A 56,967-nucleotide genomic window follows, 5' to 3' on the forward strand; every position below is an offset into this window, starting at 1 on the left:
GTCATGGCCGATGCACAGCGCCTCGGCGTCACAAAAATCGGGATCGTCGGACAGGAACAGTTCGCCGACGGAAAATGAGCCTCTCTCTTTAAGGAAAATTCCTTAAAGAGAGAGTTATTTCAAGCATATACATGCTACAAATCCTATTTAAGGATTTGGTTTTTTTGTTGGCTTTTTAGGTGGATCTTTATCCCCTGTAAAACCGGTTTGAGATGGTGGATCACTAGCAGGAAAGCTTTCATCCAAGGCTTCATCAAGTTTTTTGTCCTGCGCCTGTTTTTTACTGGCTTTGTCTTTCTTTTCACTCATGACAAACCTCATTCGCATTGTTGTGAAAAACGCGCCCAACAGCAGAAATAGCAGGGAGTTTTAGCGTTGGCCTGTATTTATGCAGGGCATTGAAAGACAACGTGCCATATAAGCAAGGTTTCCATTTTTAATGTGTTAAAAAGATTTTTTTAAAATTTCAGAGGCCATGTTTCGTTGGTTGCGACATTCCTGCCCAAGAAAGTCCAGTAAGGCACGGACAGCAGGAACGAGCCCACGGCGTGAAGGAAATACAGCATGAATAATACCGGCTTGCGGATGCCAGCCAGGAAGAACACGTACTAAACGCCCTGCTTCAATATCTTGCCAAACCATCATTGTAGGAAGTTGGACAATACCTGCACCCACAAGAGCAGCTTCGCGGAGCACGGCCATATCATCTGTTGCCAGCCGTGGTTCATGAAAAACGGCGGCTGTTTGTCCTTCCTGGTTTTCAAGTAACCAGGAATGAGAACCCGGAGTGGTATGAAAATCCAGGCTGGGAAAGGCGTTTGTAAGGGGACACATGAAATGAGACTAGAAGATAGACGGGATTAAACGGGACGATACGGGATTTGGTGGGATAATAACGTGAGGAAAACCGCCACTGGTAGCATTTTCAAGAGGACTTATATTTTAGCGACGGCCCTGTAGGTGATGTCTGACACCTGGTAGCGATTTTGGCGGAAAAGACATGAGATATGAGACCTCATATTTTACTCAAAACCAATCTATACAATCGGACTTCAAGATAACATCTAAATTGGCGTTAAATGGCCTTTAAAAGGCATTTGAAAGCTATTTTCTATATAACGCAAAGCATCGCGCATAATAGGTTTTTTGCTTGTCTTGAGCGTCCCAGAACCGACAAGAAACTGGGAAAAACCTGAAAATAGCAAAAATTATAAATAAATCATTTATTATCAATTAGTTATAATGAAAAATACAAAATCAAACCTGAAACAACCGCGAAATAACTGGGAAGCAAAAAGACATGAATTTAACGTGACTTTTCACCGCGATAAGTCGCCGTGAGAAGTCACCGGAACAAAGCTACGGAAGAAAGCTAACGAACGAACTATCAATATAGTGGGGTTCCGGGGTTTGAGGATGAGACATATTGAATGACTATGTATCAAACGGACACGCTTGTCCGTTTGATCAGATGTGTCGCGCTAGCGTCAATCATCGCGTGTCAGTTTGGTTTGGGTAGTCATTAATCTTTCAAGTTCGCAAGTTTCGTTCACGTATTCGATCAAACCGATACGCTAGTAGGTTTGATTGCCTTCTTTTAATCCTGCAAAAATTCCTATTGACGGCAAGAGTCCGGCTTGCCTATGGTTGTTTCGGGCGTAGAAACCCATTAAAGGCGGCAAAGCACCGCTGCGCGAGAGTCTATCACTCGTACCGGTGCTCTTTTTGTGCCCACGTTACGGGTGCATACTAGCGCGAGATTATCGCCGGGAGGCGATGACGTATGTCCAGGGCGAAAGCCTAAAGGTCATCGTGCCGTTACCTTTAGCGGTTTCTAACTCCCGGCGGCGCTCGTGGTGGGCGTCGCCAATGCCTTAGAAAGCATTAAGGGACTGACGCTATGTTGAAATTCGATATTGACCCAGACTATCCGCTTCTTGGTCTGGAAAATTGCAGACAAGGCGTGGAAATGTTGATTGGCCTGATTTCAGGTAAGTCTGACATGGAATTCATGGATGGTGCTGCGGTCGCTGGGTTGGTTGCTCAGTTACAAGCCATAAGCGGTGGCATTTCCGATGTTCATGAAATTGTGCACGCTCAGCTGTGTGAACGGACAGACAAAGAGCCTCGCCTGACCACAGGCAAACGGTCGGTGGCGTAGTATAACAGGATTTCAGGCAGCTTTCGGGCTGCCTTTTTCATAGGTTCTTCACAATGAACATTTTTGATCAGGACACACTTGATTTAGCTGCTGGCATTTCTGCTGATAAGCTGGCCAATATGCAGCGGCGGATGCGCTATCTGGAAGCCGCACTGGCACAAGTTACAGGGCAAGATAACAGCTTGCGTGAATGGTTTCCTGCAGCGGAGTTGGTTAGCTATCAGTTGCCAGGATTACCTGTGACAGCATCTGGGCTTATCCGACACGCTAAGGCCCATAAATGGGATTACCGAATAGCAGAGGGGTTGCGTGGAGAACGGATAGAATATCACTTCACATCCCTTCCACAACAGGCATTCAACGAAATGCTAGAAAGAGTTTTACGGAATGCAAAAACAACATATGAAATATCTAGTCTTGTGCCCACCATACCAAGACCTGCAAAAATACGCAGACCAAGCCAAAAAACGGACCCAACGCCACAGTGGCTTCTGCCTTTGATGAGAATACTTCGGGAAAAACCTATTTCGGTAGGGCATGCAATGAAAATGCTGCCAGCAGATGCAGTTACTGGCGAGAGACCAGATATTCAGGAAGTAGTAAACACACTTAAGAAACTCGGCATGTTAGCTTAACTTAGCGGAGCAAAGTCCGTAATCTTTACAGGGAGCGGACTTTGCTCCAATAAAAATTACATCTATATATTTATTTACGGAAAAATCATGAAACCACCTCCATCTATTGCATGGCTTGTCGAAGCTCTTGGAGAGGAAACCACTCTACAATTTATCGAAACTTGCGGGGGGCAACGTATCATGATTCCTCGTGGATATAAGGGTAGTCTTCTTGAAAACCTTTATGGAGAAGATCTGGCAAAAATTATCGTAGAAAAACACGCAGGACAGCCATGGCAAGTGCCTTTAGCAAAAACATGGCGGGTGTATATGCTGGCTCGACGAGGACTATCCCATAATGAGATTGCTGCTCGTCTTGGAATTAGTTGGCGGCAGGTAACTAATCTTTATGGAAAGCGTCCAGATGTAGATCGCCGCGTTGGTAGTTCTTGAAAATGTTTGAGTGAACAAGAAATCAATAATTTTCATATTCGTAGGCGGGCATATTTTGCCGTGTGGTGCATCGTGGGGGTTTATGGTGTGATTATCTGTGGGTGATATGAAAACGCCCCCAGCACCCTTTTAGACCCTTTTAGAAACCTTTTAATAATTGACTACCAACAGATGAATTTCCCTTGCACATAAAAATATAAAATTACCTGATCTTTCTAAGATATATGGTGATGTAATTACGCACACTGATATGTCCCCCTGTTCTCCTTCATAGGTAAGGCATGAAGGAGAGTTCGTCACATGTCTTGTAAAAAAACATTCTCCCTAAGATATTTGCAGAAGATAATGCCAGAAGACATTCTGGTGTCATTTCTGGAAAATTTTGGTGGAACGCAAATCTACATTCCTAAAACACTAGGGATAGTTGATAGTCCTGCTAAAAAATGTCCCTTAAATGCAGTACCATCACTTCAGCATAAGCAAGATTTGCGGGAAACGTGGGGTGGAATGGATGTGCAGGTTCCTTCATGTAAGCCCTTTCTTGCTGCATATTATTTGAAGCAAGGATTGCACGCTCGGGTAATTTCCAGAAAGCTTGGCATGACAATACGCGGTGTTCTTAACATTGCGAGAACTGCCAGAATGGAAGGGGCGATTTAATGCCAATCCATTCTTCCGCTACATTTATCGAGCTTCATACAGAACAGAACTCTGTTCCCATTTGGATACATATTGTGCCGTCTGGAACATTTTCTGGACGCGATGGAAGAGGTCCGTTCCACTTAAAAGATCCGCAGGGCGTCATTGCCAGTTCACTGGCAGAAGGAAGCATTCCCGTTGATTATAACCATGCCGTATATCAAGCAGGTTCAAAAGCTGCCGGGGCTGCAGGGTGGATAGATCGCATGGAAAACCGTGCTAATGGGATATGGGCCCATGTGGAATGGACATCCAGCGCAAAAAAAGCCATCGCGGACCGTGAGTGGCGATTTATTTCACCTGCTTTTATGTCCACAAAAACTGGTGATATTACGCGCATTGATAGCGTTGGCTTGGTGAACCGGCCTAATCTGGCACTGCTCTCGTTAAATAGCAGGCAGGCATACAACAATCATGATGGCATGAACGCCAGTGATATTGTTGCGGGTATGCGGAAGGATATTGTCCTTATCCGAGAAAGTCTTAACCAAAACATGCAGAAACAAGAAAAACATCCAGATGAAAGAAACATTGATCTGGAAATAAAGAAAAATCTTGGCCTAACGGCTTAAATAAAAGGACTTATCAAACGTGGAAATCTCACAAAGTAATCTTTCAGCCTTATTTACCAACTTCAATCTTGTATTCAATCAAGCATTGGAAAGTGCTCAATCCCATTACAAGGATGTGAGCATGATTGTGCCAAGCAAGACAGAAACAGAAGTATACAAGTTTCTGAACAATTTGCCTGGAATGCACGAATGGGTTGGCAGTCGAACGATTAACAGACTATCTGGAAGCGGATTTGCGATCTGCAACAAGAATTGGGAACAAACAATTGGTTTGGATCGCAATGATGTTGAAGACGATAAATATGGTTTTTTCGGCCCACTGGTGCGTAATATGGCGGTTTCTGGTGCCTCTCATCCTGACGAGTTGATTTTTAGTTTGTTGGGAGATGGTTTTACCAAAAAGTGTTACGATGGACAGAACTTCTTTGATAGCGCACACCCTGTTACACTAGATGGAACTGAGGACATCCGCACATATTCCAATGTTTTTGGATCAGGGAAGTGTGCGCCATGGTTCTTACTTGATTGCAGCCGCCCTATACGACCTCTGATCTTTCAGAGCCGACGCCCTTTAACATTTACACAAAAGACCAATGTTTCTGATAGCAATGTATTCTTTGAGAATACATTCTATTATGGGGCCGACGCCCGTTACAATGTTGGGTTTGGGCTTCCCCAGTTGGCATTTGCTTGCACAGCGCCTCTGACACCATACAACTATTCTGTAGTGCGAGCTGCCATGATGAGCCAGATGTCCGCAACGGGGCGCCCTCTTGGTATTAAGCCAACGCATCTCGTGACCGTTCCTGGTAATGAATCTGCTGCTTTGCGTATTCTCCATTCTGAAACCATTGAAGCAACGACTAATGAATGGGCGGGAACAGCAACGCCTATCATTACTCAATACCTTATGGGTGCATCTGGTGCGACAAATGTATGGGGAAATGTTGCCGATTTTGTAAATCCTAATGACAGCTATGGAGCGGGCTCTTCGGTTACGGATGATGGAAAACCGCCAGCAACAATCGTTGCAGGCGCAACAATTACTCCTAACACAGAAGATACAGACGATGGCAGCACGACATCTTCTGGAAATAAAACATCTTAATTTTTAGTGGAAACTAAATTCATGAAATCTTCGGAAATAAAGAAACATCTTGGCCTTAATACCGAGGCTACTGATGAAGATGTTTTGTCTGCATTAGATATGGCAGCTTCTATTGTATCCACTTTTCGAGAATGTGGCGAAAAATTAGGATTACATGCTCAATCTTCTCCTAAAGAAATCGCTGCATTGTTGGGAAAAAGAGAAAGCACAGCCGTATCTGAACTTCGCTCGGAATTAGTCGTCATGAGTGAAGAAGTGAGTTCACTACGTGAAGAAGTGCTTCATGCTCATGCGGTCAATTATATTGAAAGGATGATGACTGAAAAATTCATCAATGATGATTTGAAAGAGAAGTTGATCTCTTTGCATGCAAGAGGTGAAGTTGAGTTGGTGAAATCCATGATTGCTGGATTGATGGATGTGCCACTGGATGCTTTTCACAAATATAAACCTCCTGCTGATAACGGTACAAAAAATAGCCCTATTGATGATGAAATCAAAAGAAATCTCGCTTAAAAAGTAGCAGTGCAGGAGCCATTCTATGTCTTTGATTGCCTTGAAAAAAATAGAGAAATCTCGATCCATCCTAGCAAAGGAATTAGAATTTCTATCGCAAAATGACATGAATGGTTCTGGAGGAGCTTGGCTGCATTTTTATAAAAGGTCCAAGGAAAACCTCTCTTTTAGAGAGGCACTTGTTACAATCGTGGCTTTGTTAGGAAACGTGAGTTTCTCCAATAGTATTCCAGAAGAACAATCTGATATTGATGCGATCTTACCTTATTCTGGGGATGCGTTTAAAGATGCTCGCTTCCCATTATCAAATATCCATAATCCTTTAAGTTGGTTCAAAATGGCTTCGGCCTGGGAGACATTTGCTTCAGAGTGGGTAGATGCCACTGAAAAATGTAATGGCTGGAATGAAGAAGCTAAAGGGCGTTTGTTGGAGAAAGCGCGCACCAACACCGAACTTTATCTAGCAATGGTGAAAATCGGATGCACCTGTACTTATAATATCCTGATTGTGTCTTGTGATCCCCGTCACACAGAGAGCGTGGGCAAATGAGCAATAATCTTCGTGCGTCTTTCGAACTAGATTTTAATGTCGGTGGGACTAATATTTTGGATGGAGTTTCCCGCATTCTCGGGAATATCCAAGGAAAGCTTGAAGCTTTAGGTCGGCAAATAAACCCATTTGACGAATTCACCCAGCCCGTTGCACGCGCTACCCAGGCAACGCAGCGTTTGAACGAGACGCTGACGCGCACTACGGGAGCCACCGAAGCGGCTGCCGAAGGCGTGACCACTCTGAACGAGGCATTGAATGGCACTGGCGCAGCTGCGGCTGAGGCCACCACAGGTATTAGCCGGTTAGGAACAGAAGCAGAAGAAGCCGCAACGCAGGGCGTAACTGCAATGGAGCGCCTGCAGGCGGCCGTATCGCGTGTGCGTTCCGGTTCTGGAAGCTATACGGGCGGAGTGAAAAGCGCCGGACAGGGCTTTCATGATGCTGTTCAGCAAGGCATGGGCAGCGCATTTGGTGCAGCAGCTGCCGGGTTTGGTGTATTGGCACCCGTGCACGCCGCGGCTGAATATGACAACGATCTGACACATATCGGGATTACATTAGGCAAAACAGGTCAAGATAATGTTGTATTTGCGCATGATCTGGGACAACGCATAAATAGAATAGCTCAACAAACAGGCCAACGCAGTACAGATCTCGTTAAGGCAGCGTCTTTCTTCAGTATGGAAGGCTATTCGCTTGATCGGATTATGAGCTTCACGCCAACCGTTGCCAGGATATCTACTGCATATAATGCCGCGCCGGAAGCTGTTGCCAAAACGGCATTTGCTCTTCAGGAAAACTTGGGAATTGATGAAAAAACATTACCCAAAGGACTAGCTGAAGTAGCTCGTGTTGGGAAAGAAGCTGCGCTGCCCATGGAGCAATTAGCTCCGCTTTTTCCTGTTGTGGCTGCCCAAGCCGGACGCCTTGGTGTGCATGGGACAGAAGGCCTTGCGGGGCTTGCTGGAATGCTGGCTGTTATTCGAAAAAGCACAGGGTCAGAAGGACAAGCTACCGCTTATCTCAATCAGTTTATGACAACCCTCACTTCAAAACATGCCCAACACCGGTTTTCAAAATACGGTGTGGATATGATTGGTGTGATTGAAAAAGCAGAAAAGAATGGAACTAATCCATTAGAGGATGTCTTGAGTTCCATTCAGAAAATTGCCAGTAAAACGACCCGATTGCGTGCTGTTGCTGATCTATTTGGTAACGAGCAAGATATTGGTGCAGCTTCTGCTCTTTTAAAACATTTTGACCAGTATGAATCTATCAAAACAAAAATTGGTCAAACCTCACCAGAGATGATTACCAAAGACTATGATACAGGCCTTCAGTCAACATTGATTCGCGTTCAGGCATTTGAAGATGCACTTGGGCAGGTTGAACGCCAGATTGGCACTGCTTTTGTTCCTGTTCTTAATGTCGGAACAAAGGCTCTATATCTTATTTCAAATACATTCGAATGGTTAGATAAACATGTGCATGGTGCGGCTACAGCGATTGTAACTGGCGTGGGTGCCGTGTTGGGATTAACTACGGCTCTGGGTGCGCTGGGTGCTGTAATGATTCCGCTAAAGGCGGGTTTAACCTTTGTAGATGCTCTGACAAATGGGTGGTTGTCTCACATAGCCTTGCTAAGCCTGCGCATCATAAAAATGCCATTTGCCCGTTTAGGTAGTCTTCTGATGTGGATCGGGAGGTTGGGGGTTGGGGTTGTTGCAGGGTTGGGGCCTGTTGGCATTGCCATCGCAGCCATAACGTCAGCTGTCACTGTGGGTTATCTGGCCTGGAAAAACTGGGATAAAATCAAACCCATGCTGACCAGTCTGGGAAATTGGATCAGCGGATGGGCGCAGTGGCTTGGCCACATCCTGATGCAGCCTTTGCATGCCATGGACGAATGGTTTGCCTCTGCCAAAATTGGGCATGCCATGGATTCCTGGCTAGCGCATCCAAGTGCGCCATCTACAGTTCCGGCCGGAATGCCTGCGGGCAGCGGTGCCCAGTTTGGGCTGCACGTGACGCATGATCCGGGATTGGCTGTACGCCAGACATCGGGGCCGCGTGGATCTGTCAGCATCGCGCCTGACCGTGGGCGCATGGTGAACAATCCATAGTAGCAGAATATGTATCCGTTTTATGCTTATAAACACGTCAAAATGACCCATTTTAATGTCCTAAAGAGAGGCTATGGGAGCACTTAAAACACTTGTTTTTGGAGTATCAAACCGTCTGTCCGCAGGTGTCAAACCTTCTGTCCCGCTACAGCGTTTAAATCAGCAGGAGATGTTAAAGGGTGAGGTACAAGAGTAGGTGCAGCAATCAGGCATTGTGTGCTGGTATCAAGCGTGCGCATAACAAGATCAGATGCCGCAATAGGTGGAAATCGCACACGTATTGCAAGGTCCATGCCTTCCTTTAAAACATCTACACGCCTGTTAGTGCTGGCAAGCTGTAATGTGACCGCTGGGTAGCGCACGATAAAACGGGCCAGCAAGGCACCAAATTGAAAGTTCAGCAAAGCAACCGGGCAACTTAAACGCACAAGCCCACATGGTTCGGTTTGAAGCTGCGCCACAGATCGTTCCGCCGTGTCTGCTTCTTCCAGCATGGCAACGCAGTGTTCGTAAAACCGGTGTCCTGTTTCCGTCACGCTGAAATGGCGAGAGGAACGTTGGATCAAACGTGTATGCAGGCGTTCTTCAAGAAGGCGGATACGGCGGCTGAGGAGAGATTTTTGAAGGCCAGTTGCACGTGCTGCCGCTGAAAATCCGCCATATTTTACAACCTGCACAAAATATTCAAAGTCATTAAGGTCTCTCATCGTTCTCCTCATAGGACGCAACGTTTTATTTGAAAATCTTTATGAGACGATAAGAAAGGCGCATGTTTCATGTCAACAAGACATGCAACACGCTTACCTAAGAGGGGATAAAAGTCATGCAAAAGAAAATTCTTGGTCGCTATGGAAATGAGCGCGCCCATTGGGTTGGAAACGGTTTTCCGGTGCGTTCTTTGTTTTCCTATACTGATTTTGGAGAGCATTTGAGCCCGTTTTTATTGTTGGATTACGCTGGCCCACATAAGTTTGCCCCAACAGATACACGGCGTGGTGTAGGCCAGCATCCGCACAAAGGGTTTGAAACTGTTACCATTGTTTATGATGGTGAGGTTGAACACCGTGATTCATCTGGTGGGGGCGGCATTATTGGCCCCGGAGATGTGCAGTGGATGACAGCAGGCAATGGTATCCAGCACGAGGAATTTCATTCTCCGGCGTATGCAAAGACTGGGGGTGATTTTCGGATGGTGCAACTATGGGTCAATCTGCCTGCCAAAGATAAAAGTGCGCCAGCTGCTTATCAGACGTTGCTGGCAGCAGATATCCCGACAGTTTCTTTTGCAGATCATATGGGCAGTTTGCGCATTATCGCGGGAGAGTATGAAGGCCATAAGGGACCAGCGCATATTTTCTCTCCGTTAAATGTGTGGGATGGAAAGTTGCAGGAAGGCGCTGAAATGACACTTGTTTTGCACGCAGGCCATAACGCAGCCATTGTTTCTCTTGAAGGGAAGCTGATTGTGAATGGCGCGGAAGAACTTGAAAGCGCACAATTTGCACTTCTGGAGAGAGAAGGGGTGCAGGTGACACTTCAGGCTGCCAGAACCTCCAGCTTTCTTGTTTTAACGGGCGCACCGCTCAATGAGCCAATTGCTGGTTATGGTCCATTTGTTATGAACACGCGCGAAGAAATTCATCAGGCAGTTGAGGATTTCAAAAATGGCCGCTTTGGAAATATTCCCGCCTGATCTGTCACAGTGTGCATGGCAACGATCTTATGGGCCACACGTCATGAGATAACTGCTTAATTTCTGATTTGGTTAACTTCAACATAGGTGAGAAAATATGGAACAGAATAAAAAGAAACTACATTTTGTGACATTGCTGGGAAGCCTGCGTAAGGCTTCCTATAACGGTATTGTTGCGCATGCGTTGCCAGCATTGGCCCCAGAGGGTGTCAGTATTTCTGCATTAGGGTCTATTGCTGAGTTTCCACATTATAATCAGGATGTGCAAGATCAGGCTTTTCCATCTTTTGTGCTGGCCATGGGGCAGCAGATTAGCGCTGCGGATGGTGTTATTATTGTAACGCCAGAATATAATTATTCTGTGCCAGGTGTAATTAAAAATGCGCTTGATTGGCTTTCTCGCTTAACGCCACAACCCTTTGCACGTAAACCTGTGGCAATTCAGACAGTTTCTCCTGGCATGATCGGCGGCGCACGGGCACAGTATCATTTGCGGCAGAGTATGGTGTTTATGGATGCCCTTGTGTTGAATAAGCCGGAAGTCATGATAGGGCAGGCCGCAGATAAGTTTGATACAGACAAGCTGGAACTGACAGATCAAAAAACGCGTGCTTTTCTCACACGGCAGATACAGGCGTTAGCAGATCTGGCTTGGCGAGAACAAAGGTAGATTATGTAGGGATTTATGAGGCTTTAAATAAAAATGCCCAAGCCTCTTATCCTGCATGTGTAACATGAAGATGTTTTTGCCGTTAAATAAATGTGTTTTGTGTATAATTTCTCTTTCATTTAAGAGCAAAATGCGTAGTCTGCGCGCTTTTCTTCGTGCAGGAGTTCTGATTCATGGGGCTTTCTTTGGCTCTGTTCATGCTGGATATCGTTTTGGCGGAAGCGTGTCAGCGTGATGTGAATTTCTGTGTTTTCACAGCGGATACTGCTGCACGGCTGGTTTCGAGTTTTTAAATGACAACTGATCCTCAACTTCCTCCCGCAAGCACTGCATTTATTGAGCCGCCACATGGGCGTTCGGCAGCGTTATTTATTCTCACTTTCGGCACTTTTGTGGTCGGAACAGGTGAATTTGCCATTATGGGCATGCTGCCGGAGTTTGCGCGGTCCTTGCATTTATCTGCGGCAGATGCGGGATATGCCATTACAGCCTATGCTCTGGGGGTGGTGATTGGCGCACCACTTATTACTATTTTAGGTGCACGCCTTTCTCGCCGGGAGCTTTTGCTTTCTCTGTTAGTGCTTTTTTGCTTCGGGAATTTCTTGAGCATCTGTATGCCCACACCACAGCTTGTTGAAGTTGCACGGTTTATTACCGGTCTGCCACATGGAGCATTGTTTGGTATTTCTGCGCTTGTTGCGGCTTCAATGGTAGAACGTTCCCGACGTGGGTGGGCTGTTGGGCGTGTTTTGTCTGGCATTGCCATTTCCACTTTGGTTGGCGCACCGTTTTCTACCTTTGCGGCAGATCATTTTGGGTGGCGTCTGGCATATCTCATTATTGGTCTGTTCGGCTGCATTACCTTTTTAGGTGTGTGGCGCTATATTCCGGCAGATCAACCCAACCGCAAGAATTCCCCTCTTAAAGAAGTTTCTGCCATGGGGAATACACAGGTTTTGCTGACACTGCTGACAGCGGCTATCGGGTTTGGCGGTATGTTTGCTATTTATACATACCTTACCAGCATCTTGCAGAATGTAACCCATGTGCCGGAATGGTCGGTTATGGTTTATATGGTTATTTGGGGGATGGGCATGTTGGTTGGCGCTAATGCAGGCGCCTGGTTGGTGGACCGTAAGCTGGATTTGGCAGCCATGTTGGCACTGGGCGGAAGTGCTCTTGTGATGCTGGGCTTTTCTACAGTGCTGCATCAGCCATTGCTTTTGGCGTTGGCTGTGTTTCTTATTCCTTCCTTTGTAAATGGGTTAGGACCGGCATTGCAAACGCGTTTGATGGATTTTGCTGGAGATGCGCAAACCTTGGCGGCTTCTCTCAATCATTCTGCATTTAATATTGCCAATGCTTTAGGGGCTGCATTGGGGAGTATGCTGCTGGCGCATCAGTTTGGCTATTCTGCTCTGGGTGTTGGTGGCGCCATTCTTTCGGCTGGTGGTCTGGTGGTGTATCTGCTGGCCGTTTTGGTGCTGCGCCGCAGTGGGCAAAAAGAGATCAGGCAGCCTATTTCCTGAATAAAGACGTTATAACGGTATAATAATATATTGCATTTTACAGGCATTTTTCAGCTGGAAGGGGCATAACCTTCCAGCTTTTTTGTATTTATGGCGCATCAATAAGGTGCAGACATGGGCAGGGAAAATATGCCTGCTGGAGCCGGATTTATTCTGGCCCATCATAAATAGGATAAGAGTTATAAGACGACTGGTCTAATTATAAATTGACTTCATCTATATCCATTTATATACAGACGATCAGAACAGGCCATACAGATTCGGTAGGAATGTTTCCAGTTTGTATATGGATTTTGACTATCAGGGATTTTCCTGCTCGATAAAAGTTGACCGGTCTATTTTTTGGATGAGGGAGACGATGTCACATATTGGAGCAATTTGCTCTGGCACGTGCAGGCCGCAATTGGGCACTCGTTCTGCTTTTTCCATGTCACTGTTCACGAGGTAAAAATGGCGTACGCGACAACCAATCCCTATACAGGGGAAGTTATTGCTAATTTTCCTGAAGCTACAGATCAGGAAGTTCAGACCGCACTGTCCGAAGCTCATGCCGCTTTTGAAAAATGGCGTGATACCTCCTTTGCTGAACGCGCTCGCATCATGAACGCCGCAGCTGCCATTCTGCGTCGTGATGTTGATAAATATGCCCGTCTGGGCACGCTGGAAATGGGCAAGCTGTTTGCAGAGTCCAAGGCAGAAGTTATTCTTTCTGCTGAAATTTTCGAATATTATGCAAAATATGCTGAAGAACTTCTGAAGCCAGAATCTCTGCCAGTTGCAGATCCGGCAGAAGGCAAGGCTGTTCTGGTTCACGAACCTCTGGGTATCGTGCTGGCAATTGAGCCATGGAACTTCCCGTTCTATCAGGTTGTTCGTATTATTGCGCCGCAGCTTTCCGCTGGTAACGCTGTTCTGCTTAAGCACGCTTCCAACCTGCCGCAGTGCGCTGCCGCATGTGAAGAGCTGATGAACGAAGCTGGTCTGCCCAAAGGCCTGTTCCGTAACCTTTATGCAGCACGTCGCCACACAGAAGTTATCCTGAATGATCCCCGCGTTTGCGGTGTGGCTCTGACAGGTTCTGAAGGTGCTGGCACCATTATTGCTGGTGTTGCTGGTAAAGCCCTGAAAAAGGCCACCATGGAACTGGGCGGCGCAGACGCCTTTGTTGTTCTGGATGATGCCGACGTAGAAAAAGCAGCCAAATGGGCTGTTATTGGGCGCCATTGGAATGCTGGCCAGGTGTGTGTGTCTGCCAAGCGTCTGATTGTTGCAGATTCCATTTATGACCGCTTCCTGGAACTGTACAAGAAGGGTGTTGCCGAGCTGAAGGCTGGTGACCCGATGGATCCTTCCACAACGCTGGCACCGCTGTGCTCCAAAGGCGCTATGGATGATCTGCACCGCCAGGTGACGGAAGCCATCAAGCATGGTGCAAAGGTTGAAGTGATTGGGCCAGAAGTTCCTGGTAAAGGTGCTTTCTTCCGTCCGCTGCTGATGACCGGTCTGGACGGCAACAATGCAGCCCGCCATTGGGAATTCTTTGGTCCGGTAACGCAGCTGTATCGTGCAAAAGACGAAAACGATGCAATCCGCATTGCCAATGATTCTCCTTACGGTCTGGGTGGTTCTATCTTCACGAAAGACGAAGCACGTGGCGCACGTGTGGCTGCGAAAATCCGCACGGGTATGGTGTTCATCAACCATCCGCTGGTGCCTAAGGCAGATCTGCCCTTCGGTGGTATCAAGAACTCCGGTTATGGTCGTGAACTGATTGGTCTTGGGATCAAAGAGTTCGTGAACCATAAGCTGATCAACACGGTCGATATCGACGCACCGTTCTGATCATACTGTTGGCAGGCACCTGCAAAGGTGCCTGCCTGCACAGAATACACAGAGTATAAGAATTAAAAGTAACTAGAATTATATAGTGTAATAACAAAATAATTCTTTTTAATAAAAATTTTCAGAAAAAATATAACGTTTTTCCCGCTTACTTCCTGAAAGAGGCATGTAAACCTGATGTCATCCAAGTCTGAAATTCTTATTGTCGGTGGCGGAGTGGCAGGACTTGCCCTTGCAACGCGTCTGGGTAAAACACTTGGCCGAAGCGGAAAAGCGCGTATCACGCTTATTGATAAAAGCTTTGCGCATGTATGGAAGCCCATGCTGCATTGCTTTGCCGCAGGCACCGTGCAGAACGAAAATGACCGTATCAGTTTTATGGCACAAGCCAGCACTCATAATTTTGAATTCTGGCCAGGTGAAGTTGTTTCTATTGATAGAGACAAGCGGGAAGTTCTTTTAAGCCCCTTACATGCATCAGACGGCAGCAAGGTTCTGGATAGCCGAACCATGACGTACGATGCCATTGTGCTGTCCATCGGAAGCCGCGCCAATGATTTTGGCACGCCCGGTGTGTTGGAAAACTGCCTGTTTATTGATAATCTTGTTGAAGCAAATGCTTTTAATGAAAAGTTCAGAATGGAAATTCTGAAGTCATTTGCTGATAATTCCGAACTCGATATTGCCATTGTTGGGGGCGGGGCAACAGGCACACAGTTGGCTGCTGAACTCCATAAATCGCTCGAAATTGTTGATCCAGTTAGCTTGCATGCATTTGACAAAGCGCCACCTAAGCTGAGTATTACTTTGTTGCAGTCTGGGGCACGTATTCTGCCAGCTTTTCCGGAATCTGTTTCAATTGCAGCAAAACAGGAACTGGAGCGGATTGGTGTAAATGTAAGAACATCAGCGCGTGTTGCGGCGGCAGATGCAACCGGCTTTACCCTGAAAGACGGCACACATGTGCCTGCGACTTTGCGGGTATGGGCTGCGGGCGTTAAGGCACCGGAAGTTACAAAAACCTATGGTGGTCTTTCTCTCAGTCGGTCGGGCCAGATCAATGTCAAACCCAATCTGTGCTCTGTGGATGATGACCGTATTTTTGCAATGGGGGATTGCTCCTACATTGTAGATGATCCGTTGCCCGCTACCGCACAGGTTGCGCGCCAGCAGGCGCATCATCTGGCGCAACATCTTCCGGCTTGGCTAGAAAGTGGCAAGGAAGTTCCTTCCTGCATCTTCCACAACAAAGGCGCTATTGTTGCCTTGGGTAATTATAATGGCTGGGCTGCCCTGCCAGGTGGCCGTGTGATGGGTGGGGGTATGCTGCATGGGCTTTCAGCCCGTCTTGGACATATTATGCTCTATCGCCAACACCAGATAGAATTGTTTGGCTTGGTGCGCGGATTGGCCTCAATCTTTGCGGATTTTGTGGAAACTATTATTCGCCCATCCGTGCGTTTGGATTGATTTCATCTGTGGTGCAACCCAGCAAGATGCGTGAAGTTTGCCATGCTTCATCCAATGGATGGGAAGAATGCGTAATCTTTGTCATCAAGGTTGCACCAAGCCAGAGCTGATAGAGTGACGATGCAAGCTTATGAGCGGGCAGCGAAGAGTGTATGGATTTATCCTGCTGTCCAGCTTTAATGACTTGAGAAAGATGCGTGATAACAGCAGCTGTGCCAGTTTCCATAATACGGCGCATGCGTTCTGATATATCGGAAACCTCTGCTGCCAATTTAACAATCAGACATTTATCTCCGACCTGTCCTTTAACGTGGGAGAGGCGCCAGAAATCCAGATAAGAAAATAACTTCTGCGCACTGTTTTTATCCGGGCAGGAGAAGAGTTCCTGAATATTTATTAAATAGTCGTGCATGTAGGAACGCAGAAGTTCTTCTCCAAAAACTTCTTTAGATGCAAAATAATGATAAAATGATCCCTTGGGAATGCCTGCAACTTCCAGGATTTGCGAAAGCCCAACACCAGAAAAACCACGTTCAGCAATAAGTATTCTCGCAGAATCTACAATTTTCTTTTTTGCGATATCATGTTTTGTAGGCGTATTCATGGGGGCGGGAATATCCTGATTTCTTTCAAAAAAGGTTATTATTTTTTCTAAACTGACATACATATAAACCTGATGATGTCAGAAATGAATAATATATCGACATAATATCACGAAGCACATTCATTTGGGAAATATTGCATCAGAAACTAACCAAGACAGATCTGTTTTCCGGCATGTTGTCTTCACGTTAATATGAAAAATGAGTATGCACTTTTACACGGGTGTATTTCGATTTTTAATTTCAATTGAGGTTTCATGAAACAGACAGCGTTTTGCAGAGCGGAACTTGTGGCAGTTCTTTTGAACGTCAGAAAGGATACGCCCTGTGTATTGACGCTGGAAAAAGGCCAGATACTGCCTTCTGGCCCTTTAACCATGGGTGGCCGTTCCTTGCAAAGGGAATTGCGCGGGTGGGTAGAGCAACAAACCGGCATGGTTTTAGGGCATACAGAACAACTTTATACATTTGCTGATACACAGGTGGCGGATAAAAGCCGGCTTGTACGTATTTCTTATATGGCCATGATTAGTTCCAATATAGATCAGACACCAGCAGAACGTTCCTTATATGATTATTTTCCATGGGAAGATCGTAGAAACCCAGAAGCGCATCTTTTACTGCAACATATTGTTGGGTTACTCAAAGAGTGGGTGGGGATGAGCGCAGACAAGCAACAGAGATGCGCCAGGTTATTCGGCCTTGATCCATATGCATGGAATGATGAACTGGCATTGGACCGTTATGAGCTTTTATGGGAAGCCGGATTGGTACAGGAAGCCAGAGTGTTTCAAGGCCACATTTCCTTGGGTTTACCGATGCAGGCAGATTATAGGCGTGTTCTGGCGACCGCACTTTCACGCGTGCGGGCAAAAATTCGCTACACTTCTGTTGTGTTCGATTTGCTGCCAGAAACATTTACACTCTTACAGCTACAACAGGCGATGGAAGCTCTGGCCGGGTGTTGGATGCATAAGCAAAATTTCAGGCGTCTGGTTTTGCAGCAAAAACTGGTAGAAGAAACAGGTGCTTTTGATACCCCGCAGCAGGGGCGTCCGGCAAAATTATTTCGGTTTCGTCCGCAAATGGGGCAAAACTGCTATCTGGCTGGTGCCAAATTGCCGCTAACGCCATTGTCATAAAATAGGCTTGTAAAAGCGCTTGTTTTTCCCTTGCGGTACATATACTCAAAATGAGCATATGTACCGCAAGGAGGGTATTCATGTCAGTGTTTAATATTCCAGACAGGGATACTTTGTATCAGCCCGTTGCTGGCATTATGGCGCGAGATGTGTGGGAAGAGCGTTATGCAGCCGATATTGAGGCTATTATACGCCTTAAGCAGCAGCATAATGCGGTTATTCTTGCACATAACTATCAAACGCCGGAAATCTTTCATTGTGTGGCTGATATCCGAGGGGATAGCCTTGCTCTTGCACGAGCTGCCCAGAATGTAGATGCTGACATTATTCTTATGGCAGGTGTGCATTTTATGGCAGAAACTGCCAAACTACTAAATGTAAGCAAGAAAGTTTTAATTCCGGATGTTGCCGCGGGATGTTCTTTGGCGGAGGGTATTACAGCCGAGAATGTAAGAGCCTTAAAACAGGCTCATCCGGGTGTGCCCGTTGTCACGTATGTAAACAGCACGGCTGCGGTAAAGGCAGAAAGTGATATCTGTTGTACATCTGGCAATGCACGTCGTGTTGTTGAAAACTTGAATGTTCCGCGTGTTATTATGATACCAGACGAATTTCTGGCACGTAATATTCAGGCAGAAACAGGTATTGAAATGATAACATGGCCTGCGCATTGCGAGGTTCATGAACGCTTTACCCCGCAGGAAATTCGGCAATATCGCCGTCTGCATCCGGGTGTAAAAGTTGTGGCGCACCCAGAATGTCCGCCAGAAGTGGTGGAAGTTTCAGATCACTCCGGCTCTACAGCCCAGATGGTTGCGTATATTGCAACAGAAAAACCCGAAAAAGTTCTTCTGGTTACAGAATGTTCTATGAGCGATAATCTTGCAGCACAGTATCCAGAAACAACATTTGTGCGCCCCTGTAATCTATGCCCACATATGAAGCGTATTACATTGTCCGCCATTCGGAAATCTTTGGAAAATCTGGAAGCTGAAGTTGTTATTCCAGAAGCCTTGCAGGCACGGGCCCGTTTGGCTGTTGAACGCATGTTGCTTGTTTAAGCAAAGCGTAAAGGAGCTAATTGTACATGTCTTATTTAGGCTCTTTGCCTGGCTTGTTATGGAAACCCGTTGTTCAGGCTGCATTATTGGAAGATCTGGGGCAGGGAGGGGATATCACAACACAAGCATTGGCAACACCAGGGCAGCAGATACGAGCTGTTTTTTGTGCTCGTCGGTCAGGTGTTGTTGCTGGCCTTGAAGGCGCACGACTTGCCTTTGCACTTTTGGGAGAAAATGTGCGCTTTCGGGCATTCAAACAAGATGGTGACCTACTGAGCATTGGTGATGTTCTGGCTGAAGTGGAAGGTGATGCCCAAATAGTTCTGGCCGGTGAACGAACGGCATTAAATATCCTGTCTCATCTCAGTGGTATTGCGACCCAGACACGCGATATGGTGACTGCAGTTGCAGGCACCAAAGCAGCAATTTGTTGTACGCGTAAAACACTTCCCGGTTTAAGGGCTTTACAGAAATATGCAGTAAAGGCAGGGGGCGGCAGTAACCATCGTTATCGGTTGGATGATGCCATTTTGATCAAGGATAATCACCTTGCCTTATGTGATGGGCAGATTGATGTGGCTTTAAAAAGAGCACGTCATTATGCAGGCCATCTGGTGAAAATTGAATTGGAAGTAGATACGCTAGAGCAATTGGCTACAGCATTGGAATGCGGCGGAGCAGATGCATATTTGCTGGACAATATGGATACAGAAGTTTTGCGCACAGCTGTAAGTATGATTAACGGCTCTGCCATTGCGGAGGCATCCGGCGGTATCACACAGGAAACCGTGCGTGCTGTTGCTGAAACTGGGGTAGATATTATTTCCGCAGGCTGGCTGACACATAGCGTAAAAGCTTTGGATATCGGGTTGGATTACGCTTAGGTCATCCATAAATATTCAAAAACTTTTACGCCTAGAGAGGTGACATTACTCCTGCATCTGAAAAGCAGGTTGAACCGCCGCGCTTGAAACGGGTGGCCAGAACACCTGTGCAATTTGCCCCTGTAATTGAGAAAGTTGTTGTTGTATCCAGCTCATATAATCATGTAGCCCACGAATAATAATGTCTTCGGCGGTTTGGTCAGCAAGGGTGACCCGTAATTCGGCAACACATTCCTGCAAGTGGCTGCAACGTGAACGTAATCCGGGGTAAGAAGCCAAAAGTGCCAGCGTTTCATCCATAACGCGCAAATTAACAGCTAATGAGCGACAGAAGCCTTCATTTTTCAACAAAAACCCAACAATATTGGCTGGTGTAATTGTAACAGGGCGCAAACGGCGGAAGGCATGGTATGCCGCTGCAGAACGCAGCACAGCTGTCCATTGTGTAATGTCTATTTCAGAACCCGGTGCTTCCCCTTGGGGCAACAGCATATGGTAGCGGATATCCACCAAGCGTGTAATCTGATCACAGCGCTCAAGCGTTTTCCCGAGTTTATAGAAAAGCCAAGCCTGATCGCGATACAATGTGCCTTCTGTAATGCCAAAATGGGCCTGACAGTCCTGCTTGATATGTGTGCACAGGGTTGAAAGGCTGTTTTTGTAAATATCCTGTTCCTTTAGATTGAGAACCCAGCGAGTAAATACGTTGAGCTGAGTCCACATTTCAATAGAAACCAGGGGACGCACAGCACGTGCATTTTCGCGTATTGCCTGTGCTGTGGCATAAATGGAGGCCGGATTTTTCTGCTCGGTTAAATAAAAGCGGGCAACGGCATTTGTATTGCCAGATGGATGCAAGGCAAAAAAGGTTTGTTCATCAGAGTTGATCTGAACAATGGAATGCCACGCAACTTGTCCATTGGCATCTCTTACAAATGTTTCTGTCACTTCCAGAAGACGAGCCAGATTTTCAGTGCGCTCCATGTAACGGGCAAGCCACATCATGCATTCTGCATAGCGGGAAAGAAGCTGGCCCTGCGTTTCATTCATCATGATGCCATCACCCATGTATCTTTAGAGCCACCACCTTGGGATGAATTAACCACCAAAGATCCTTTGCGAAGCGCCACACGCGCCAGTCCTCCCGGTAAAACCCACACGGAGCGGCCCGTCAGGGCAAAAGGGCGGAGGTCCACGTGCCGGGCTTCAACACCATCTTGGCAAAGCGTTGGGGTGACAGACAGGTTGATAACGGGCTGGCTGATGTAATTGGAAGGGTCAGCCAACAATTTTTCCCGAAAATCGGCCAGTTCCTTCTGGGTGGCATGGGGGCCGATCAGAAGCCCGTAACCACCTGATTCTCCAACAGGTTTGATGACAAGCCGGTTCATATTGGCCAAGGTATAGGCAAGACCTTCTGGTTCGGCACAAATATGCGTTTCCACACTTTGCAAAATGGGGTCTTGCCCCAAATAATATCGGATAATGCGCGGCATATAGGCATAGACTGCTTTATCATCCGCCACGCCTGTGCCTAGCGCGTTGGCAAGTGTGACATTGCCGCGCCGATATGCTTCCACCAATCCGGGAACACCCAGCAGACTATCTGGATTAAAGGCGAGGGGATCAAGAAAATCATCATTCAGGCGGCGGTAAATGGCATGCACGGCACGCGGGCCACTTACTGTGCGCATGAAAACACGATGATTTTCAACAAACAGATCTTTGCCTTCTACAAGAGGCACCCCCATCTCGCGGGAGAGAAAGACGTGTTCAAAATAGGCCGAATTGTAAATACCGGGCGAAAGCAGAACAACCTGTGGATCAATCACACCTTCTGGCGAGACTTCACATAATGTCTGATGCAAACGCAGGCCATATTCTTCCACAGACCGAATAGGAAGGCCCGATGCCAGATCTGGCATGAGGCGCAGCATCATGTGTCTGTTTTCAATCACGTAGGAGACACCAGATGGCGTGCGGGCATTATCTTCTAAAATCAGAAACTGGCCGTTATCATCTCGTATCAGATCTGTACCATTGATATGGACATAAACACCACCAGGCACATCCACACCCACCATGGCATCGCAATAATTGGCGTTATTGAGCACCAGATCAGCGGGTAATATGCCATCACGCAGGATATTTTTATCATGATAAATATCATGCAAAAATAGGTTTATGGCCTGAATGCGCTGTTGCACGCCGCGTTCCACATGGTCCCACTCCTGTGCCGTAATTACACGGGGGATCGCGTCAAACGGGAGAATGCGGTCAATGGCTTCTTTGTCTGAATAAACGGTAAAAGTAATGCCCATGCGGTACAATTGGGCCTCTGCCGCCTGCGTTCTGCGGCGTAATTCTGGTAGACTAAGCGCTGCAAGCCGGTCTTTTACACATTGCAGAACAGGTGGCGTTGGATCTCGCCGATTCATCAACTCGCAGAAAAAATCAGGGATATGGTAGTGATCCAGCAATCCTGTAGATGAAGCCTGAAGGGGAGCATGCAGGGTGGTAGGGGTCATAATTTCTCTCCCATCAGGCTGGGGGCCAGTGAGGCCTCAGCTTGTTTCACTACCGAATTAAATGAACAGGTTTTCAGAAGTTTGCCAAGTCTAAAAAGAAGGTTATTTAAGTAAGTTTTTGATTGTGTTGGATATGTATTGCATGTGCGCACCATGCTGCTATGGTTTTATACGACAGGCTCGTGTTCTTGTTGAACCGAGGCAACAATTGTTTGCCATGCATAAGCTTAAAGACAAGGTTAAGGTTTGATGAGTTCTCATGTCATGCTAACGCATCGAACCTGTTATCGCTATGATAGACCGGTCAATATGGGGCCACAAACAATCCGTCTGCGGCCTACGGTTTATTCCCGTACACCTGTAATTTCGTACCATTTGCATGTGCAGCCCGCAGATTGTCTGGTGAGGTGGACACAGGATATGCTGGGCAACCAAACCGCATGTGTTGAATGTGCAGATCAGGTGACGCACTTTGATATTGAAGTTGCGCTGAAGGTTGATCTTTCACCGTATGATCCCTTAAGTGGCTCAGTAACTGGCCAAGAGCTTTTTGATGGGGCTGAATATACCGCACCGCAAATTATGAGTGAAAGCATGCGTGCACTTTTGGGGGCACAGCAGATTGCAGAAGCGCAGGGAGCACTTAATAAAATCAAGGCTCTTAACCAGGTGATCGCACAGCGCATTCACTACCAACGCCGGATGGAGCCAGGAGTGTGGTCTGCGGAAGAAACATTGCACCGTGCAAGCGGTTCGTGCCGGGATAGTGCTTGGTTGTTGGTAACCGCCGCGCGGCACCTGGGGTTTTCTGCACGTTTTGTTTCTGGATATCTTATTCAGGAAGAATGTAAGGAAAATAAGCTCAGAACATTAAATGGGGACCTGCACGCGTGGGCACAGGTTTTTATCCCTCAAAAAGGCTGGATTGGGTTTGATACCACATCTGGCTTTTTGGCAGGGGCTGGGCATATTCCACTGGCCGTTGCAAATACCCCGCAGGATGCAGCACCTGTTTCTGGCGTGCTGGATTGTTGTGAGGCCGTATTTGATGTGTTCATGCAAGTGCAGCATTTACCCCCACAATGAAACGGTTTTCCTGCCAATCCTGCCACCATCAGGTCGGGTTTGAAGCCACACAGTGTGATGGCTGCGGTATGGCTTTAGGTTATTTGCCAGAGCTGGCCACCATGAGCGCGCTGCAGCCACAAACAGATGGCACATGGTTGCCGTTAGAAAAAAAAGCTCAAGGCAGGGTGCATGCCTTTTGTGTAAATCATGCCTATGGTGTGTGTAACTGGCTAACAGTGGCAACGGATAGTGAGGCTTTTTCCGGGTTTTGTGTTGCCTGCCAGTTTAACCGTATTATTCCTAATTTAAATGTGCCGGAAAATAGAGAGAGATGGTACAAACTGGAAGTTGCAAAACACCGCTTATTTTACACAATTTTACGTTTAGGGCTTCCATTTAAAAGTAGGCGGCAAGACCCTGAAAATGGTTTGGCCTTTGATTTTCTGGATGATGCGCCAGATGGCTCTACAGCTATTATGACGGGCCATAGTAATGGAATTATCACAATTGCCAGTAAGGAAGCGGATGATGCGTATCGTGAGAAGATGCGTATTGAAATGGGAGAATACTATCGTACTCTCTTGGGGCATTTTCGTCATGAAATAGGGCATTATTACTGGAATATACTGGTGCGGGATGGTGGCCGGCTGGAAGCCTGCCGTGCTGTGTTTGGAGATGATAGAGCCGATTATCAGGCAGCACTACAAACTTATTATGAGCAACCTCCGCCTGCAAACTGGCGCGAGAACTTTGTAAGTTTCTACGCAACTTGTCATCCGTGGGAAGACTTTGCAGAAACCTGGGCTCATTATTTTCATATTGTTTCCACTTTGGAAACAGCCTTGGCTTACAATATGACGGTAAGCGCAACGGGTGAGGGGGATGTATTACTGGGCCACTGCGGCAACCCGTACACAAGCATGCCATTTGAAGAAATTATCAAGGCCTGGGTGCCGTTAACCTACGCTGTAAACAATTTAAATCGTTCCATGGGATTACAGGATTTTTATCCATTTACGCTCACTCATGGCGTTATATACAAACTGCATTTTATTCATGATCTTATTCGTGATGTTCAAAATAGGTTGCCTGCATAAAAACAAAACCCGGCATAGCCTAAATGGCCATACCGGGTTTTGAGTATTGTCATAGGGGAAAACAACAGAAAGTTGCGATTATACGCTTTCTGCTACCCAGTTTTTGCGTTTGGTTCCCTGCCCAATGCCGGGGTTCATACAGTTGCACGGGTCAAGTTGCTGATAGTGGTCCAGCATGTTCTGTGGTGCTTTGTAAAGGTGGCCCACATTGTGTTCTGCTGGGTAACGCGCGCCACGGGCATCTAGCCCCGGGAGCATTTCATGCTCTACAGCTATGGCATTATAGCCCTTTTTCACCACGTAATCCTGATGCATGACATGGCAAAGGAAGTGGCCGTAATACAGCTTAACAATCAGTTTGTTTTCGATATCCTGCGGAAGTTTTTCAAACCATTCCCGGTCATTCCGGCGCAGGGCAACGTCTAGTGCGACAATATCTTCTGCCTCTTTATGGTGCACAGCGCGGTATCTGACGGCCGCACCAGCCGCAGCAAAACGATGCAGGAAGGCAAGCTTACCTTCTTCGGGCGTGCATTCAAAATAATCACCTGTTGCGCTACCAAAGTAGGTTTGCAAATACTGGCGCATTGGGCCAGCCAGATTGTGCGAGACCTTGAGCATAAGATGATGTTCGTACTTATCCCGATAATCGAGCATTCGCTGTGGCAACTGGCGCGGCAGCAAAGTGCTGAGCGCCTGCATGATCCGGTCGCTCAAATGGTCGGGTAGAAATCCAAGTTTTTTGGCAAAAATGTCAAACCGTGATTTCATGGCGAACATTTTTGGCAGGAACTTAGTGCCGAAGTAACGAATAACCGCAAAGGTATCCTTGCCGTATTTTTCAGCAATATTAAATGCATCGCGATGGATGTATTCCCCACAAATCGGGAGTTCATCAAATGCTGTCAACACATGGCGGCGGAGGTTTTCCAGCTCATCTGTATTGTTGGTGCCGATATAAAAAACGGACGTATCTTTATTGGCGGGAAAGGTATCAAGGCGCACGGCAAATACAACCAGCTTGCCTGCACAGCCTGCGGCTTCGTACCAACGGGCGGGGTCTGCATTGTAGCGGGCTGGGGTGTCAGCATCAATTTCGCGCACATGGTTGATATAATCCCCATCATGCCCTTTGCCTGCATTCCAATCAATGTCGGCTTCCGTAAACGTGCCGGCTTCCAGCTTCTGCAAGATAGCTTCGGGGTCATTTCCCAGCTTGATACCAAGATGGTTGACCAGTTGAAGCTTTCCATCTTTTCCAACCTGGCCAAAAACAGCCATTTCCGTATAGGCCGGACCACGCTGAACCAGTGCGCCACCGGAATTGTTGCTCACTCCGCCCAGAACAGATGCGCCAATGCAAGATGAGCCAATAACGGAATGTGGCTCCCGCCCAATGGCAGCCAGCTTGCTTTCCAGCTCGTAAAGTGTTGCGCCAGGTAAGCAAACAACCTGCTTGCCGTTTCCTATCAGGTGGGATTTATCCAACCGGAGCGTGCTGATAAGTACAATATCGCGGTCATAATTGTTGCCATCGGGGGTGGAACCGCCAGTCAGACCCGTATTGGCTGCCTGCATGATAATAATTTTGTCAGCATTGACGCAGGCATCAGCAACGCGCCAGAGTTCGATAAGTGAGCCGGGTTGTACAACCGCAAGAACCTTGCCCGCGCCAAAGCGAAAGCCGTGGGTAAAGCGGTATGTGCTGTCTTCTCCGGTCAGGACATGGTGCTGGCCAGCTATATTTTTCAGCTGTTCAAGCAGCTGTTTGTTGTTTTCTGCGGCGGTTGTCACGCATAAATCCTTTCTACGGAAGCCGGATGTCGTATTGAGATACCGGCGTGAATGTCATGTAAAACTGTTTCCACGTTTGCGTCTGATATTGTGCCGTAAATAACAAATGACAAGAAACATGGCACAGGCAAGCAAGAAAGTCTCTGGTTACTCCCATTCTTGGTAACGCATGTCTGTTATAACACCTTTGAGCGCGTTTGTCGTATTATCTTGAAATACCAACATATCTGGCAGTTATCGGAAGGGGCATGAAATGAATTGTCTGGAAAATTCTGAAAGATTTTTTATCAATGGGCAGTGGGTATTGCCTTCTGCGCCAGATGAAAAAAGCATTATCAACCCTGCCACAGAAGAACCCTGCGGCCATATTGCATTGGCACAGGTGCAGGATGTGAATCGGGCCGTAGAGGCTGCTGATGCGGCGTTTGGCGCATGGAGCAACACAACATGTGCAGAACGTTTGGAAATATTGGGCCGTATTCCATCTATTTACCAGCGCCGGGCAGAAGAAATGGCACAAGCCATCTCTCTGGAAATGGGTGCCCCTATCACCCTTGCTCGTGAAAGCCAGACGACAGCAGGGTTGGCGCATATAGAAGAAACCCTGAATGCCTTGCGCCATTATCAGTTTGAAGAATGTCTGGATGATATTCTGATAACCCATGAACCCATAGGTGTTGCGGGACTGATTACACCGTGGAACTGGCCCATGAACCAGATAGCCTGCAAAGTCATGCCTGCATTGGCTGCAGGATGCACGGTGGTGCTTAAGCCCAGTGAAGTTGCCCCTTTATCTGCTGTTATATTTACAGAAATTCTTCAAGAAGCAGGCTTGCCCGCAGGCGTATATAATATGGTGCAGGGTGAAGGTACCGTTGCAGGAGATGCCTTGGCGCGTCATTCATTAGTAAGTGTGGTGTCTTTTACAGGTTCAACACAGGCAGGCATTGCTGTGGCACAGGCTGCAGCGCCTACAGTTAAACGTGTTTTGCAGGAACTGGGTGGAAAATCTGCCAATATCATTTTTCCAGATACTGATTTTGCAGATGCGGTAGAACGTGGCGCTCAGGAATGTTTTGGAAATTCTGGGCAATCTTGTGATGCACCAACCCGTATGCTTGTGCCGCATGATCTGATGGAAAAAGCCATGGAAATTGCAGCCAAAGTTGCGCAAAGCCTACGCATTGGCAATCCGGCAGATAGCCTGACAGAGATTGGTCCGGTGGTTAGTAGCACCCAGTTTAACCGGATTCAGACGTTAATCGAAAAAGGCACCGCCCAAGGGGCTATTTTGGCTGCTGGTGGGGTGGGGCGCCCTGCAGGGCTTATGCAGGGCTATTATGTGCGCCCAACTGTGTTTGGACATGTAACGCCAGATATGGTGATTGCGCAGGAAGAAATTTTTGGCCCGGTCCTTTCCATTATGGGCTATGCGGATGAAGACGATGCCATCCGGCTGGCAAACAGTACCCCATATGGCTTGGCTGCCTATGTACAGTCTGGCAGCCTAGAACGCGCACGCCGCGTTGCGCGTAAACTTCGGGCTGGCACGGTAACCCTTAATGGCGCAGCATGGACGGTAAAGGCACCATTTGGTGGATATGGTTTGTCTGGCAATGGCCGAGAATGCAGCCGTTTTGGCATTGCTGAGTTTTTAGAAACCAAGGCAATTATTGGTTACGGGGTAGACCCGCAGGCGCATTAAACAGGCCGAAAAGGGAACTTTTGTGTTTTGAACACATTTTGTTTGCAATAGTTCAGAACACAGTTTTCCGGGAATTGATGCAGGTCATGGTTGGGATATCTGATTCAGGCTGGGATTAACGCAGCATGTAACCTAAAGCAGAAGTAAGGGAAGTATTATGGCACGTGTAGCAGGTAAGGTTGCAATTGTTTCCGGCGCAGCGAATGGAATAGGTAAAGCCACAGCGCAGCTTTTGGCCAAGGAAGGCGCAAAAGTTGTTATTGGTGATTTAAAAGAAGAAGATGGTCAAAAAGCTGTTGCAGAAATTAAAAATGCAGGTGGTGAGGCCACATTTGTTAAATTAAACGTGACAGATGAGGCAGAATGGAAAGCAGCTATCGCGCAAACACTTAAATTGTATGGGCGGTTAGATATTGCAGTAAATAATGCAGGTATTGCGTATTCTGGCAGCGTAGAAAGCACGCCGCTGGAAGAGTGGCGCCGTGTTCAGTCTATCAATTTGGATGGTGTGTTTCTAGGCACGCAGGTGGCTATTGAAGCCATGAAGAAGTCTGGTGGTGGCTCCATTGTCAACCTGTCTTCTATTGAGGGGTTGGTAGGAGATCCAACGCTGGCAGCCTATAACGCCAGTAAAGGGGGCGTGCGGCTGTTTACAAAATCTGCGGCTCTACACTGTGCGAAATCTGGTTATAAAATTCGGGTGAATTCAGTGCATCCCGGATATATCTGGACACCTATGGTTGCCGGTTTAACCAAGGAAGATGCAGCTGCACGCCAAAAGCTGGTTGATTTGCACCCCATAGGCCATTTGGGTGAACCAAACGATATTGCCTATGGTATTTTATATCTTGCTTCTGATGAATCCAAGTTTGTTACGGGAAGTGAACTGGTTATTGATGGTGGCTACACAGCACAATAACTGGCTTATATGTGACTGCTTGCTAGGCGGAAAAGGATGAAATTTTATGTCTGGTAAAAAGCATTTCTCTCCAAGACGGGAGAAAAAACATGCGACACGTGAGGATTTGATTCTTGGCTTGCTGAACCAGTTTGGTTCCTCTGTAGAAACAGATAGAGAAAAATATCTGGATTTGGTGTCTGAAATTGCAGAAGCAGTGGATGGACGCAGGAAAAGAGAAAGTGCGTCAGAAGTTGCTGTAGATAGACCAGATGCCAGCGGCTAAATGTTTTAGAAGTTAAAAAAAAGGCCAGACATTTTAAAAAATGTCTGGCCTTTGTTTTATTTATGGCAGCGGGTGTGCTGCATTCAGTTTTTCACGTTCTTCCAAAACAACACCTGGCTGCAATGGTGTTGCACGTTCCTTTTTAATGTCATCCGCCGTGAAAGTGGGGGCAGATGCGCCCCCCCCCAAGGATGAAACGTAGCTCAGCAGGGCCGCAATTTCTTCATCAGACATGGAGGACATGGAAGGCATGTAACCCATGTAGGATCCGCTGCCGACTTTCAGGCTGCCAGCAAGGCCATTCAGCAACACATGTGTAAGGTAGGTTTTGCCTTCAGGAGAAGCTGCAATTTTGTCAATGCGTCCTTTCAGGGGAGGAAACTGCCCTGGAACGCCGTCGCCGCTGCTCTGGTGGCACATGGCGCAGTGCGTTGCATAAAGTGCTGCACCATCTGCTGCTGCATGAGCCGCACCGGAAAAGCCTACGCCTCCGGTTAGAGCTGCCAGCAGAGCGAGAACGGTCTTTTTCATAAAAAGCTCCTGAAAACTGTTCGATAATGAAATGACTATACACGGATAGTCTATCTTCTCAACCAGAAGAGGTTGGAAGAATAAGCTTTCTTTATTTCGAAGAAATAGGGCGGAAGAAAGGTACGATGTCTGCAATGGAGAGATGAAACGTTGAAGTATCTATCTCATCTGCAGGTTGTATGTAAGGCAAGGAATGTTTTGCTGTCACGCAAAGGAAACAAGCGTGGCGCAAAAAACGCTTAAAACACACTAAAAATAAAGGGGAAAATCATGAAATGGTGCCCAAGGGCGGCGTTTCTATCCCCAATAAAAACAAATAGATACAGCGCAGTGGGTAAAAGCCTGTGCCGCTTTTTTATAGCGTTTTTTTGGGGTTCTGTCCCACAAATTCGGCTCGGTGCGACTCTATGAGTGCCGACGGGAATACTGCCTTCAAGGCGTGTGCTAGCGATGTTGCGCGGCGCTTGCTTGGCGAACCCAACAAAAGCCAGTCCACAAAAACAGAATGGCGCTGGGGGAGTCGTGGTTCGTTCTGTCTCGATGTGAGCAAGGGAACGTGGTTTGACAATGAAACCGGCGAAGGTGGCGGTGTTGTTGCCCTGGTCATGCGTGAACAGCATGTGCCCAAGGCAGAAGCCATTAAGTGGCTGCAAGACCACGGATACCTTGAAAAATTAGAACGCAAACCGACCCAGAAAGGCCAGATTATCCAGACTTACGATTATGTGAGCGAGGATGGTGAGCTGCTTTTTCAGGTCTGCCGGATGGAGCCGAAGGACTTTCGCCAGCGCAGGCCACTGGAAGGCGGCAAATGGTCTTGGCAAACCAAAGGCGTGCGGCGTGTCTTGTATTGTTTGCCGGAAATCCAGCAAGCCATGCAGGCAGGTCAGCCGATCTATGTTGTAGAAGGCGAAAAATCAGCCTTACGCATGGCTGAATATGGCTTTGCGGCAACATGTAGTCCCGGCGGTGCAGGAAAATGGCGAGCAGATTATTCCAGCAGCTTGCGCGGTGCAGATGTAGTCATCCTGCCGGACAATGATGCACCCGGCAAAGATCATGTAAACCGAGTCGCCAAAGCATTGCATGGCAAGGCCAAGCGTGTGCGCATCCTCACATTGCCAGATTTGCCAGCAAAAGGTGATGTATTCGACTGGTTAGAGGCCGGACACGGTGCGCAAGAACTGGCAGCACTTGCAGAAGCAGCGCCAGATTATGATGCTGCCGATGTGGAACCCAAGGAAATTCTCTCACCAGATTGGCTGGAAATGTGCTTGCGTGATGATCGCGGGCAACCAATCCCCAATGTGGCAAATGTGCTTCTGGCTTTGCGTGCAGACCCTGCATATTCAGGGAAATTCGCATACAACCAGATGGTGTGCTTGCCATACTTGGCACAACCACTGGGCCCGCAGGCGGAGCCGTTCACGCCACGTCCGATCACGGATGAAGATGTAACGCACGTTCAGGAACGCTTGCAGATTGCCGGTTTGCGCCGTGTTAGCAGCGAAATCATGCACCAAGCTGTCAGATGTGTAGCCGTAGAACGCGCCTACCATCCTGTGCGTGATTATCTGAACGGCCTGCAATGGGACAAAATACCCAGACTTGATACGTGGCTGACAGATTACCTTGGTGCGGAAATGTCAGAATACCATGCCGGTATTGGCCGCATGTTCCTGATTGCAATGGTTGCTCGCATCTTCAAACCCGGATGCAAGGCAGACTACATGATGGTGCTGGAAGGCGAACAGGGTGCAAAAAAGTCTACAGCCTGCGCCATTCTAGGCGGTGAATGGTATTCTGATGGTATGCCAGACCTGAAAACCGGCAAAGATGTGCAAATGCATCTGCGCGGCAAATGGCTGCTGGAAATTGCAGAGCTTTCAGCCTTAGGCAAAGCCGAAAACGAAATGCTCAAGCATTTCATCACACGAACAACAGAACGCTTCAGGCCACCATTTGGCCGCTGTGAGGTGATAGAGCCAAGGCAATGTCTGTTTGTCGGAACCACCAATAAATCCGTCTACCTGTCTGATGAGACAGGCGGACGCCGATATTGGCCCGTGAAGATAGGCGAAATTTCCATTGATGATCTGGCGGCTGATCGTGACCAGATACTTGCCGAGGCTGTTCATGCGTTTCGGCATGGTGCGCAATGGTGGCCAGATGCCAGTTTTGAGAAGCTTTTCATCAAACCAGAGCAAGAAGCACGTTTTGAGCAGGATGAATGGGAAGGCTTGATTTCAAACCATTTGATTGGTCGGAATAAAGTCACCATCCAGCAGGTCGCTCATGACTGCTTATTCTTTGAAAACAAGAAGATAGGTGTTGCAGATCAGCGCCGGATTGCAAAAATTATGGAACGCCTAGGCTGGAAACGAGGCAATCGAGGGCATGGAGGTGTAAGATTTTGGGAGACCTCACGATGAACTTTGAACGCTTAAATGGTGACGCGGTGACGCACTGGTGACGCATTTCCTTATAGAGCGCCCATGCGTGTGCGCGCACACCTACGCACGGACATACCCTTCTATAGAAAAATGCGTCACCGATGCGTCACCGCGTCACCACATGATGCAGAAAGCAGCCCAATGACGAGCTTTTACAAAACCACATTCTGGAAACGCTTGCGTGCTGCGTGCCTGAAACGTGACCGGATTTGCACAACACCCGGCTGCAATGCCCGTGCTGTAGTGGCTGACCACATCATACCACGCTCCAAAGGCGGTGCAGATGCATTGGAAAACCTGCGTGGTCTATGCATCCGACACCACAACATGCGCAGACACGGCAATGAACCATACCTCAAGGGCTGCAACACGAATGGTCAGCCCGTAGACCCAAACCACTGGTGGAATTCATGACTACAGACCTGACATCAACTTTGACTGCTGACCTGACCTCCCAGGGCGTAACCGTAGACGCCAATCGTGTTGCAACTGCACTAGATCAGGCATGGGGCATTGCATCCGATTATTGTGGGCAGGATGTGACCACCCTTGATCCGATGCCGCAGACCATCACCCGCACAGTGATGGACATTGCAGCAGCCATCTACCATCAGGCAGCGCGTGATCGGTCTGTCACCCAAGAACAGACCGAAGGCGTAGGCGCAACCAGCTTCGGGCTGACAGCGTGGGCAGACATACTGGAAAACCTTGACCCTTGGCGTGGCTTTCATGTGGCTTGAAAATCTCTCAGAGCTGGGGTTTCAAGACCGTCTGGGGGGTCAAAAAATAGTTAGTTTTGAATTGGGATTTTGAAAAATGGGCCTTCGTGGACCCGGCGCGAAACCGGCTTTAAGGACAAAGACCCCAGCACCATTGCCGCTCTTTGGTGATGCACCCGGTAGGGACCAAGCTGTAAGCACCGGTGAACTTCCACTGGTAGGTGAAACGCGGGCAGAGCGGCTTATCTGCTGGATAGAGCGCCTAATAATTACCAGTGGCGCTCTGGCAGGACAGCCGATGCGACTGGATGAGTGGCAGAAAGATATCATCCGGTCTTTGTATGAGACAGATGAAAACGGCCTGCGCTTTGTGCGCACTGGCGTTGTCAGCATGGGCCGGAAGAACGGTAAGACAGGGCTGGCATCAGCTTTGGCGCTTGCCCATTTGTGTGGGCCTGAAGCTGTGAAACGTGGGCAGGTGTTGAGTGCTGCCGCAGACCGAGGGCAAGCCTCTATTGTATTTGATGAGATGATCGCGTTTGCCCTGGAACAGCCCCAGCTTGCTGCGCGCCTGGTAGTGCGAGCCTACAATAAAACCGTAGAGGATGCCGTGACCGGCTCGGTCTATAAGGCACTGTCAGCAGATGCTCGTAAGGCACACGGCCTTTCACCAACCTTTGCGATTGCGGATGAGGTTGCCCAGTGGCGCGACCGTGATCTGTTTGACGCACTCAAGACCGGCGGCGGCGCGCACAGGGAAAGCCTGCTGCTGGGCATTTCCACCAGATCACCAGATGCAGATAACCCACTTGAGGAGCTTTTACGTTACGGTGCCAGCGTGGCAGATGGCACCTTCCCAGATCGGACGTTCAAGTCCTTTGTCTGGTCCGCGCCTATGGATGCAGACCCGTGGGTTGAGGCAACGTGGCGCATGGCAAACCCTGCGCTGGGCACATTCCGCAGCGTGGAGGACATACGCTCCCAGGCAATGCAGGCCATGCGCGTGCCGTCACAGGAAGCAGCTTTTCGAGCTTACACCCTGAACCAGCCGGTGACATCAGACGTGCGGTTTCTACGCCCTGATGATTGGGACGCCTGCGCGGGAGAGGCCGAAGCAGCAGGGCCGTGTTATTGTGGGCTTGATCTGGCGTCAGGCGCATCTGACTTGACGGCCTTTAGCTTCTATTGGCCGGAAACCGGAAAACTGACCGTCAAGGCATTCTTGCCAAGTGAGCTGGTGGACGTGAAGCAATCCGAAGATCACGCACCATACCGGGAATGGCTTTCGGCTGGCCTGATTGAAGCGATACCGGGTAGGGCGATTGATCGCGCATGGCTTCTGATGTGGGTTGCGCAAGCCATAGAAGGGCTGGATGTGGTTGCTATCGGGTTGGACAGGTGGAACCTGAAAGACTTGGAGGCCGTAGCAGACCGTGAGGGCATAAGCCTACCGCTGTCACCCGTGGGCATGGGCTACGCCTCCCAGAGCCCCGCCATAACGGCTTTTGAAACCGCAGTGCTACAAGGCACGCTGCAACACGGCGGCAATCCATTGCTGCGCTGGGCTGTATCGAACGCGGCTTTGGATGCTGACCCGGCGGGCAATCGCAAGTTGAGCAAGCAGCGTGCCAGAGGCCGTATTGACCCACTGGTTGCCAGCGTGGTGGCCGTAGGCTTGGCTGCGAGTGAACCCGCCGAGGAAGAACTATTTTTCGATGTGATCGCGTTGTGATGTTGACACAGGAATCGGGTTTTGGCAGGTTCAGCAACGGAGTGTGATAACTCTTGAAACCTACAGCGGGCACGGCACGAGAAGCCGATAACCGCACAACAGAATTTTCTCCGGGGGCGGTAAGGTATGTCCAGAGGGCAACCTTAAAGCCTTACCGGCCTGACTGTAGGCAGGTTTATCACCCCCCGGAGTCTGTTCGGTGTGATAACCGCATAGGCTCCGGCAACATTTGCCTACAGGAGTCGCACGTCATGCGCTCATTGTCTCGTCGTGACATTTTCCCCGCATTTGGAGCTGCCGCACTGGCAGGCATTGCCGCCGCCGGGTTGGCAAAACCAGAAACCCTGACCGCCGCACCAGTTGCGAAGCCGGAAGGGTACAGCCCGATTATTGCTGCACGGAATACCTATCAGAAAGCCCGCGCTTTGATTGAGACCATGAATGTATCGGAGCCTCCAGAAGCAATTCCTGGGCATCCAGATTATCCAGCATGGCAGAAAAAGCAGGATGCCTTATGCAAAACCATGTGGGATGCTGTGACATTTCTTTCTAGAGAACCTTCCAAAACATGGTTTGATATTAAAGCAAAATCAGAAGTTGCTAACTTAGAATTCCCTGAATATTGCCAAAGTTTCGTTATGGAAGAAGATGCCGATGAGGTGAGGCTTGCAATCTCACTCATCAATGATGTTACGCGCCTAAGCCAAGACCTGGTGTGAACCTAACTGATTGGAAAAAAAATCAGTGATTGACTTTCCTATCAGAATTATATCTGATTGAAAAATCAATCAGGAGGAAAAAATGCGAGTAACAACTGCTTGGGCAATGTCAATTACTGGGGCAAATCGGTTGAAATTCAATGAAGCCGTTGCTGCTGGTCATTATCAGTGCGCTCCAGAAACAGCAGAACGGACAATGCGAGATTTTGACTTCGAAGACCTCATCGGTCTGACGGTTTTCGCACGTATGATGAAATTAGGTCTTAGCAAGCGTGTTGCTGCTGATATGGCCTGCCGGACAGTCGGTTATGTTCGTAACAATGGACAGGACTTACAGCGAGTGATTTTAGCACTTGCAGACGATGGTTCTGTTTGGGGTGGACCATATTATGGCGAGGGCAAGGATAATGGTCGCCCATATATTGACCCGAATAGCCCTCAAGCGGCCGCATCAATACAGGTCAATATTCCTCAAATTAAAAAATTCATAATCGAGCGTTGCCAATCTCTCGTCAAACAACACGGAGATGAGAATGGCAACATTCGTGCAATGTTTCCAGAAGGATGGGAAAAGAATCTATGACTTTGCGAGAAATAAAGTCTCGCACAGAAGAAATTACAAAAAAACTGCGTAGCTTAAAGACAGAATACCCAGATGAAATGCCAGATACAGCAATGGCTCATTGGGCAGAATTGGTAACGGAATTGAGCTGCTTGATAACCCGCCTGTACCGTCAGGCGCAAATGTATGAAAGACAGGTTTGTAAATGACTTTGCGAGAAATGCAGGCACGTAAAGCAGAAATTGCAACTGAACTGCGTGCCTTGAATACTGCACATCCAGATGCATTGCCAACCGAAGCGCAGACCCGCTGGACAGAACTGTCCACCGAATTGGCCGGTTTAGAAAGCCGTATGGCGCGTCAGGCACAAATTGATGAACTGGACAGAACAGCGCCAGCCGATCGCATAGGCGGTGGTGCGCCAGTGCAGCCAGAAATCCGTGTTGCCGGGTTCGATGAACCAGCCAGAACGCCAGAGAATTTTGACGGCCTGTTCCTGCGCACACAGGAAGGTCAGACTGTTCCGGTTTTGGAGGCGCGGCATAGTCTTGCGTCATTCCTGCCTGCAACAGAAAACCGCGCACAAGAACTCGGCCTTGGTGGCTTCTTGCGTGCGCTTTATCGTGGCCCGCAGACTGAACTTGAACGCCGTGTCATGTCAGAAAGCAGCATTGGTTCCGGCGGTGCGCTTGTGCCTGTGCCAGTCGCTGCCGGTATTCTTGATGAACTGCGAGCAGCAACGGTTTCTTTCCGCGCTGGTTGCAAAACTGTGCCGATGAGTTCCCAGTCTCTTACATTCGGGCGGCTTACGAAAACTCCAGTGGGCGCATGGGGTGCCGAAAATTCGGCTATTCCTGAGGATCAAGGCGCGTTTGACCAGGTGAGACTGACAGCCAAACGCTGGGCAACTCGCTGCACGATTAGCCGGGAGTTGCTGGAAGACGGCGAAAATGTCGATTCTATTATCCGCTCAGCCTTTGCGGCATCTGGTGCTTTGGCATTAGATCAGGCCATTCTGTTTGGTGATGGCACCGCCAACAGCCCGCTTGGCATTGTCAACACGCCAAGCATTCAGACATCAGCTCTCAACGGCAAGTTAACAAACTGGGACCCGGTTCTTGATGCCGTGCTTGATCTGGAAAACGTGAATGCAGGCAAGGTGTCTGCCATGATTATGGCGCCGCGCACCAACCGTGCAATTCGTGGTTTCAAGGATGCCAACGGCAACCCATTATCTGCCCCGGCCGATGTTTCCACTATTCCGCGCCTCACAACCACAAGTGTTCCGGTTGACCAAGGCACGGATAAAAATGCCAGCAGCATTGTCATGGGTGACTTTTCCCAGGTCTATGTTGGTATGCGCACCAGCTTGCAGATTAGCGTGTTGAACGAACTGTATGCAGAAAACGGGCAGATTGGCTTCGTGGCATGGATGCGTGCAGACGTTCTGGTTGTGCGGCCACAAACATTGCTGACCCTGACAGGCATTACGCAATGACGGGCGCGACTGGCAGCGTGGAAAGGCGTTCGTGTGGCGTGGAATTTCGCGCCGCCGGTCGCAAACTGGAAGGCTATGCCGCAGTGTTTGGGGCATCAGCTCGCATTGGCAGTTTTTCAGAAACCATCCGTTCTGGGGCGTTTTCACAAACGCTCCAGAGCAACCCGGATATTCTTGCCTTGGTAGATCATGACCCTACTAGGCTGCTGGCACGCACGGCGTCTGGTTCGCTCAAACTGGCGGAAGACACGCGCGGCCTACATTTTGAACTGGCAATCCCAGACACCCAGCTTGGTCATGATGTTCTGGCTTTGGCCGAGCGGCGTGATCTGGGCGGCATGTCTTTTGGTTTCCGCGTCAAAGATGAAGCATGGCCCGCGTCAGATCAACGGGAACTGCGTGCAGTCGATCTGGTGGAGATCAGCGTTGTGCAGGCGTTTCCTGCCTATGCCGATACCACCATATCAGCACGTAGCCGTCTGGTTGGTCTGACACCTGCACAACGGCTGCGCTTCTTGGAGACAATCTGATGAGCTTTCTTGATCGCCTTTTTGGCCGCACAGAAAAGCGCGATACGGTATCAGCAGAACCTGTTTTGCCCAGCATGTGGTTTCCACGCGGTCCCGGCAATCCAGAAGGACTGTCAACTGTTCTGGCTTGCGTCAACGCGATTGGCAGCGGCATTGGTTCGCTGGATGTGTATGTTTACAACACATCTGGCGATACCAGAACAGAAGCCCCAAACCATCCAGTAGCGCGGCTGATACGCCAGCCAAACGAAAATCAGACATGGCCTGATCTTGTGGAATGGCTCATGGGTAGTGTTCTGCTGACAGGCAACGCGCTGCTGACCATCCAGTATGATGGTGCAGGCCGTCCTACGGGATTAACACCTGTGCCGTGGCAATGCGTGCAGGTGGATAGGCTGGCATCAGGTCGCCTGCGCTACACGGTCATTGCATGGCAAGGTATCACACGCACCTATCTGGATGACGAGGTTTTCCACCTGCGCGACCGTTCAGATGATGGGCTGATGGGACGTAGCAGGTTAAGCCGCGCAAGAGATGTGCATACGGCTGCTGCTGCCTTGCAAGATTACAGCCTGAACATGTGGCAGAATCAAGCCACACCGAGCGGCATCATCACATTCGAAAATGCACGCCCTGGACCAACCGCACTGGATGAATTGAAGCAGGAAGTCCGCAACAAGTTTTCTGGCACCGGCAATGCACGTCAGGTCATGGTTATGTCCAATGGCATGAAGTGGCAATCCATTGGTATCAGCCCAGAAGATGCCGAAGCATTGGAAAGCCGCAAGTTCAGCGTTCAGGAACTGTGCCGTGTCTATGGTGTGCCACCACCGATTGTGCAGGATTACAGCAACAACACATTCACGAACGCAACACAGGCCAGCTTGTGGTTTGCCACCAATACGTTGCTGCCTTGGGCACGCAAGATTGAAGCTGAATTCAAGCGTTCAGTGTTTGGTGCATCCAGCCCGTTCGAAATGCACATAGACCTGTCCAGTCTGATGCGTGGTGACTACGCAACCCGCTGGCAGTCCTATGGCATTGCCATACAGAACCAAATTCTGACCGTGAACGAAATTCGTGAGCAGGAAGGATACAATCCCAAGCAGGAGGATGCAGCGTGAAATCGCGTTATGACCATCTGCCGCCCGGTCTTTTGCCTATTGTTTTGCGCCGTAAAGCTGCATCGGCATTTTTTGATGTAAGCGAAAGCACTTTTGACAAAATGGTTGAGCAGGGACTTGTCCCTAAACCGGCGCGTATAGGCTCAATATCAATCTGGTTTCGGCCTGCTTTAGTAGCAGCGGCGGCAAGAATGACCGGCACAGAACTGCAATATTCTGCCCAGGCAGAAATGCAGGATGCACCTAACGAATGGGATGCAATCGTTAAAAAATGATACAGGTGAAGCGGCGCTATAAATACGTGTCAGAAGATATAGACCGGCACGGCAATGTGCGTGTGTATTTGCGCCGTCCGGGCCATAGAAAAGTCCGGCTGCATCAGATACCCGGAACGCCGGAATTTGATGAAGAATACCGCAAGGCAATGGCAGGCGAAATCCTGCCAGCCACGCCAACCAGAGAAGTCGTCATTCCGGGCAGTTTTCGGGATCTGTGCATAAGCTATTTTGGTTCGGCCATATTTGCACGGCTGGATGGTCGCACCCAGTATGTCCGGCATGGCGTTCTGGATGGTCTGTGTGAAACATGCGGCAAGTTTCAGGTTGCTACCATCCAGCCACGGCATGTTCTGGCGTTGCGAGATAGCAAGCAGGGCAAAGTGGCGGCAAGCAACGGCATTCTCAAAGCCTTACGCCAGCTTTTTGCATATGGTGTTCAGATTGGCGCGTTAAGCAAAAATCCAGCCAAGGACGTGCCTTATATTCCATCATCAGGAACGGGTTTTCATAGCTGGTCAGAAAAAGAAATCGAGCAGTTTGAAAATACCCACCCGATTGGAACGCCTGCCAGATTGGCTTTTGCCATGCTGCTTTACACAGGGCAGCGCCGTGGTGATGTGGTGCAGATGGGCATCAAGGATGTGCGGGATGGATACATTACCTTCACCCAAGAAAAGAACATCAAGAAGAAGCCTGTCACACTCACGCTGCCAATCTTTCCTGAACTCAAGAAAATCATAGAGGCAACACCCGGAGCGTTGGAGGGAAACACATTCATCCAAAGCACCTATGGCAACCCATACACGCCAGAAGGTTTTGGGAATCGGTTTCGCCAATGGTGCAACGAAGCAGGGCTACCGCATTGCGCAGCGCACGGCTTGCGTAAGGCAGCAGCGGTGCGGATGGCAGAGATTGGATGCACAGCGCATGAGATCGCGGCTGTAACAGGCCACCGGTCATTGAAAGAGGTTCAACGCTACACGCTTGCAGCAGATCAGAAGCGACTGGCAGCGAGTGCGTTCGCACGTATGCAGGGACAAGAATTGTCCCACAATGAAGCGAAAAATGCAGAGTGGGACAAAAACAGCCCGCAGCGCATTGTAATTAAAGGGAAAAAATATGACATGGTGCCCAAGGGCGGGATCGAACCACCGACACTGCGATTTTCAGTCGCATGCTCTACCAACTGAGCTACTTGGGCACCGCAGCCTTGCGGCGTGAGAGAGCATGTATCTCACTCTTAGGTGGAGATCAAGTCACCTTTCGTCATTTCTTTCAGCTTTTTCATCATTTTCATGCGGAGCAGGTGCGCCGGGAATACGATAGTCGCCAGAAAACCAGCGCCCCAGATCAATATCAGCGCAGCGTTTGGAACAAAAAGGGCGGAATTCTGCCTGTGCAGGTTTGCCGCATACGGGACATTTGGGGGATTTGGAAGTCATGCGTCCTGAACCGTCCAGAAAAAGTCAGGTAAAGCGGGATCGGCTTTTAGGGCCAATGGTTTGCCACGAAGATGCACACAGTCTGCCACTGCCTGAGGATCTTGCTCCAATGCCCGAATAAGCGGAATCCCGCCACGTAAGAGGGTTGCTGTTGGGGCTTCGGCCAGAATGGTCCGAAGGGCCTTGAGGGCATGCCCATGAGCAGAGTTCAAAAGCTCTGGCAGGGAAGGGTGAATACGCGGGCGCACAATTTCAATCAGCCCTAAAGCGCTTACACCAAGGCAACGTGGGTGAAGTGGGTCTGTGCGCAAGGCTGTTTGCACAACATCCTGCAGGGCCTGCCGTTTGCGCATGGCCATGCCTGCGGGGTCAATAACAATTGCCCCGGAAAGATTGCGCAGACGAATTTGATGCAAAAGTTCAGGCAATGCATCTCGGTTGGCTGCAAACTGTGCTGTCTGTTTGGGGCGGGGGCCAGCAACGGGAGGAGCATCCATATCAATGGCAATCAGGGCAGGTGTTGGTGTAATGGTTGCCTGCATGTTGCCGGGTAAATCTACGGTGCTTTCTTCCAAAGCATTACATGCTGCCATGATTTCTGGCGGCATTGGGCTAAATCCCGCTTTCCTTCTTGCGCGTAGGGAAGAAGGCACAAGCGAGGCAGCCAATGGTGTATCTATAGTAATAGCGGCATTTGGCCATTGGGCCGCCAGGCGTTCCAATGGTGTGGGGCCGGGGGTTAGAAGGCCGATATCCTTACCCTGTGCAGAAGGTTCCAGCATACGCACGCGCACGCCTTTACCACCCTGTGCTGCGCGAGAAACGCAAACAACAATGCTTTGGCCTTCAGTAAGGTGAGAAACCGCTTTCTGGTCAGAAAGAAAGCCTTGCAGGCCATGCCCCAGATCAACAAAAGCCCCGCCCATAAAAGCCGCTTGGGCTGCAATACGTGCGACATAGATGTTACCAACAAGATCTGGGCTGGCTGGCCGCCAAAGTGCATAGTCCAGCAGCGTATCATCTTCGGTAACAGCAAGGCGCATTTCACCGGGAAAGGTGGCAACACGCAGATATTGCATTAGGCCAACCAGTGTCCGGGTTGCCCGCGCAAAAGCTGGGCTGTTTCAAACAGCGGCAAACCAATAACACCAGAACTGCTGCCAGAGAGAAAGCGTATAAAACTGGCAGCATGGCCTTGCAGGGCATATCCTCCAGCCTTACCTGCCCAATCACCCGCATCCAACAAGGCGTTGATCTGATGGGGTGTGAGACGATTAAACGTGACGGCTGTTTCTACCAGCCGTTCTGCTGTTTTGCCTTTTGTCCAACTGGCACTGGGCATAACGGCAACGGAGGTGATAACCGTATGTCGTCTGCCTGAAAGACGTTCCAGACAGAATTGTGCGGTTTCCCGGTTTTCTGCTTTCGGCAGAATACGCCGCCCCAGTGTCACCACTGTATCAGCTGCAAGAACCAATGCAGGTTCAGTTATACAACCGGCCACAGCGCGCGCTTTCTCTAACGCCATACGGCGCGCATAGGCACGTGGAAGCTCGTTTTTTAGGGGCGTTTCATCAATGTCCGCTGGAACAATGCGGTCAGGCACAACGCCAATCTGGCGCAGCAGATCTACCCGCCGTGGCGAAGCAGATGCCAATATAAGGAGAGGTGTTTCTCCTTTAACGGAGGTCTGCTGGCCAGAGACTGTCACGGCGTTATTTGAAGCGGAACGTAATGCGACCCTTGGAAAGGTCATAAGGTGTCATTTCAACATTCACGCGGTCACCCGCCAGAACACGAATACGGTTCTTGCGCATTTTGCCGCTGGTATGCGCCAGAATAACGTGTTCGTTGTCCAGCTTTACGCGGAACATGGCATTAGGCAGCAGTTCGGTTACCGTGCCGCTAAATTCAATCATGTCTTCTTTAGACATTGCATCCTTCGTATGTTTCAGAGCCGTTAAGGGTCAATCTTGGTGAGCAGATATGGGTGAGGGGCAGCCTATGGTCAAGCATTAGGTGTGGAGGCTGCCAGAACATCCAGTCTGGCGGAAACGCTAAGTGCATGGGCTTCCAGTCCTTCAGCCTGAGCCAGTGCCACAGCGGCAGGCCCGATCTGGCGGAGGGCATCTGGGCCGCCGGACAGGAAAGTTGTGCGCTTCATAAAGTCAAAAACAGACAGGCCAGACGCAAAACGGGCCGTGCGGGATGTGGGAAGCACATGGTTGGGCCCGCCTACGTAATCCCCTATGGCTTCTGGGCAGAAACGGCCCAGAAAAGCCGCTCCGGCATGGCGTACGTGGGCAAACAGGCTTTCCGGGTCATCCACCATCAGCTCAAGATGTTCAGGGGCCAGACGGTTTGCCAGTTCCACCGCTTCCTTCATATCTCGGCAGATCAGCACGGCGCCATTGCGTGTCCAGCTTGCCCCGGCAATAGCTGCGCGGGATAGCACACGCAATTCTGTTTCCACCGCCTGAATAACGGTATCAGCAAATGCCGCATTAGGCGTAATAAGCGTGGCTTGTGCACATTCATCATGCTCAGCCTGTGCCAGCAGGTCCAAAGCAATCAGGCGTGGATTCGTGTTCGAATCGGCAATCACCACTACATCAGATGGACCTGCAATGCTGTCTATGCCCACATATCCAAAAACCTGACGCTTGGCTTCGGCCACATATGCATTGCCGGGGCCAACAATACGGTCAACAGGGCGGATGGTTTGGGTGCCATAGGCCATGGCGCCTACAGCCTGAGCACCACCCACACGGTATATTTCTGTCACCCCGGCCCGGTGTGCGGCGGCTAGTACCAGCGGGTTAATTACACCATCTGGTGTAGGCACGCACATGGCCAAACGCTGTACCCCGGCAACCTTGGCGGGAATGGCGTTCATCAATACAGAGGAAGGGTAGGCCGCTTTGCCACCGGGAACATATAAGCCTACGGCATCCAACGGAATCCAGCGCATGCCCAATGTCATGCCCACATCATCTGTATAACGGATATCAGATGGAAGTTGGGTTTTATGGAAGGATTCAATGCGCTGCGCAGCAATATCCAATGCTTCCAGAAGTTCTGGTTGAACCTGCGCGCGTGCCTGCTCAATCTCCTGCGTGGTAAAAGCGAGCTGCTGTGCGGTAAGTGGCAGACGGTCAAAACGTTCTGTAAAGGCACAAAGTGCAGCATCGCCTTCTTTGCGCACGGCAGCCAGAATATCTTCAACCGGTTTATGAACTTCCTGCCCTTGTTCCTCACGGTTGGAAAGAAGAGCGGTAAAGGCGGTTTCAAAATTCGGTTCGCGCGTATCAAGCCGTTTCATGGAATGCGTCTGCCTTACACATTTTCCGCAATAGGCGAGGATGCTGCCAGCGCCGTGCGAAAGCGGGAGAGAATACGATCAATTTGTTCCGGACGGGTTTTAAGGGCCGTACGGTTAACAATAACGCGGCTGGTAACCTGAGCGATGGTTTCCACTTCCTTCAGGCCATTGGCTTTCAAGGTGGAGCCTGTATCTACCAGATCCACAATTAAGCGGGAAAGGCCAAGCATTGGGGCCAGTTCCATGGCGCCATGCAAATGCACAATGGTGGCGTTAATGCCGCGGGCTGCAAAAAAGCGCCGCGTAATGGCCGGGTATTTGGTGGCCACCCGTACTTCAGACCAACGCTTCCACTCCTGCGGATCATGCGGAAGGTGAGCGGGCTGCGCGACAGAAATCCGGCATGCGCCAATGCCCAGATCAAGCGGGGCATAAATTTCGGGGTAATCAAACTCCATCAGCACATCAGAGCCGCACACACCAACCTGTGCACCGCCGCTGGCAACAAAGGTTGCAACATCAAACGAGCGCACGCGCACAACATCAACTGAAGGATCCTGCGTGGGGAAGCGCAGTTTACGGCTATCTCCCCCCAGACATTCCGGGGCAGGTGCCATGCCGGTGCCGGACATAAGCGGAGATACCGCCTTGAGGATACGCCCTTTAGGGAGAGCCAGAACAATACGCCCGTTATCTTCCGTGCCGAAAGGTGTTTCGGTCTGATGGGCTGAGCGGGGACGGTTCATGAAAACTCCGGCGGAGGTAAAGCGTGTCAAATCAGGCCTGAACTCCTACCACAAGGCGCCGTAGAAGAAAAATATGTAGTAGCCACATCTGCCATCAGTTTGTTTCTGGCAGATGTGGCTACATGTCAGATCTAAAGTGGAAATCCCTTTAAATCTGTAAAGGCATGGTGTGGTTTTACTTTTTCCACCACCCAGTACGTCGGCGTGTTGCCGGCGGGCTATCTTCGATCACGATAGGCTGAACAACGGCTTCTTCTTTTTCAGAAGGTTCAGATGCGGCTTCTTTCGGAGCAGTCACCGCTTCTGTGCCGTTAGCAGCTTCTGTGGTGGCTGCGGGTTCTGCCTTTTTACGTGTGGAACGCCGACGGGTCGTTTTCTTTGGTTTTTCCTCAGCAGTTTCTTCTGTGGTCGTTTCTGCTGTTTCAGCCGCTGTATCTTTTGCCGCAGTTTTGCGGCGGGTCACGCGTCGGCGCGCAGGCTTTTTAGGGGCTTCAGCTTCTGCTGCGGCAGTATCTTCCGCGGGTGCCGTAACAGTGGCTTCTTCAGCTGTGTCCTGCTTGGTGCCTTCTTCAGCCGCAGGTTCCGCCTTTTTCCGTGTACGCCGCCGCCGTGGTTTTGGCGCTTCTTCCGTTTTTTCCGGCTCTTCCGGGGCTATTGCGACAGGCTGAGGTGTAACCTCTTCTACTTGAGGAGGGTGTTCTACAACCACACTTGTTGCTTCTTCCTGCACATCAGAAGCTTTAACTTCAGGTTCAACTTCAGCAGAATGTTGGCGCGCAGTATTTTCCAGCAGTTCAAAAATATCTGGAGCATCGCCAAATGGATTGGCCGGGGTTGGACCTTCCCAAGTAGGCATATTTGGCCGTGGTGCCGGACCTTCTGCAATATCTACATGAATTTCCGTGCGAGGTTCAGCCGGTTTGCGCACGCGGGACCGACGTGTTCTGCGGCGGCCTGGCACCAGATTGGCTTCTGTTTCTGCTTCAGCAGCAGGTTCATCCACGTTTTCTGGGGCGGAAAGCGGGATGTTTGCGCCAGCTTCCGAGATTTCTGTATCAGGCTGTGTTTGGGTATCCGGTGCCTGACTGGTTTCCTGATCACTCCGACGGCGACGACGGCGACGGCGACGGCGGCGCGGTTCGTCAGAATTATCGGCAGTGTCCTGAATTGTGGAAGTGGCTGCTACCGGAACTTCGGGCACCGCAGATGCAACTTCATCAGCCATAATGTTTTCAACTGGTGGCAGCGGCGGCTGAATACGTGGAGGGCGTGCATGCTGGCGGCGTTCAATACGGATTTCCGGCGCCGGCAGTGTGTTGTCTGGTGCAAACAGCACTTCCATCTGGTGGCGCTGTTCAATCTGGATCAGCCAATCCCGCTTGTTGTTCAGGATATAGAAAGCAATCTCTGCAGCAACATGAACGGTAATGGCACCCGCACGGCGGCGTGCGCCTTCTTCTTCCACGGTACGAAGAACATGCAGGGCGGAACTTTCAATGCTGCGCACCATGCCGGTGCCATCGCAATGCGGGCAGGGCATAAAGGCAGCTTCCGCCACAGAAGGCCGCAACCGCTGGCGCGACATTTCCAGCAACCCAAAATGGGAGATGGAACCAATTTGGATACGTGCCCGATCATGCCGTAAGGCATCTTTCAGGCGGCGTTCAATCATGGAGTTGTGGCGGCGGGACTCCATGTCAATAAAATCAATTACAATCAGGCCGGCCAAGTCGCGTAGCCGCAACTGGCGGGCCACTTCATCAGCGGCTTCCTGATTGGTGCGGAAGGCTGTTTCCTCAATGTTGCGCTGGCTGGTTGCCTTGCCAGAGTTTACATCAATGGCAACCAGAGCTTCGGTCTGGTTAATGACCAGATAACCGCCGGAGCGCAGAGAAACCACGGGGGAGAACATGGCATCCAGATGTCCTTCCACATGGTAATGGGTGAACAGGGGCTGGTTTTCCTTATTCCACAATCGCACTTTTTCGGCGTGCTGAGGCATTAGCATGCGCATAAAGTCTCGCGCAGCTTTCCAGCCACTTTCTCCATCCACCAGAATTTCACTGATTTCGCGGCTGTAAACATCGCGGATGGCGCGCTTAACCAGGCTCGCTTCTTCATAGATCAGAGCGGGTGCAACGGATTGAAGCGTATGTTCGCGAATATCATCCCATAGGTGCAGAAGATATTCGCAATCACGCGTAATTTCCGGGCCGGGGCGCTGTGCGCCAGCTGTGCGCACAATCATGGCCATGCCGCGGGGCAGGTTAAGGTCAGAAACAATATCCCGCAGGCGGCGGCGGTCTGCTACAGATGTAATCTTGCGTGAAACACCGCCACCGCGCAGGGCATTGGGCATAAGCACACAGTAACGGCCTGCCAAAGAGACATAGGTGGTCAGGGCAGCGCCCTTATTCCCACGTTCTTCCTTAACCACCTGCACCAGCAGCACCTGCCGGCGGCGAATAACTTCCTGAATACGGTAATTGCGCAGGAACCGGGCAATACGTTTTTGAATAAGGGCTTCTTCACCCGTATCCGTTTCGCCGCCTACATAATCGGGCGCATCCTGCTTGCTGGAAGAGCGTTCTGCCTGTTCCGCACCTTCATCTTCTTCATTCTCTGCGGCAGTGTCAGATTCAGATGCAGTGGTGTCCTGCTCAGCCCCAGTCTCAGCGGCTGGCGTTTCTGCGCTATCAGGGCCATCATCTTCATTTGCGCTGTTTTCACTATTTTCTAGCAGCGCTTCTTCTTCAGCCTGAAGGGCCAGCAGTTTTTCGCGGTCAGAAACCGGGATCTGATAGTAGTCCGGGTGAATTTCGCTAAAAGCCAGAAAACCGTGTCGGTTGCCGCCATATTCTACAAAGGCGGCCTGCAGGCTTGGCTCTACGCGAATAACGCGGGCAAGGTAGATGTTCCCCTTAAGCTGTTTTTTGGCAGCAGATTCAACATCATAATCTTCAAGCCGATTTCCGTCCATTACAACAACACGCGTTTCTTCCGCGTGTGTCGCGTCGATCAGCATACGCTTTGACATAAAAAGAAAAACTCCGGTGCGCCGGTGGCCAGCCTGTGTGGTGCTGCCGTGTGAATGGCATGGCACGACGGAGCAGGGGCTCTTCCGGCGGATATAAACAGGCGTGCGATAAAAATTGGAAGGTATACACAGTGCCCACAGCTGCCCCTGTTTCAGCATCCTTCAGGCATGGTATGGCCTGTGGTCTGGCTGTTTTCAGCAAAGGGATGGGGCGGGCGATGGTCATCTATCCTTCAGTCAGTAATTCTGCCCCTGATCTTTATACGTGCGGGCGCGGTATGACATAACCGGCAGCCCCCGTTCACGATATGGACGGAGCGGAAAAGACGCATGGCGGACATTTCTGCCCTTGTGCCACACTGCGTGAACATGGCTCAAATAACCATAAATCGCAAGCCATTCGTAACGAACACTGTTTTAGAGTGCTGTCAGGCCTTTTTTCTGTCATTTTCAGTGCACACTTTTTACAGAAAGTGAACAGGAGCACCGTAATGGTTTTTCAGGCAGACAACACAGACGGTCCAGACGTCGCTTCTGCGGCAGTGCAGAAGGGCGTAACGCGTCGTTTCGGGCTGTTGTGTGTGGGCGGTAGCGGGCTTGTTGCTGCCGTTGTGCCGAAAGATGTTTGGGCAACTGGCCAGCATACAGCGGCTCATAAATTAGCTGCTCCGGCTATTGTGGGTAAAGCCCGCCCCATGGCTCCATTGGTGATGTTGGACCCCGGACATGGCGGGAAAGACCCCGGAGCCATTGGCTATACAGGCACGTATGAAAAACACGTGGCAGAAGCCGCTGCGCAGGAACTTAGGCGGCAGTTATTGGCAACGGGGCGCTACCGTGTGGCGATGACACGCGCCGGAGACCATTTTGTGCCTTTGGATGGGCGGGTTGAATTGGCCCAACAGCATGGTGCATCGCTTTTTATTTCCATGCATGCAGATGCACTGCATAGCCCGCAGGTACGTGGCGCCAGTGTTTACACCCATTCACATGGCGCTTCAGATAGTCAAACGGCGGATTTGGCCAAAACGGAAAATAGCGCAGACCGGTATGGTGGCCCAATGGTGCATAGTGCCTCGCCAGAAGTGCAGCAGATTCTGGCCAGTCTGGTTACAGAGGAAACGCGCAAAGGCTCGGCGCATATGGCGCAGGCTGTGGTTTCGGCTTTTAACTCTCGTGTGTTGCTGCTGCCGCATCCTCATCGGCATGCTGCGTTTGCGGTGCTGAAGTCCGCTCAGATTCCATCCGTGCTGGTTGAAATGGGCTTTATGTCTAACAGAATGGATGAGGCCGCTTTGCGTCAGGCAGGCCACCGCGCCATGGTGGCTGGGGCCATGCGAGACGCGGTTAATCGTTATTTTGCATCAGCAGGTGTGGGCTTGGCAGGCTGAAGGCGCATTTGTTTACGTGCAAGGCGCCGCTGTTTAAGCGCCAGCAAGTGTTTGCGAAACCAGTCCAACATGCCTGATAGGGTTACAATGGTTACGCCAACAATGGTCCATTTATCCAATGGTTCGTGAAACAGCAGATAGCTAAATAATACAGCCCAAACCATTTGAGTGTATTGTGGCAAGGCAACACGGCTGGCAGGGGTAAGAGTAGCAGCCAGCATAATAAGCAACTGCCCAAGAGCTGCCAGAAAGCCGTAGCCGAACAGAAATCCCCAGTCCGTTACACTATGGGGCCACGTAAAATTGGGAAGGGCCAGAAGGCCATCTCCCAGCAGAGGTCCGGCAAGGCTGGAGCCAAGCACACCCAGCTTGGTGGTGCCTGTGCCCGCCACCCGGTAGGCAATAACGTTTACGGCACTGGCCAAGGCGGCAATTAGTGCGCATGCATGTCCAAAATGTAATGGGCGCACGCCTGGGCGGAGCACAATAAGCACGCCGGCAAACCCGATCGCCACAGCAATCCACCCCCACGGTGAGACTTTTTCCTTCAACGCAACCACGGAAAGAATGGTGGCGATAAATGGCATTAAAAACATCAGCGAGAGTGCTTCTGGCATAGGGAGAAGCATGAAGGATTCTACACTGGCTGCCGTGGCGGCAAATGTAGCAATTGCCCGAATCCACCACATGCCCGGTTTTTGAATGGGCAGAATATTTAACCATGATTGCCCATGTGCTTTAACAAACGGCACAAGAAGCAACCCAAAAACCCCACCAGAAAAAGCCACCTCAAACGGATTGAGCCTGCCGGTAAGGAGTTTGGAAAAGGCATCACTTATGGAGAAAGCTGCAAACCCTAATAAAGACAGCAGCAGACCCTTGGTGGGCGGGCTAAGTTTCATGTTATTTTGCTCTGCCTAAAGGCATGTCAGTGAAAAAGAATTCAGGGTGTCATAAACAGTTTGAAAACTGAATAGAACTGTAAATTCTTTATATTTACCATTTAGGGAGAAGATAATATCATATCTGTTATATATGATATTTGGTGCCCAGAAGAAGACTCGAACTTCCACGACCTTTCGGCCACAGGTACCTGAAACCTGCGCGTCTACCAATTCCGCCATCTGGGCTCAAATGGCAACCAAGAGCGTTCCCGGCTGGTGAAGAGGCGTTTACCCCGCTGTGAATGGGGCGTCAACAGGGAAAATGATTTTTCTGACAGATTTGTGTCATGCGCCTCTCTAGCGTGGGCCGGGGGAATGGCACAAAGTGCACGAAAAGCTAGGTAAACCTGAAAAAACGAGGGTGTGTTATGGGTGCGCGTAAAATTGCAACCGTGTTTGGCGGTGGTGGATTTGTCGGGCGGTATGTGGTGCAAAATCTGGCGCGTGCTGGGTATGAAGTGCGAGTTGCCAGCCGCCGCCCGGATTTAAGTGCGCGTTTACGCACCTTGGGGCATGTGGGGCAAATTGCGCCTTTTTATGCCTCTGTGCTGGATGATGCCTCTGTTGCATGCGCGGTGCAGGGCGCGGATGTAGTTATCAATCTTGTGGGGGTGTTATCTTCTACAAGACAGCAAACTCTGCAGGCTGTTAATGTAGAGGGTGCAGAACGTGTGGCGCGTATAGCGGCCGAGGTAAATGTGTCTGCTTTTGTGCAGATGTCAGCTCTTGGGGCATCAGAAACAGCTCTTTCTGCATATGGCAAAAGCCGTGCTGCGGGGGAAAAGGCTGTCCGCCAATATCGTCCGGATGCTGTCATTATCCGACCTTCTGTGATTTTTGGGCCCGAAGATCATTTTTTCAATACGTTTGCGGGGCTGGCTCGTTATCTACCGTGTTTGCCGGTTTATGGTGCGCAAACGCGTTTGCAGCCCGTTTATGTGGGAGATGTGGCGCAGGCCATATTTATGGCTACGCAATTTTCCACGCTTGCGGGCACGGAACTCATGCTGGGTGGACCGCAGGAATTGACCATGCTGGAAATTGCACGGTTTGTTTTGCGTGTAACCGGCCGGCACAAACCTGTTTTTATTGTGCCGACAGCGTTGGCCAAGGTGCAGGCTATGTTTTTTGAGCATCTGCCGGGACATGTGTTAACGCAAGATCAGCTGCGCATGTTGGCTACCGACAATGTTGTGCCGGCCGGACAATCCGGTTTTGCGAAATTGGGGATAATGCCGCAAAGTGTTACGGCAGTTGTGCCGACTTATCTGGCGCGGTTTAGGGTTGGAGAGGCGGAAAAGGACACAACTGTTTATTTGCAAGGGGTTAAGGATATATAGGTCCGAAATGAAGCCATTTTATCTTACTGTTTGAATAAAAATTGGTTTTGTGGTGGAGAAAAATATAAAAAGGTAAGCATTACTGTCTTTTTATATGAGCGGAGAACAAGCACGTTAGCGCCAGCAAAGTTTGGGGGCGGAGTCTGTCTGGCGCGCCCTTTCTCCGGGGATGCCACATGACAACCAAGATGCTGAAATTTGTCTCTGTGCCGCAAAGGCAACCAGACAAACGTACCGCAATAGCGCGGCGCGCAGATTTTGATGAAATTTATGAGGATTTCACGCCGCCAGAAGCAACCGAGCAGGCCAGTCGGTGTTCGCAGTGCGGGGTGCCGTTCTGTTCGGTGCATTGTCCGCTCGGTAACAATATTCCAGATTGGCTGATGCTCACAGCCCAAGGTCGGCTGGAAGAAGCTTATGGCGTTTCCTCCGCCACCAACACGTTTCCGGAAATTTGTGGCCGTATTTGCCCGCAGGACCGGTTGTGTGAAGGCAACTGCGTGATTGAACCAGGGTTCGAAAGTGTCACCATTGGTGCGGTAGAGCGCTATATTACCGATACAGCTTTTGAAAAAGGCTGGGTAAAGCCTGTTCATCCCGTCCAGGAGCGTAGTCAGTCTATTGCCATTATTGGTGCGGGCCCGGCAGGTTTGGCTGCGGCAGATCAGCTGCGCGCACAGGGTTATAAAGTGCATGTGTACGATCGGTATGACCGGGTAGGTGGTTTGCTGGTTTACGGTATTCCCGGCTTCAAGCTGGAAAAAGATATCGTGGCCCGTCGCCACAAACTGTTGGAGGAAGGCGGGGTTGTCTTTCATCTCGGTCAAGGTATCGGAGATGGTGAAGGCGAGCTGTCTTTTGCAGATTTGCGTAGCCGCCATGATGCTGTTCTGATTGCAACCGGTGTTTACAAATCGCGCGAAATCGGCGGTCCCGGTGTTGGGTTGGCAGGTATTGAAAAGGCGTTGGATTACCTTACGGCATCTAACCGGCGCTCCTTGGGCGATACTTTGCCGCCAGAAGCGCAGGCACTGGATGCAGCAGGCAAAAACGTGGTGGTTCTGGGTGGTGGTGATACCGCAATGGACTGTGTGCGCACAGCTATCCGCCAAGGCGCAAAATCCGTAAAATGCCTGTATCGGCGCGATAAAGCCAACATGCCCGGTTCTGCCCGTGAAGTAAAAAATGCGGAAGAAGAAGGCGTGCAGTTTGAATGGCTGGCAGCGCCCGAAGCCTTTTTGGGTGAAGGGCACGTTTCTGCCGTGCGTGCTGTGCGGATGAAGCTGGGCCTGCCAGATGCTACGGGCCGTCAGTCCGTTGAGCCGCTGGAAGGGTCTTCCTTCACGCTGGACGCGGATCTGGTTATCAAGGCTCTTGGGTTTGACCCGGAACCTCTGCCGCAACTGTGGGGGCAAAAGGATCTGGCTGTATCCCGTTGGGGTACCCTCAAGGTTGGCCAGAAAGATTTCATGACATCTCTGCCCGGCGTATTTGCCGCAGGGGACATTGTGCGCGGGGCCAGTCTGGTTGTGTGGGCCATCCGTGATGGGCGTGATGCAGCTGCCAGCATGCACACATGGATTCAGGAAAATGTAACGGCGACCGCCAAGGCGGAGCAGGGCTAATGGATATGGAACAGTTTCCCAACACCGTTTCCGCTGAAAGTGGCGAGGAATTTCTGAAAGCGTGGGATGCCAATGTAGCCACGCTGGATGGATTGTATGATCCGGCTGATGAGCGCGATTCCTGCGGTGTGGGTCTTGTGGCCGCGCTGGATGGCAAGCGCCGGCGTGAGGTGGTTGAAGCTGGTATTGCAGCCCTGAAAGCCATCTGGCACCGCGGTGCTGTGGATGCCGATGGCAAGACCGGCGATGGTGCGGGTATTCATGTAGAAATTCCGCAGGAATTTTTTGCAGATGCCATTACCAGCACAGGTGATCGGCCGGATGAAAGCCGGATTGCGGTAGGGCAGGTGTTTCTGCCCAAAACCGATCTGGCTGCGCAGGAACAGTGCCGCCAGATTATCGAAACTCAGATTCTGGCATTTGGTTATGGCATTTATGGTTGGCGGCAGGTGCCGATTGATACCTCCTGCATTGGTGAAAAAGCCAACGCAACGCGCCCAGAAATTGAGCAGATCCTCATTCGCAATCTTCCCAATAAAGGGGAGGAAGAGTTTGAGCGTGATCTGTATGTGATCCGTCGCCGGATAGAAAAGGCCGCCATTGCTGCGCAGGTTGATCTGTATATCTGTTCGCTGTCATGCCGGTCCGTTATCTATAAAGGCATGTTCCTTGCCGAGCATCTGACAGAGTTTTATCCGGATCTGCTGGATGAACGCTTTGTCAGCCGCTTTGCTATCTATCACCAGCGCTATTCCACCAACACCTTCCCCACATGGAAGCTGGCACAGCCATTCCGTCGCCTTGCGCATAATGGTGAAATCAACACCATTTCTGGCAACATCAACTGGATGAAAAGCCATGAAACACGGCTTTCTCACCCAGATCTTGATCCGTGGATGGCAGATATCAAGCCACTGGTGCAGGCTGGTGGGTCCGATACCGCAACGCTGGATAACGTTTACGAACTGCTGACTTTTGCTGGGCGTGATGCTCCGTTTGCCAAGGCACTGATGATCCCGGCAAGTGTGGGCGGCAATTCCTCCATGAAGCCCGCGCACCGTGATATGTTCACGTATTGCAACGCAGTCATGGAACCGTGGGATGGCCCCGCAGCATTATGTGCCACAGATGGCCGCTGGGTTGTGGCCGGGCTGGACCGTTCTGGCCTGCGCCCATTGCGTTATACGGTTACAACCGACAATCTGCTGATTGTTGGGTCTGAAACCGGCATGGTGCGTGTGCCAGAAAACGCCATTGTCAGCCGTGGCCGCCTTGGCCCGGGTGAAATGATTGGTGTGGATCTGCAGGAAGCCAAGCTATACGGAAATACCGAACTGCTTGATCTTCTTTCTTCACGGCAGGATTTTTCAAGCTGGATTAAACGTACCCAGAAAATCGGCCACATCGTGCGTTCGGATGTGACTGAACCGGTATATTATGAAGGCGAAGAACTGCGCCGTCGCCAGTTGGCTGTGGGTAGCACGCTAGAAGAACTGGAAGCCATTCTGCACCCGATGGTGGCTAATGCCAGTGAGGCTATTGGCTCCATGGGGGATGATACACCTCTGGCTGTGCTTTCTCCGCGGTATCGGGGGTTGTCGCACTACTTCCGGCAGATGTTCAGCCAGGTTACTAACCCGCCAATCGACTCTCTGCGCGAATCCCGTGTGATGAGTCTGACAACGCGTTTGGGTAATCTGGGCAACATTCTGGATCAGTCTCCAGAACAGTGTGACATGCTCCAGCTCCCCAGCCCGGTGTTGACATCTGGTGAATATGAGGGCCTGCGCAATTTTACCAGTGCATCCGGTTGCGTAATCGATTGCACATTCCTCGCCAAAGATGGGGAAGCCGGCCTGCGTGAAGCCATTGCCCGTATTCGGCGGGAAGCAGAAGAAGGCGTGCGTGGTGGGTGCACCCATGTCTTCCTTACGGATGAAAACCAGTCTGCCGAGCGTGCTTCCATTCCCACAATTTTGGCAACAGGGGCGGTGCATACGCATCTGGTGCGGACATCCCTGCGCACGTTTACCTCTTTGAACGTCCGTACTTCCACGGCGCTGGATGTGCATGCCATTGCGGTTACCATTGGTGTAGGCGCCACTACGGTGAACCCCTATCTGGCACAGGAAAGCATTGCAGACCGCCATCGGCGTGGTCTGTTTGGCCAGATGAGCCTGCGTGAGTGCATGGAACGCTATCGCAAGGCGGTAGATAAGGGGCTGCTCAAGATCATGTCCAAGATGGGTATTTCCATCGTGGCATCTTACCGTGGCGGCTGTAATTTTGAGGCTGTAGGGCTTTCTCGCGCGCTTACGGCAGAATTTTTCCCCGGTATGCCTTCACGTATTTCCGGTATCGGGCTTTCGGGTATCGCGCGTAATGTGTTGCAGTTGCATGAACGCGCATGGGCTGCAACCAATACGCTCACCTTGCCTGTAGGTGGCCTTTATAAGTTGCGTCGGAGCGGTGAACAGCACGCATTTGATGGTGGCCTTATCCATATGCTGCAAACAGCAGTGGCGACGGGCAGCTTTACCATTTACCAGCGTTATGCAGATGCCGTGCACGCGCAGCCACCCGTAGCTTTGCGTGATCTGCTGGACTTCCGTGATGGACGTAAGCCCATACCCGTAGAAGAGGTGGAAAGCATTACGCAACTGCGTAAACGTCTGATTTCCCCAGCAATTTCTTTGGGTGCTCTGAGCCCGGAAGCGCATGAAACGCTTTCCATCGCCATGAACAGCATTGGTGCAAAGTCCGATTCGGGTGAAGGTGGGGAAGATCCGGCACGCGCCAAGCCGCGTCCGAATGGGGATAACGCATCCTCTGCTATCAAGCAGGTGGCATCTGGCCGCTTTGGTGTTACGGCACAGTATCTGAATGATTGCCGTGAGCTGGAAATCAAGGTGGCGCAGGGGGCCAAACCGGGTGAAGGCGGGCAGCTGCCGGGCTTTAAGGTAACGGAGCTGATTGCCAAATTGCGCCATGCCACCCCGGGTGTGACGCTGATTTCTCCACCGCCGCATCATGATATCTATTCGATCGAAGATCTGGCGCAGCTGATTTACGATCTGAAGCAGATCAACCCGGAAGCAACGGTTACCGTTAAGCTGGTGGCACGTTCCGGCATTGGCACCATTGCAGCCGGTGTGGCCAAGGCAAAAGCTGATGCCATTCTGATTTCCGGCCATTGCGGTGGCACGGGCGCGAGCCCGCTGAGCTCTATTAAGTATGCGGGGTTGCCGTGGGAGCTGGGGCTGGCAGAAACACATCAGGTGCTTATGCTGAACCGCCTGCGTCACCGTGTGCGTTTGCGGGCTGATGGTGGCATCAAAACCGGGCGAGATGTGGTGATTGCCGCCATGTTGGGGGCCGAGGAATTTGGTATTGGCACAGCCAGCCTTGTGGCCATGGGCTGTATTATGGTGCGCCAGTGCCATTCCAACACTTGCCCGGTAGGCGTGTGTTCGCAGGACCCGAAAATGCGGGCCAAGTTTGAAGGCACGCCAGAAAAGGTCATCAATCTGTTCTCTTTCATTGCAGAGGATGTGCGGAATATTCTGGCTTCGCTGGGCTTCCGCTCTCTGGATGAAATTATCGGGCGTACAGATCTGTTGCGGCAGGTTTCCCGCGGGGCAGATTATCTAGATGATCTGGATCTGAACTCCCTGCTGTCTCAGGCAGACCCGGGGCCGTTTGCCCGCTACTGCACGCTAGATGGCCGGAATGAAGTGCCGGATACGCTGGATGCGCAGATGATTGGCGATGCCAAGCCGTTGTTCGACCATGGTGAGAAAATGCAGCTGCATTACAATGTGCAGAACACCCAGCGCGCCATTGGCACGCGCATTTCCTCTCTCATCGTGCGTCAGTTTGGCATGAAAACACTGGCGCCGGGTCATC

At 50.2% G+C, this 56,967-nt stretch carries 55 protein-coding genes, 2 tRNA genes and 2 pseudogenes (1 of these 59 only partly in view); 40 read left to right on the forward strand and 19 right to left on the reverse strand.

Features of this window, described 5'->3' with window-relative positions; genetic code table 11:
• Positions 1-78 (forward strand): annotated as a pseudogene (locus CSR02_RS17195) (biopolymer transporter ExbD); the annotation flags it as partial.
• A gap of 69 nt (positions 79-147) precedes the next feature.
• Here the strand turns inward: CSR02_RS17195 and CSR02_RS16430 are convergent.
• Both CSR02_RS16430 and CSR02_RS00010 read right to left on the reverse strand, forming a co-directional pair.
• Positions 148-309 carry a hypothetical protein gene (locus CSR02_RS16430; RefSeq protein ID WP_167384057.1) on the reverse strand — a complete coding sequence of 54 codons (162 nt, stop codon included), beginning with the start codon at positions 307-309 and terminating at the stop codon, positions 148-150.
• Positions 310-444: 135 nt separating this feature from the next.
• Positions 445-834 carry a LysR substrate-binding domain-containing protein gene (locus tag CSR02_RS00010; RefSeq protein WP_244176694.1) on the reverse strand — a complete coding sequence of 130 codons (390 nt, stop codon included), beginning with the start codon at positions 832-834 and terminating at the stop codon, positions 445-447.
• Positions 835-1,900: 1,066 nt separating this feature from the next.
• Here CSR02_RS00010 and CSR02_RS00015 point away from each other — a divergent pair.
• The 9 genes from CSR02_RS00015 to CSR02_RS00055 all read left to right on the forward strand — a co-directional run bounded on the left by CSR02_RS00015 (position 1,901) and on the right by CSR02_RS00055 (position 8,799).
• Positions 1,901-2,161 carry a hypothetical protein gene (locus CSR02_RS00015; protein ID WP_099539942.1) on the forward strand — a complete coding sequence of 87 codons (261 nt, stop codon included), beginning with the start codon at positions 1,901-1,903 and terminating at the stop codon, positions 2,159-2,161.
• A 53-nt stretch (positions 2,162-2,214) separates the two neighbouring features.
• Positions 2,215-2,796 (forward strand): DNA-binding protein, encoded by a 582-nt coding sequence (locus tag CSR02_RS00020; RefSeq protein ID WP_099539944.1) that lies wholly within the window; start codon positions 2,215-2,217, stop codon positions 2,794-2,796.
• A gap of 87 nt (positions 2,797-2,883) precedes the next feature.
• Positions 2,884-3,228, forward strand: a complete 345-nt coding sequence (locus tag CSR02_RS00025; RefSeq protein WP_099539946.1) for a hypothetical protein — start codon at positions 2,884-2,886, stop codon at positions 3,226-3,228.
• Positions 3,229-3,528: 300 nt separating this feature from the next.
• Entirely contained in the window at positions 3,529-3,888 is a 360-nt protein-coding gene (locus tag CSR02_RS00030) for a hypothetical protein (RefSeq protein WP_099539948.1), read from the forward strand.
• A complete protein-coding gene (locus CSR02_RS00035) occupies positions 3,888-4,499 on the forward strand; it encodes a phage protease (protein WP_099539950.1) in 612 nt (203 codons plus the stop codon). Before CSR02_RS00030 ends, CSR02_RS00035 begins: the two co-directional genes overlap by 1 nt.
• Before the next feature lie 19 nt (positions 4,500-4,518).
• Positions 4,519-5,607 (forward strand): Mu-like prophage major head subunit gpT family protein, encoded by a 1,089-nt coding sequence (locus CSR02_RS00040; RefSeq protein WP_244176695.1) that lies wholly within the window; start codon positions 4,519-4,521, stop codon positions 5,605-5,607.
• Between the two features lie 21 nt (positions 5,608-5,628).
• On the forward strand, positions 5,629-6,123 hold the full coding sequence (locus tag CSR02_RS00045; RefSeq protein ID WP_099539952.1) for a hypothetical protein: 495 nt from the start codon (positions 5,629-5,631) through the stop codon (positions 6,121-6,123).
• Positions 6,124-6,148: 25 nt separating this feature from the next.
• On the forward strand, positions 6,149-6,673 hold the full coding sequence (locus tag CSR02_RS00050) for a hypothetical protein (RefSeq protein WP_099539953.1): 525 nt from the start codon (positions 6,149-6,151) through the stop codon (positions 6,671-6,673).
• Positions 6,670-8,799 (forward strand): phage tail tape measure protein, encoded by a 2,130-nt coding sequence (locus tag CSR02_RS00055; protein WP_099539955.1) that lies wholly within the window; start codon positions 6,670-6,672, stop codon positions 8,797-8,799. Before CSR02_RS00050 ends, CSR02_RS00055 begins: the two co-directional genes overlap by 4 nt.
• A gap of 128 nt (positions 8,800-8,927) precedes the next feature.
• Here the strand turns inward: CSR02_RS00055 and CSR02_RS00060 are convergent, their stop codons facing one another.
• Entirely contained in the window at positions 8,928-9,506 is a 579-nt protein-coding gene (locus CSR02_RS00060) for a LysR family transcriptional regulator (protein ID WP_244176696.1), read from the reverse strand.
• A gap of 116 nt (positions 9,507-9,622) precedes the next feature.
• Between CSR02_RS00060 and CSR02_RS00065 the strand changes: the two genes are divergently transcribed.
• From CSR02_RS00065 to CSR02_RS00085, 5 genes are all read left to right on the forward strand, one after another.
• The gene (locus tag CSR02_RS00065) at positions 9,623-10,492 is read left to right on the forward strand and encodes a pirin family protein (RefSeq protein ID WP_099539957.1); all 870 of its coding nucleotides are present in this window, start codon (positions 9,623-9,625) and stop codon (positions 10,490-10,492) included.
• A 97-nt stretch (positions 10,493-10,589) separates the two neighbouring features.
• The gene (locus tag CSR02_RS00070) at positions 10,590-11,162 is read left to right on the forward strand and encodes an NADPH-dependent FMN reductase (protein WP_099539958.1); all 573 of its coding nucleotides are present in this window, start codon (positions 10,590-10,592) and stop codon (positions 11,160-11,162) included.
• 293 nt (positions 11,163-11,455) lie between these two features.
• On the forward strand, positions 11,456-12,691 hold the full coding sequence (locus CSR02_RS00075) for an MFS transporter (RefSeq protein ID WP_099539960.1): 1,236 nt from the start codon (positions 11,456-11,458) through the stop codon (positions 12,689-12,691).
• A 450-nt stretch (positions 12,692-13,141) separates the two neighbouring features.
• Positions 13,142-14,533 (forward strand): NAD-dependent succinate-semialdehyde dehydrogenase, encoded by a 1,392-nt coding sequence (locus tag CSR02_RS00080; RefSeq protein WP_099539961.1) that lies wholly within the window; start codon positions 13,142-13,144, stop codon positions 14,531-14,533.
• Positions 14,534-14,710: 177 nt separating this feature from the next.
• The gene (locus CSR02_RS00085) at positions 14,711-16,003 is read left to right on the forward strand and encodes an NAD(P)/FAD-dependent oxidoreductase (RefSeq protein WP_099539963.1); all 1,293 of its coding nucleotides are present in this window, start codon (positions 14,711-14,713) and stop codon (positions 16,001-16,003) included.
• On the opposite strand, the gene CSR02_RS00090 is transcribed toward CSR02_RS00085, so the two are convergent.
• On the reverse strand, positions 15,975-16,607 hold the full coding sequence (locus tag CSR02_RS00090) for a TetR/AcrR family transcriptional regulator (protein ID WP_099540026.1): 633 nt from the start codon (positions 16,605-16,607) through the stop codon (positions 15,975-15,977). The genes CSR02_RS00085 and CSR02_RS00090 overlap by 29 nt on opposite strands.
• Before the next feature lie 255 nt (positions 16,608-16,862).
• Between CSR02_RS00090 and CSR02_RS00095 the strand changes: the two genes are divergently transcribed.
• From CSR02_RS00095 to nadC, 3 genes are all read left to right on the forward strand, one after another.
• Complete coding sequence (locus tag CSR02_RS00095) at positions 16,863-17,747, forward strand: NUDIX hydrolase (RefSeq protein WP_099539965.1); 885 nt, start codon at positions 16,863-16,865, stop codon at positions 17,745-17,747.
• Positions 17,748-17,827: 80 nt separating this feature from the next.
• Positions 17,828-18,808: a quinolinate synthase NadA gene (gene nadA, locus CSR02_RS00100; protein WP_099539966.1), complete on the forward strand. Its 981-nt coding sequence runs from the start codon at positions 17,828-17,830 to the stop codon at positions 18,806-18,808.
• A 26-nt stretch (positions 18,809-18,834) separates the two neighbouring features.
• On the forward strand, positions 18,835-19,692 hold the full coding sequence (nadC, locus tag CSR02_RS00105; protein WP_099539968.1) for a carboxylating nicotinate-nucleotide diphosphorylase: 858 nt from the start codon (positions 18,835-18,837) through the stop codon (positions 19,690-19,692).
• A gap of 45 nt (positions 19,693-19,737) precedes the next feature.
• Here the strand turns inward: nadC and CSR02_RS00110 are convergent, their stop codons facing one another.
• Both CSR02_RS00110 and CSR02_RS00115 read right to left on the reverse strand, forming a co-directional pair.
• Entirely contained in the window at positions 19,738-20,742 is a 1,005-nt protein-coding gene (locus CSR02_RS00110) for an alpha-E domain-containing protein (protein ID WP_183172611.1), read from the reverse strand.
• The gene (locus CSR02_RS00115) at positions 20,742-22,220 is read right to left on the reverse strand and encodes a circularly permuted type 2 ATP-grasp protein (RefSeq protein ID WP_099539972.1); all 1,479 of its coding nucleotides are present in this window, start codon (positions 22,218-22,220) and stop codon (positions 20,742-20,744) included. The genes CSR02_RS00110 and CSR02_RS00115 overlap by 1 nt, the downstream gene beginning before the upstream one ends.
• A gap of 249 nt (positions 22,221-22,469) precedes the next feature.
• Here CSR02_RS00115 and CSR02_RS00120 point away from each other — a divergent pair, with 249 nt between their 5' ends.
• The gene (locus CSR02_RS00120) at positions 22,470-23,306 is read left to right on the forward strand and encodes a transglutaminase family protein (RefSeq protein WP_099539974.1); all 837 of its coding nucleotides are present in this window, start codon (positions 22,470-22,472) and stop codon (positions 23,304-23,306) included.
• A complete protein-coding gene (locus CSR02_RS00125; RefSeq protein ID WP_099539976.1) occupies positions 23,303-24,385 on the forward strand; it encodes a zinc-binding metallopeptidase family protein in 1,083 nt (360 codons plus the stop codon). Before CSR02_RS00120 ends, CSR02_RS00125 begins: the two co-directional genes overlap by 4 nt.
• Positions 24,386-24,463: 78 nt before the next feature.
• Here CSR02_RS00125 and dld read toward each other — a convergent pair whose 3' ends face one another.
• Positions 24,464-26,179 carry a D-lactate dehydrogenase gene (gene dld, locus CSR02_RS00130; RefSeq protein WP_099539978.1) on the reverse strand — a complete coding sequence of 572 codons (1,716 nt, stop codon included), beginning with the start codon at positions 26,177-26,179 and terminating at the stop codon, positions 24,464-24,466.
• Positions 26,180-26,432: 253 nt separating this feature from the next.
• Between dld and CSR02_RS00135 the strand changes: the two genes are divergently transcribed.
• From CSR02_RS00135 to CSR02_RS00145, 3 genes are all read left to right on the forward strand, one after another.
• Positions 26,433-27,884, forward strand: coding sequence for an aldehyde dehydrogenase family protein (locus tag CSR02_RS00135; protein ID WP_099539980.1), 1,452 nt, complete (start codon positions 26,433-26,435; stop codon positions 27,882-27,884).
• Between the two features lie 157 nt (positions 27,885-28,041).
• Positions 28,042-28,803 (forward strand): SDR family oxidoreductase, encoded by a 762-nt coding sequence (locus CSR02_RS00140; RefSeq protein ID WP_099539982.1) that lies wholly within the window; start codon positions 28,042-28,044, stop codon positions 28,801-28,803.
• 46 nt (positions 28,804-28,849) lie between these two features.
• Entirely contained in the window at positions 28,850-29,068 is a 219-nt protein-coding gene (locus CSR02_RS00145; protein ID WP_042787822.1) for a hypothetical protein, read from the forward strand.
• 60 nt (positions 29,069-29,128) lie between these two features.
• On the opposite strand, the gene CSR02_RS00150 is transcribed toward CSR02_RS00145, so the two are convergent.
• Positions 29,129-29,599: a c-type cytochrome gene (locus CSR02_RS00150; RefSeq protein WP_042787821.1), complete on the reverse strand. Its 471-nt coding sequence runs from the start codon at positions 29,597-29,599 to the stop codon at positions 29,129-29,131.
• A 407-nt stretch (positions 29,600-30,006) separates the two neighbouring features.
• Here CSR02_RS00150 and CSR02_RS16715 point away from each other — a divergent pair, with 407 nt between their 5' ends.
• The 11 genes from CSR02_RS16715 (at position 30,007) to CSR02_RS00205 (ending at position 39,211) form a co-directional block, all read left to right on the forward strand.
• Positions 30,007-32,031: a VapE domain-containing protein gene (locus CSR02_RS16715; protein WP_208616781.1), complete on the forward strand. Its 2,025-nt coding sequence runs from the start codon at positions 30,007-30,009 to the stop codon at positions 32,029-32,031.
• 162 nt (positions 32,032-32,193) lie between these two features.
• Positions 32,194-32,466 (forward strand): HNH endonuclease, encoded by a 273-nt coding sequence (locus tag CSR02_RS00160; protein WP_050818380.1) that lies wholly within the window; start codon positions 32,194-32,196, stop codon positions 32,464-32,466.
• The gene (locus CSR02_RS00165) at positions 32,463-32,792 is read left to right on the forward strand and encodes a hypothetical protein (protein ID WP_035353580.1); all 330 of its coding nucleotides are present in this window, start codon (positions 32,463-32,465) and stop codon (positions 32,790-32,792) included. Before CSR02_RS00160 ends, CSR02_RS00165 begins: the two co-directional genes overlap by 4 nt.
• A 133-nt stretch (positions 32,793-32,925) precedes the next feature.
• Positions 32,926-34,503 carry a terminase large subunit gene (locus CSR02_RS00170; RefSeq protein ID WP_208616782.1) on the forward strand — a complete coding sequence of 526 codons (1,578 nt, stop codon included), beginning with the start codon at positions 32,926-32,928 and terminating at the stop codon, positions 34,501-34,503.
• 251 nt (positions 34,504-34,754) lie between these two features.
• Positions 34,755-35,222, forward strand: coding sequence for a hypothetical protein (locus tag CSR02_RS00175; RefSeq protein ID WP_099539987.1), 468 nt, complete (start codon positions 34,755-34,757; stop codon positions 35,220-35,222).
• A gap of 82 nt (positions 35,223-35,304) precedes the next feature.
• Positions 35,305-35,805 (forward strand): hypothetical protein, encoded by a 501-nt coding sequence (locus CSR02_RS00180; RefSeq protein WP_035354425.1) that lies wholly within the window; start codon positions 35,305-35,307, stop codon positions 35,803-35,805.
• Positions 35,802-35,993, forward strand: coding sequence for a hypothetical protein (locus CSR02_RS00185; protein ID WP_099539990.1), 192 nt, complete (start codon positions 35,802-35,804; stop codon positions 35,991-35,993). Before CSR02_RS00180 ends, CSR02_RS00185 begins: the two co-directional genes overlap by 4 nt.
• Positions 35,990-37,282: a phage major capsid protein gene (locus tag CSR02_RS00190; RefSeq protein WP_099539992.1), complete on the forward strand. Its 1,293-nt coding sequence runs from the start codon at positions 35,990-35,992 to the stop codon at positions 37,280-37,282. The genes CSR02_RS00185 and CSR02_RS00190 overlap by 4 nt, the downstream gene beginning before the upstream one ends.
• On the forward strand, positions 37,279-37,812 hold the full coding sequence (locus CSR02_RS00195) for an HK97 family phage prohead protease (protein WP_050818374.1): 534 nt from the start codon (positions 37,279-37,281) through the stop codon (positions 37,810-37,812). Before CSR02_RS00190 ends, CSR02_RS00195 begins: the two co-directional genes overlap by 4 nt.
• Positions 37,812-38,936, forward strand: coding sequence for a phage portal protein (locus CSR02_RS00200; RefSeq protein ID WP_099539994.1), 1,125 nt, complete (start codon positions 37,812-37,814; stop codon positions 38,934-38,936). The genes CSR02_RS00195 and CSR02_RS00200 overlap by 1 nt, the downstream gene beginning before the upstream one ends.
• On the forward strand, positions 38,933-39,211 hold the full coding sequence (locus CSR02_RS00205) for a helix-turn-helix transcriptional regulator (protein WP_035352706.1): 279 nt from the start codon (positions 38,933-38,935) through the stop codon (positions 39,209-39,211). The genes CSR02_RS00200 and CSR02_RS00205 overlap by 4 nt, the downstream gene beginning before the upstream one ends.
• A gap of 29 nt (positions 39,212-39,240) precedes the next feature.
• Here CSR02_RS00205 and CSR02_RS16930 read toward each other — a convergent pair whose 3' ends face one another.
• The gene (locus CSR02_RS16930; RefSeq protein ID WP_244176697.1) at positions 39,241-39,561 is read right to left on the reverse strand and encodes a hypothetical protein; all 321 of its coding nucleotides are present in this window, start codon (positions 39,559-39,561) and stop codon (positions 39,241-39,243) included.
• Positions 39,562-39,798: 237 nt separating this feature from the next.
• Between CSR02_RS16930 and CSR02_RS17225 the strand changes: the two are divergent.
• Positions 39,799-40,152: pseudogene (locus CSR02_RS17225) on the forward strand (tyrosine-type recombinase/integrase); the annotation flags it as partial.
• Between the two features lie 187 nt (positions 40,153-40,339).
• Here CSR02_RS17225 and CSR02_RS00215 read toward each other — a convergent pair.
• The 8 genes from CSR02_RS00215 to CSR02_RS00250 form a co-directional block, all read right to left on the reverse strand.
• Positions 40,340-40,415 (reverse strand) — tRNA-Phe (locus CSR02_RS00215).
• 55 nt (positions 40,416-40,470) lie between these two features.
• Entirely contained in the window at positions 40,471-40,656 is a 186-nt protein-coding gene (locus tag CSR02_RS00220) for a DNA gyrase inhibitor YacG (RefSeq protein WP_099539996.1), read from the reverse strand.
• The gene (locus tag CSR02_RS00225; protein ID WP_099539998.1) at positions 40,653-41,735 is read right to left on the reverse strand and encodes a ribonuclease E/G; all 1,083 of its coding nucleotides are present in this window, start codon (positions 41,733-41,735) and stop codon (positions 40,653-40,655) included. The genes CSR02_RS00220 and CSR02_RS00225 overlap by 4 nt, the downstream gene beginning before the upstream one ends.
• Entirely contained in the window at positions 41,735-42,367 is a 633-nt protein-coding gene (locus CSR02_RS00230; protein WP_099540000.1) for a Maf family protein, read from the reverse strand. The genes CSR02_RS00225 and CSR02_RS00230 overlap by 1 nt, the downstream gene beginning before the upstream one ends.
• A gap of 4 nt (positions 42,368-42,371) precedes the next feature.
• Entirely contained in the window at positions 42,372-42,590 is a 219-nt protein-coding gene (gene infA / locus CSR02_RS00235; protein ID WP_003623225.1) for a translation initiation factor IF-1, read from the reverse strand.
• Between the two features lie 74 nt (positions 42,591-42,664).
• Complete coding sequence (gene hisD / locus CSR02_RS00240) at positions 42,665-43,978, reverse strand: histidinol dehydrogenase (RefSeq protein WP_099540002.1); 1,314 nt, start codon at positions 43,976-43,978, stop codon at positions 42,665-42,667.
• Between the two features lie 14 nt (positions 43,979-43,992).
• Complete coding sequence (gene hisG / locus CSR02_RS00245; RefSeq protein WP_042787815.1) at positions 43,993-44,724, reverse strand: ATP phosphoribosyltransferase; 732 nt, start codon at positions 44,722-44,724, stop codon at positions 43,993-43,995.
• Between the two features lie 175 nt (positions 44,725-44,899).
• Positions 44,900-47,761 (reverse strand): Rne/Rng family ribonuclease, encoded by a 2,862-nt coding sequence (locus CSR02_RS00250; RefSeq protein ID WP_456303814.1) that lies wholly within the window; start codon positions 47,759-47,761, stop codon positions 44,900-44,902.
• Positions 47,762-47,892: 131 nt separating this feature from the next.
• Between CSR02_RS00250 and CSR02_RS16435 the strand changes: the two genes are divergently transcribed.
• A complete protein-coding gene (locus CSR02_RS16435) occupies positions 47,893-48,048 on the forward strand; it encodes a hypothetical protein (RefSeq protein WP_167384058.1) in 156 nt (51 codons plus the stop codon).
• A 204-nt stretch (positions 48,049-48,252) separates the two neighbouring features.
• Positions 48,253-49,152 carry an N-acetylmuramoyl-L-alanine amidase family protein gene (locus CSR02_RS00255; protein WP_099540007.1) on the forward strand — a complete coding sequence of 300 codons (900 nt, stop codon included), beginning with the start codon at positions 48,253-48,255 and terminating at the stop codon, positions 49,150-49,152.
• On the opposite strand, the gene CSR02_RS00260 is transcribed toward CSR02_RS00255, so the two are convergent.
• Both CSR02_RS00260 and CSR02_RS00265 read right to left on the reverse strand, forming a co-directional pair.
• Positions 49,116-50,054 (reverse strand): DMT family transporter, encoded by a 939-nt coding sequence (locus CSR02_RS00260; RefSeq protein WP_042787812.1) that lies wholly within the window; start codon positions 50,052-50,054, stop codon positions 49,116-49,118. The two genes, CSR02_RS00255 and CSR02_RS00260, sit on opposite strands and share 37 nt — an antisense overlap.
• Before the next feature lie 141 nt (positions 50,055-50,195).
• A tRNA-Leu gene (locus CSR02_RS00265) sits at positions 50,196-50,282 on the reverse strand.
• A gap of 182 nt (positions 50,283-50,464) precedes the next feature.
• On the opposite strand from CSR02_RS00265, the gene CSR02_RS00270 reads away from it, so the two are divergent.
• From CSR02_RS00270 to gltB, 3 genes are all read left to right on the forward strand, one after another.
• Entirely contained in the window at positions 50,465-51,436 is a 972-nt protein-coding gene (locus CSR02_RS00270; RefSeq protein ID WP_099540009.1) for a complex I NDUFA9 subunit family protein, read from the forward strand.
• A 176-nt stretch (positions 51,437-51,612) separates the two neighbouring features.
• Complete coding sequence (locus CSR02_RS00275) at positions 51,613-53,061, forward strand: NAD(P)-dependent oxidoreductase (RefSeq protein ID WP_099540011.1); 1,449 nt, start codon at positions 51,613-51,615, stop codon at positions 53,059-53,061.
• Positions 53,061-56,967, forward strand: partial view of a glutamate synthase large subunit gene (gltB, locus tag CSR02_RS00280; protein WP_099540013.1) — the 5' portion only. 650 nt of this gene lie beyond the right edge of the window; only the first 3,907 of its 4,557 coding nucleotides appear in the window; its start codon is at positions 53,061-53,063; its stop codon lies beyond the right edge, outside the window. Before CSR02_RS00275 ends, gltB begins: the two co-directional genes overlap by 1 nt.

The organism is Acetobacter pomorum (assembly GCF_002738225.1).
Lineage (GTDB): Bacteria > Pseudomonadota > Alphaproteobacteria > Acetobacterales > Acetobacteraceae > Acetobacter > Acetobacter pomorum.

What these genes read in the sequence shown, in the direction of transcription:
- CSR02_RS16430 (WP_167384057.1), bottom strand. Translation starts at nt 309, where the DNA reads ATGAGTGAAAAGAAAGACAAAGCCAGTAAAAAACAGGCGCAGGACAAA.
- CSR02_RS00010 (WP_244176694.1), bottom strand. Translation starts at nt 834, where the DNA reads ATGTGTCCCCTTACAAACGCCTTTCCCAGCCTGGATTTTCATACCACT.
- CSR02_RS00015 (WP_099539942.1), top strand. Translation starts at nt 1,901, where the DNA reads ATGTTGAAATTCGATATTGACCCAGACTATCCGCTTCTTGGTCTGGAA.
- CSR02_RS00020 (WP_099539944.1), top strand. Translation starts at nt 2,215, where the DNA reads ATGAACATTTTTGATCAGGACACACTTGATTTAGCTGCTGGCATTTCT.
- CSR02_RS00025 (WP_099539946.1), top strand. Translation starts at nt 2,884, where the DNA reads ATGAAACCACCTCCATCTATTGCATGGCTTGTCGAAGCTCTTGGAGAG.
- CSR02_RS00030 (WP_099539948.1), top strand. Translation starts at nt 3,529, where the DNA reads ATGTCTTGTAAAAAAACATTCTCCCTAAGATATTTGCAGAAGATAATG.
- CSR02_RS00035 (WP_099539950.1), top strand. Translation starts at nt 3,888, where the DNA reads ATGCCAATCCATTCTTCCGCTACATTTATCGAGCTTCATACAGAACAG.
- CSR02_RS00045 (WP_099539952.1), top strand. Translation starts at nt 5,629, where the DNA reads ATGAAATCTTCGGAAATAAAGAAACATCTTGGCCTTAATACCGAGGCT.
- CSR02_RS00050 (WP_099539953.1), top strand. Translation starts at nt 6,149, where the DNA reads ATGTCTTTGATTGCCTTGAAAAAAATAGAGAAATCTCGATCCATCCTA.
- CSR02_RS00055 (WP_099539955.1), top strand. Translation starts at nt 6,670, where the DNA reads ATGAGCAATAATCTTCGTGCGTCTTTCGAACTAGATTTTAATGTCGGT.
- CSR02_RS00060 (WP_244176696.1), bottom strand. Translation starts at nt 9,506, where the DNA reads ATGAGAGACCTTAATGACTTTGAATATTTTGTGCAGGTTGTAAAATAT.
- CSR02_RS00065 (WP_099539957.1), top strand. Translation starts at nt 9,623, where the DNA reads ATGCAAAAGAAAATTCTTGGTCGCTATGGAAATGAGCGCGCCCATTGG.
- CSR02_RS00070 (WP_099539958.1), top strand. Translation starts at nt 10,590, where the DNA reads ATGGAACAGAATAAAAAGAAACTACATTTTGTGACATTGCTGGGAAGC.
- CSR02_RS00075 (WP_099539960.1), top strand. Translation starts at nt 11,456, where the DNA reads ATGACAACTGATCCTCAACTTCCTCCCGCAAGCACTGCATTTATTGAG.
- CSR02_RS00080 (WP_099539961.1), top strand. Translation starts at nt 13,142, where the DNA reads ATGGCGTACGCGACAACCAATCCCTATACAGGGGAAGTTATTGCTAAT.
- CSR02_RS00085 (WP_099539963.1), top strand. Translation starts at nt 14,711, where the DNA reads ATGTCATCCAAGTCTGAAATTCTTATTGTCGGTGGCGGAGTGGCAGGA.
- CSR02_RS00090 (WP_099540026.1), bottom strand. Translation starts at nt 16,607, where the DNA reads ATGAATACGCCTACAAAACATGATATCGCAAAAAAGAAAATTGTAGAT.
- CSR02_RS00095 (WP_099539965.1), top strand. Translation starts at nt 16,863, where the DNA reads ATGAAACAGACAGCGTTTTGCAGAGCGGAACTTGTGGCAGTTCTTTTG.
- nadA (WP_099539966.1), top strand. Translation starts at nt 17,828, where the DNA reads ATGTCAGTGTTTAATATTCCAGACAGGGATACTTTGTATCAGCCCGTT.
- nadC (WP_099539968.1), top strand. Translation starts at nt 18,835, where the DNA reads ATGTCTTATTTAGGCTCTTTGCCTGGCTTGTTATGGAAACCCGTTGTT.
- CSR02_RS00110 (WP_183172611.1), bottom strand. Translation starts at nt 20,742, where the DNA reads ATGAATGAAACGCAGGGCCAGCTTCTTTCCCGCTATGCAGAATGCATG.
- CSR02_RS00115 (WP_099539972.1), bottom strand. Translation starts at nt 22,220, where the DNA reads ATGACCCCTACCACCCTGCATGCTCCCCTTCAGGCTTCATCTACAGGA.
- CSR02_RS00120 (WP_099539974.1), top strand. Translation starts at nt 22,470, where the DNA reads ATGAGTTCTCATGTCATGCTAACGCATCGAACCTGTTATCGCTATGAT.
- CSR02_RS00125 (WP_099539976.1), top strand. Translation starts at nt 23,303, where the DNA reads ATGAAACGGTTTTCCTGCCAATCCTGCCACCATCAGGTCGGGTTTGAA.
- CSR02_RS00135 (WP_099539980.1), top strand. Translation starts at nt 26,433, where the DNA reads ATGAATTGTCTGGAAAATTCTGAAAGATTTTTTATCAATGGGCAGTGG.
- CSR02_RS00140 (WP_099539982.1), top strand. Translation starts at nt 28,042, where the DNA reads ATGGCACGTGTAGCAGGTAAGGTTGCAATTGTTTCCGGCGCAGCGAAT.
- CSR02_RS00145 (WP_042787822.1), top strand. Translation starts at nt 28,850, where the DNA reads ATGTCTGGTAAAAAGCATTTCTCTCCAAGACGGGAGAAAAAACATGCG.
- CSR02_RS00150 (WP_042787821.1), bottom strand. Translation starts at nt 29,599, where the DNA reads ATGAAAAAGACCGTTCTCGCTCTGCTGGCAGCTCTAACCGGAGGCGTA.
- CSR02_RS16715 (WP_208616781.1), top strand. Translation starts at nt 30,007, where the DNA reads ATGAGTGCCGACGGGAATACTGCCTTCAAGGCGTGTGCTAGCGATGTT.
- CSR02_RS00160 (WP_050818380.1), top strand. Translation starts at nt 32,194, where the DNA reads ATGACGAGCTTTTACAAAACCACATTCTGGAAACGCTTGCGTGCTGCG.
- CSR02_RS00165 (WP_035353580.1), top strand. Translation starts at nt 32,463, where the DNA reads ATGACTACAGACCTGACATCAACTTTGACTGCTGACCTGACCTCCCAG.
- CSR02_RS00175 (WP_099539987.1), top strand. Translation starts at nt 34,755, where the DNA reads ATGCGCTCATTGTCTCGTCGTGACATTTTCCCCGCATTTGGAGCTGCC.
- CSR02_RS00180 (WP_035354425.1), top strand. Translation starts at nt 35,305, where the DNA reads ATGCGAGTAACAACTGCTTGGGCAATGTCAATTACTGGGGCAAATCGG.
- CSR02_RS00185 (WP_099539990.1), top strand. Translation starts at nt 35,802, where the DNA reads ATGACTTTGCGAGAAATAAAGTCTCGCACAGAAGAAATTACAAAAAAA.
- CSR02_RS00190 (WP_099539992.1), top strand. Translation starts at nt 35,990, where the DNA reads ATGACTTTGCGAGAAATGCAGGCACGTAAAGCAGAAATTGCAACTGAA.
- CSR02_RS00195 (WP_050818374.1), top strand. Translation starts at nt 37,279, where the DNA reads ATGACGGGCGCGACTGGCAGCGTGGAAAGGCGTTCGTGTGGCGTGGAA.
- CSR02_RS00200 (WP_099539994.1), top strand. Translation starts at nt 37,812, where the DNA reads ATGAGCTTTCTTGATCGCCTTTTTGGCCGCACAGAAAAGCGCGATACG.
- CSR02_RS16930 (WP_244176697.1), bottom strand. Translation starts at nt 39,561, where the DNA reads ATGCCGTGGCTGGATGGTAGCAACCTGAAACTTGCCGCATGTTTCACA.
- CSR02_RS00220 (WP_099539996.1), bottom strand. Translation starts at nt 40,656, where the DNA reads ATGACTTCCAAATCCCCCAAATGTCCCGTATGCGGCAAACCTGCACAG.
- CSR02_RS00225 (WP_099539998.1), bottom strand. Translation starts at nt 41,735, where the DNA reads ATGCAATATCTGCGTGTTGCCACCTTTCCCGGTGAAATGCGCCTTGCT.
- infA (WP_003623225.1), bottom strand. Translation starts at nt 42,590, where the DNA reads ATGTCTAAAGAAGACATGATTGAATTTAGCGGCACGGTAACCGAACTG.
- hisD (WP_099540002.1), bottom strand. Translation starts at nt 43,978, where the DNA reads ATGAAACGGCTTGATACGCGCGAACCGAATTTTGAAACCGCCTTTACC.
- hisG (WP_042787815.1), bottom strand. Translation starts at nt 44,724, where the DNA reads ATGAACCGTCCCCGCTCAGCCCATCAGACCGAAACACCTTTCGGCACG.
- CSR02_RS00250 (WP_456303814.1), bottom strand. Translation starts at nt 47,761, where the DNA reads ATGTCAAAGCGTATGCTGATCGACGCGACACACGCGGAAGAAACGCGT.
- CSR02_RS00255 (WP_099540007.1), top strand. Translation starts at nt 48,253, where the DNA reads ATGGTTTTTCAGGCAGACAACACAGACGGTCCAGACGTCGCTTCTGCG.
- CSR02_RS00260 (WP_042787812.1), bottom strand. Translation starts at nt 50,054, where the DNA reads ATGAAACTTAGCCCGCCCACCAAGGGTCTGCTGCTGTCTTTATTAGGG.
- CSR02_RS00270 (WP_099540009.1), top strand. Translation starts at nt 50,465, where the DNA reads ATGGGTGCGCGTAAAATTGCAACCGTGTTTGGCGGTGGTGGATTTGTC.
- CSR02_RS00275 (WP_099540011.1), top strand. Translation starts at nt 51,613, where the DNA reads ATGACAACCAAGATGCTGAAATTTGTCTCTGTGCCGCAAAGGCAACCA.